46 protein-coding genes (2 of these 46 cut by a window edge) are annotated in these 57,671 nt (G+C 61.5%); 21 read left to right on the plus strand and 25 right to left on the minus strand.

Going from position 1 to position 57,671, the window contains the following annotated elements:
* Positions 1–3,539, plus strand: the final stretch of a protein-coding gene (locus ACX3M4_RS23195) for a cadherin domain-containing protein (protein WP_459355333.1). 4,006 nt of this gene lie to the left of the window's left edge; only the last 3,539 of its 7,545 coding nucleotides appear in the window; its start codon lies beyond the left edge, outside the window; it ends in the stop codon at positions 3,537–3,539.
* A 76-nt stretch (positions 3,540–3,615) separates the two neighbouring features.
* On the opposite strand, the gene ACX3M4_RS23200 is transcribed toward ACX3M4_RS23195, so the two are convergent.
* Together ACX3M4_RS23200 and ACX3M4_RS23205 are read right to left on the minus strand one after the other, a co-directional pair.
* The gene (locus tag ACX3M4_RS23200; protein WP_459355334.1) at positions 3,616–5,097 is read right to left on the minus strand and encodes a TolC family outer membrane protein; all 1,482 of its coding nucleotides are present in this window, start codon (positions 5,095–5,097) and stop codon (positions 3,616–3,618) included.
* A 208-nt stretch (positions 5,098–5,305) separates the two neighbouring features.
* Entirely contained in the window at positions 5,306–7,315 is a 2,010-nt protein-coding gene (locus tag ACX3M4_RS23205) for a putative bifunctional diguanylate cyclase/phosphodiesterase (RefSeq protein WP_459355335.1), read from the minus strand.
* 686 nt (positions 7,316–8,001) lie between these two features.
* Between ACX3M4_RS23205 and ACX3M4_RS23210 the strand changes: the two genes are divergently transcribed.
* A complete protein-coding gene (locus ACX3M4_RS23210; protein WP_459355336.1) occupies positions 8,002–8,670 on the plus strand; it encodes a GntR family transcriptional regulator in 669 nt (222 codons plus the stop codon).
* Positions 8,671–8,745: 75 nt separating this feature from the next.
* Here the strand turns inward: ACX3M4_RS23210 and ACX3M4_RS23215 are convergent, their stop codons facing one another.
* Positions 8,746–9,789 (minus strand): LacI family DNA-binding transcriptional regulator, encoded by a 1,044-nt coding sequence (locus ACX3M4_RS23215; RefSeq protein ID WP_459355337.1) that lies wholly within the window; start codon positions 9,787–9,789, stop codon positions 8,746–8,748.
* 250 nt (positions 9,790–10,039) lie between these two features.
* Between ACX3M4_RS23215 and ACX3M4_RS23220 the strand changes: the two genes are divergently transcribed.
* The 4 genes from ACX3M4_RS23220 (at position 10,040) to ACX3M4_RS23235 (ending at position 15,067) form a co-directional block, all read left to right on the plus strand.
* Complete coding sequence (locus ACX3M4_RS23220) at positions 10,040–11,407, plus strand: ABC transporter substrate-binding protein (protein WP_459355338.1); 1,368 nt, start codon at positions 10,040–10,042, stop codon at positions 11,405–11,407.
* A gap of 148 nt (positions 11,408–11,555) precedes the next feature.
* Positions 11,556–12,797: a carbohydrate ABC transporter permease gene (locus ACX3M4_RS23225; protein WP_459355339.1), complete on the plus strand. Its 1,242-nt coding sequence runs from the start codon at positions 11,556–11,558 to the stop codon at positions 12,795–12,797.
* The gene (locus ACX3M4_RS23230) at positions 12,797–13,942 is read left to right on the plus strand and encodes a carbohydrate ABC transporter permease (RefSeq protein ID WP_459355340.1); all 1,146 of its coding nucleotides are present in this window, start codon (positions 12,797–12,799) and stop codon (positions 13,940–13,942) included. Before ACX3M4_RS23225 ends, ACX3M4_RS23230 begins: the two co-directional genes overlap by 1 nt.
* A gap of 33 nt (positions 13,943–13,975) precedes the next feature.
* Positions 13,976–15,067, plus strand: a complete 1,092-nt coding sequence (locus tag ACX3M4_RS23235) for an ABC transporter ATP-binding protein (RefSeq protein ID WP_459355341.1) — start codon at positions 13,976–13,978, stop codon at positions 15,065–15,067.
* Between the two features lie 387 nt (positions 15,068–15,454).
* On the opposite strand, the gene ACX3M4_RS23240 is transcribed toward ACX3M4_RS23235, so the two are convergent.
* From ACX3M4_RS23240 to ACX3M4_RS23260, 5 genes are read right to left on the minus strand one after another with little or no spacing between them, the layout of a single operon-like run.
* Positions 15,455–16,006, minus strand: a complete 552-nt coding sequence (locus tag ACX3M4_RS23240) for a copper chaperone PCu(A)C (RefSeq protein ID WP_459355342.1) — start codon at positions 16,004–16,006, stop codon at positions 15,455–15,457.
* A 27-nt stretch (positions 16,007–16,033) separates the two neighbouring features.
* Entirely contained in the window at positions 16,034–17,356 is a 1,323-nt protein-coding gene (locus ACX3M4_RS23245; protein WP_459355343.1) for an ABC transporter permease, read from the minus strand.
* Complete coding sequence (locus tag ACX3M4_RS23250) at positions 17,349–18,029, minus strand: ABC transporter ATP-binding protein (RefSeq protein WP_459355344.1); 681 nt, start codon at positions 18,027–18,029, stop codon at positions 17,349–17,351. Before ACX3M4_RS23250 ends, ACX3M4_RS23245 begins: the two co-directional genes overlap by 8 nt.
* A 5-nt stretch (positions 18,030–18,034) precedes the next feature.
* Positions 18,035–18,505: a hypothetical protein gene (locus ACX3M4_RS23255; RefSeq protein ID WP_459355345.1), complete on the minus strand. Its 471-nt coding sequence runs from the start codon at positions 18,503–18,505 to the stop codon at positions 18,035–18,037.
* Positions 18,506–18,561: 56 nt separating this feature from the next.
* Positions 18,562–20,052: an alkaline phosphatase gene (locus ACX3M4_RS23260; protein ID WP_459355346.1), complete on the minus strand. Its 1,491-nt coding sequence runs from the start codon at positions 20,050–20,052 to the stop codon at positions 18,562–18,564.
* Between the two features lie 453 nt (positions 20,053–20,505).
* Between ACX3M4_RS23260 and ACX3M4_RS23265 the strand changes: the two genes are divergently transcribed.
* Both ACX3M4_RS23265 and ACX3M4_RS23270 read left to right on the plus strand, forming a co-directional pair.
* Positions 20,506–21,312, plus strand: coding sequence for a DeoR/GlpR family DNA-binding transcription regulator (locus tag ACX3M4_RS23265; RefSeq protein ID WP_459355347.1), 807 nt, complete (start codon positions 20,506–20,508; stop codon positions 21,310–21,312).
* Between the two features lie 357 nt (positions 21,313–21,669).
* Positions 21,670–22,578, plus strand: coding sequence for a sugar kinase (locus tag ACX3M4_RS23270; protein ID WP_459355348.1), 909 nt, complete (start codon positions 21,670–21,672; stop codon positions 22,576–22,578).
* 378 nt (positions 22,579–22,956) lie between these two features.
* On the opposite strand, the gene iolB is transcribed toward ACX3M4_RS23270, so the two are convergent.
* The 8 genes from iolB to ACX3M4_RS23310 form a co-directional block, all read right to left on the minus strand.
* A complete protein-coding gene (iolB, locus tag ACX3M4_RS23275) occupies positions 22,957–23,760 on the minus strand; it encodes a 5-deoxy-glucuronate isomerase (protein ID WP_459355349.1) in 804 nt (267 codons plus the stop codon).
* Positions 23,757–24,653 carry a myo-inosose-2 dehydratase gene (iolE, locus tag ACX3M4_RS23280; RefSeq protein ID WP_459355350.1) on the minus strand — a complete coding sequence of 299 codons (897 nt, stop codon included), beginning with the start codon at positions 24,651–24,653 and terminating at the stop codon, positions 23,757–23,759. The genes iolB and iolE overlap by 4 nt, the downstream gene beginning before the upstream one ends.
* A 211-nt stretch (positions 24,654–24,864) precedes the next feature.
* Positions 24,865–26,709: a 3D-(3,5/4)-trihydroxycyclohexane-1,2-dione acylhydrolase (decyclizing) gene (iolD, locus tag ACX3M4_RS23285; protein ID WP_459355351.1), complete on the minus strand. Its 1,845-nt coding sequence runs from the start codon at positions 26,707–26,709 to the stop codon at positions 24,865–24,867.
* Positions 26,706–28,652, minus strand: coding sequence for a bifunctional 5-dehydro-2-deoxygluconokinase/5-dehydro-2-deoxyphosphogluconate aldolase (locus tag ACX3M4_RS23290; RefSeq protein WP_459355352.1), 1,947 nt, complete (start codon positions 28,650–28,652; stop codon positions 26,706–26,708). Before ACX3M4_RS23290 ends, iolD begins: the two co-directional genes overlap by 4 nt.
* A 43-nt stretch (positions 28,653–28,695) precedes the next feature.
* A complete protein-coding gene (locus ACX3M4_RS23295; RefSeq protein WP_459355353.1) occupies positions 28,696–29,475 on the minus strand; it encodes an ATP-binding cassette domain-containing protein in 780 nt (259 codons plus the stop codon).
* 1 nt (position 29,476) lies between these two features.
* Positions 29,477–30,604, minus strand: a complete 1,128-nt coding sequence (locus ACX3M4_RS23300) for an ABC transporter permease (RefSeq protein ID WP_459355354.1) — start codon at positions 30,602–30,604, stop codon at positions 29,477–29,479.
* A gap of 161 nt (positions 30,605–30,765) precedes the next feature.
* A complete protein-coding gene (locus ACX3M4_RS23305) occupies positions 30,766–31,707 on the minus strand; it encodes a sugar ABC transporter substrate-binding protein (protein ID WP_459355355.1) in 942 nt (313 codons plus the stop codon).
* 142 nt (positions 31,708–31,849) lie between these two features.
* Positions 31,850–32,716 (minus strand): MurR/RpiR family transcriptional regulator, encoded by an 867-nt coding sequence (locus ACX3M4_RS23310; protein ID WP_459355356.1) that lies wholly within the window; start codon positions 32,714–32,716, stop codon positions 31,850–31,852.
* A gap of 116 nt (positions 32,717–32,832) precedes the next feature.
* Between ACX3M4_RS23310 and iolG the strand changes: the two genes are divergently transcribed.
* The 5 genes from iolG (at position 32,833) to ACX3M4_RS23335 (ending at position 38,626) form a co-directional block, all read left to right on the plus strand.
* Entirely contained in the window at positions 32,833–33,831 is a 999-nt protein-coding gene (iolG, locus tag ACX3M4_RS23315) for an inositol 2-dehydrogenase (protein ID WP_459355357.1), read from the plus strand.
* 173 nt (positions 33,832–34,004) lie between these two features.
* Positions 34,005–35,129 carry a Gfo/Idh/MocA family protein gene (locus tag ACX3M4_RS23320; RefSeq protein WP_459355358.1) on the plus strand — a complete coding sequence of 375 codons (1,125 nt, stop codon included), beginning with the start codon at positions 34,005–34,007 and terminating at the stop codon, positions 35,127–35,129.
* A 169-nt stretch (positions 35,130–35,298) separates the two neighbouring features.
* Entirely contained in the window at positions 35,299–35,916 is a 618-nt protein-coding gene (locus tag ACX3M4_RS23325; RefSeq protein ID WP_459355359.1) for an NAD(P)H-dependent oxidoreductase, read from the plus strand.
* Positions 35,916–37,802 carry a monovalent cation:proton antiporter-2 (CPA2) family protein gene (locus ACX3M4_RS23330; RefSeq protein WP_459355360.1) on the plus strand — a complete coding sequence of 629 codons (1,887 nt, stop codon included), beginning with the start codon at positions 35,916–35,918 and terminating at the stop codon, positions 37,800–37,802. The genes ACX3M4_RS23325 and ACX3M4_RS23330 overlap by 1 nt, the downstream gene beginning before the upstream one ends.
* Positions 37,803–37,951: 149 nt before the next feature.
* Entirely contained in the window at positions 37,952–38,626 is a 675-nt protein-coding gene (locus tag ACX3M4_RS23335; protein WP_459355361.1) for a DsbA family oxidoreductase, read from the plus strand.
* 334 nt (positions 38,627–38,960) lie between these two features.
* Here ACX3M4_RS23335 and ACX3M4_RS23340 read toward each other — a convergent pair whose 3' ends face one another.
* The 9 genes from ACX3M4_RS23340 to ACX3M4_RS23380 form a co-directional block, all read right to left on the minus strand.
* Complete coding sequence (locus ACX3M4_RS23340; protein ID WP_459355362.1) at positions 38,961–40,862, minus strand: beta-galactosidase; 1,902 nt, start codon at positions 40,860–40,862, stop codon at positions 38,961–38,963.
* A 288-nt stretch (positions 40,863–41,150) separates the two neighbouring features.
* Positions 41,151–41,993: an SMP-30/gluconolactonase/LRE family protein gene (locus ACX3M4_RS23345; protein ID WP_459355363.1), complete on the minus strand. Its 843-nt coding sequence runs from the start codon at positions 41,991–41,993 to the stop codon at positions 41,151–41,153.
* Between the two features lie 4 nt (positions 41,994–41,997).
* Positions 41,998–42,612, minus strand: a complete 615-nt coding sequence (locus tag ACX3M4_RS23350) for a 2-dehydro-3-deoxy-6-phosphogalactonate aldolase (RefSeq protein WP_459355364.1) — start codon at positions 42,610–42,612, stop codon at positions 41,998–42,000.
* Complete coding sequence (locus tag ACX3M4_RS23355; protein ID WP_459355365.1) at positions 42,609–43,529, minus strand: 2-dehydro-3-deoxygalactonokinase; 921 nt, start codon at positions 43,527–43,529, stop codon at positions 42,609–42,611. Before ACX3M4_RS23355 ends, ACX3M4_RS23350 begins: the two co-directional genes overlap by 4 nt.
* Positions 43,526–44,290, minus strand: coding sequence for an SDR family NAD(P)-dependent oxidoreductase (locus ACX3M4_RS23360; RefSeq protein ID WP_459355366.1), 765 nt, complete (start codon positions 44,288–44,290; stop codon positions 43,526–43,528). Before ACX3M4_RS23360 ends, ACX3M4_RS23355 begins: the two co-directional genes overlap by 4 nt.
* 58 nt (positions 44,291–44,348) lie before the next feature.
* On the minus strand, positions 44,349–46,424 hold the full coding sequence (locus ACX3M4_RS23365) for an alpha-galactosidase (RefSeq protein WP_459355367.1): 2,076 nt from the start codon (positions 46,422–46,424) through the stop codon (positions 44,349–44,351).
* Positions 46,421–47,266, minus strand: a complete 846-nt coding sequence (locus ACX3M4_RS23370) for a carbohydrate ABC transporter permease (RefSeq protein ID WP_459355368.1) — start codon at positions 47,264–47,266, stop codon at positions 46,421–46,423. Before ACX3M4_RS23370 ends, ACX3M4_RS23365 begins: the two co-directional genes overlap by 4 nt.
* Position 47,267: 1 nt before the next feature.
* Positions 47,268–48,188: a carbohydrate ABC transporter permease gene (locus ACX3M4_RS23375; protein WP_459355369.1), complete on the minus strand. Its 921-nt coding sequence runs from the start codon at positions 48,186–48,188 to the stop codon at positions 47,268–47,270.
* 105 nt (positions 48,189–48,293) lie between these two features.
* Positions 48,294–49,532, minus strand: coding sequence for an ABC transporter substrate-binding protein (locus ACX3M4_RS23380; protein WP_459355370.1), 1,239 nt, complete (start codon positions 49,530–49,532; stop codon positions 48,294–48,296).
* A 136-nt stretch (positions 49,533–49,668) separates the two neighbouring features.
* Between ACX3M4_RS23380 and ACX3M4_RS23385 the strand changes: the two genes are divergently transcribed.
* From ACX3M4_RS23385 to ACX3M4_RS23420, 8 genes are all read left to right on the plus strand, one after another.
* The gene (locus ACX3M4_RS23385) at positions 49,669–50,448 is read left to right on the plus strand and encodes an IclR family transcriptional regulator (RefSeq protein WP_459355371.1); all 780 of its coding nucleotides are present in this window, start codon (positions 49,669–49,671) and stop codon (positions 50,446–50,448) included.
* A gap of 38 nt (positions 50,449–50,486) precedes the next feature.
* A complete protein-coding gene (locus tag ACX3M4_RS23390; RefSeq protein WP_459355372.1) occupies positions 50,487–51,548 on the plus strand; it encodes an ABC transporter ATP-binding protein in 1,062 nt (353 codons plus the stop codon).
* 280 nt (positions 51,549–51,828) lie between these two features.
* Positions 51,829–52,833, plus strand: a complete 1,005-nt coding sequence (locus ACX3M4_RS23395) for a hypothetical protein (protein ID WP_459355373.1) — start codon at positions 51,829–51,831, stop codon at positions 52,831–52,833.
* Between the two features lie 396 nt (positions 52,834–53,229).
* Positions 53,230–54,429 carry a substrate-binding domain-containing protein gene (locus ACX3M4_RS23400; protein ID WP_459355374.1) on the plus strand — a complete coding sequence of 400 codons (1,200 nt, stop codon included), beginning with the start codon at positions 53,230–53,232 and terminating at the stop codon, positions 54,427–54,429.
* Between the two features lie 276 nt (positions 54,430–54,705).
* Complete coding sequence (locus ACX3M4_RS23405; protein ID WP_459359493.1) at positions 54,706–55,491, plus strand: ABC transporter ATP-binding protein; 786 nt, start codon at positions 54,706–54,708, stop codon at positions 55,489–55,491.
* Complete coding sequence (locus tag ACX3M4_RS23410; protein WP_459355375.1) at positions 55,491–56,216, plus strand: ABC transporter ATP-binding protein; 726 nt, start codon at positions 55,491–55,493, stop codon at positions 56,214–56,216. The genes ACX3M4_RS23405 and ACX3M4_RS23410 overlap by 1 nt, the downstream gene beginning before the upstream one ends.
* On the plus strand, positions 56,213–57,241 hold the full coding sequence (locus tag ACX3M4_RS23415) for a branched-chain amino acid ABC transporter permease (RefSeq protein WP_459355376.1): 1,029 nt from the start codon (positions 56,213–56,215) through the stop codon (positions 57,239–57,241). Before ACX3M4_RS23410 ends, ACX3M4_RS23415 begins: the two co-directional genes overlap by 4 nt.
* 10 nt (positions 57,242–57,251) lie before the next feature.
* A protein-coding gene (locus tag ACX3M4_RS23420) for a branched-chain amino acid ABC transporter permease (RefSeq protein ID WP_459355377.1) crosses the window boundary here: on the plus strand, positions 57,252–57,671 show its 5' end (the start). Its footprint extends 642 nt past the window's final position; the window shows 420 of its 1,062 coding nt (coding positions 1–420); the start codon lies at positions 57,252–57,254; its stop codon lies off the right edge, out of view.

A 57,671-nucleotide genomic window follows, 5' to 3' on the forward strand; every position in this document is an offset into this window, starting at 1 on the left:
CGCGCTTCGATGCGGAAACCGAACCCGCCATCGACGTCACCGTGACGGCGACCTCGACGGACGGGTCCAGTTCGACCGGAACATTCACGATCAACATAACCGACGGCAACGAGCCGCCCGACCTGGTCGTGCATCTGGAAAACGGATCCATGCAGTTCATCGTCAACGGCAGCTTCGAGGTCTATGACGGACCCCATGGCGGCGGTGCGGGCACGGGCTGGTACGAGAATCCGAACTCCATCGAAGGCTGGACATACAACAACGTGGATGTCCATGAGGCGGGTCACAACAATTACGGCGCGACCGACGGCACGCACCACATGGACCTGGCCGCTCGGACAAATGGCTGGGCTGCGCAGCAGATCGAGGGACAGCTCGACGGACAAGTCTATCACCTGTCCTTCGACATGAAGTCGCGCGGCGGTGTCGGCCAGAGCGTGGCTGAAGTCTACTGGAACGGCGAATTGATCGACACGATCGACCCGGCAACCACCGGCTCCGGCTGGCAGACCTATGCCTATGACATCGTCGGCGGGTCTGGTGACGGATCCAACACTCTGACTTTCGTGGAAATCGGTTCCGACGACTACGGCGGTGCGCTGATCGACAGCGTCTCGCTGGTCTCCGACAACCGGACCGCGGTGGTGGAGGAATATTTTGGCGCCGAAATCGCGCCGTTGTCGGTGATCGACCCGGATGTGGGCGACACGCATACCTTCACCCTGTCCGACGACCGGTTCGAGGTGGTGGTCTCGGGCAACATGTACATGCTCAAGCTGAAGGACGACCAGGCCTTCGACTATGAGACGGAAACCCAGGTCACCGTTGCCGTGACGGCAACCGACACCGGCGGTCTGTCCGACACCGAGGTCGTCGTCATCGACGTCATCGATATCGACGAGACAAACACGCCGATCGGCCCGCTTTCGGATGCGGATACCGGTGCGAACAGCGTCATGGAAAACGCCACTGGTGGCACCTATGTCGGCCTGACCGCCTTTGCGGACGATCCGGATGCGCGCGACATCGTCACCTACTCGATCACCGACAGCCGCTTCGACATCGACGCCGATACCGGCGTCGTGACGGTGGCGAATGGTGCTGTGATCGACCGGGAGGCGATCGACCATGTCGATCTGGAAGTGACCGCGACCTCGAGCGACGGGTCTTCGGTGGCGAAGACCTTCCGCATCGATATCGGCGATGAGGACGAATTCGATATCGGTCCGGTGACAGACGTCGACACGGCCCGGAACACGATTCCGGAAGATGCGGGCGGCGGCACAGTTGTCGGCATCACGGCTTTTGCCGACGATCCGGATGCAACTGATACGGTCAGCTACCAGCTCACCGGTGACAGCCGCTTCGAGATCGATCCGGATACCGGCGTGATCACGGTTGCGGATGGTGCGGTCTTTGACAGCGATGCCGAGCCCGCCATCGATGTCATTGTAACTGCGACGTCGACGGATGGCTCGAAATCGACCGAAACCTTCACCATCAACGTGTCCGACACCAATCATCCACCGGATCTCGATTTTGATCCGGCTCTGGGTGCGGGTACGGCAGTTACGATGACGTTCGTCGAAGAAACGGCGGGCTACAGCAACGTGCTGGGCGTCTTCTACGTGGATGGAGCCGGAAATCCGGTTGGCGGTGAAATCGTCTGGGTCAATCAGAACCTGCTTTCCGCGGGCGACACAGCGACGGTCTACCTGGAAGGCGTCGAAGCCGGTGAGATCGGTTATTTCCTGATCCCGGACGGAGCCGACACCAACAAGGGTCTCAAGAGTGGAGACCAGGTGACGTTCCAGCTTGATGGCAAGGGCAACTGGCAGGCAGTCGGTCCTAACGGAACGCCGTTGACCGGCCAGGGAGCCAATGTCTTCTTCTCCGGGGACGGGTCGCTCAATCCGAAAGGCTACGACTACACCAAGGAAAGCGGTATCCGGATTGGCTTTGAGGACCTTGTCGGGGGCGGTGACAAGGATTTCGACGATCCTGTCTTCGACCAGACCATGTTCGAAACCCATGCAACGGCTGCGGTCTACGAGGAAGAGTTCGGCGCCGAGGTCGGAACCTTGTCGGTGTTCGATCCCGATATCGGCGATACGCACACATTCACTGTTTCCGACGACCGCTTCGAGGTCGTTCTCGACAACGGCGAATACGTGCTGAAGCTCAAGGACGACCAGGCGCTCGACTACGAGACGGAGACCCAGGTCACCGTGGAGGTGACGGCAACGGACAGCGGCGGTCTTTCGGATACCGAGACGATCGTCATCGATGTCATCGACATCGACGACGGAACCGGCGACCCCAACATGCCGATCGGTCCGGTCCGCGATACCGATACCGCGCAGAACCTGGTTGCAGCGACCGCGGCCGCCGGCATGGTGGTGGGCCTCACCGCCTTTGCCCAGGACGCCGATGCGGGCGACACGGTCACCTATGCGATCGATGACAGCCGTTTCGACATCGATGCGGACACCGGCGTGGTGACGGTCGCAGATGGCGCGGTGTTGGTCGCAGGCCAAAACCTCAACGTGAAGGTCACCGCAACATCGAGCGACGGCACCCAGTCGAGCGCTGTCTTCCCGATCGAGGTCACTTCCGGTGGATCGGACAATTCACCGCCCGATCTGATTGTCGGAAGCGCAATCTATCTGCCTGGCGGTGCCGGTGGACATTATGACGACCATCACGATGATCATCACGGTCATCACCATGATGGCCGGAAAGGCCGGCATGACCATGATGACGATAGCGATAAACCGCATGGGCACACCGATCCTGCCGGCTTCTTCGTGCCGGAGAACGAGGCAGGTGTGGAACTGGTGCAGTTGTCAGTGGTCGACCCGGATGTGGGCGATACCCATACCTTCACAGTCTCCGACGAACGGTTTGAAGTTGTCTCCGACGGCGACAACTACCTCCTGAAGCTGAAGGACGATGCGGCGGTCGACTACGAGAGCGAGCGTTCCATCACGATCGATGTCACCGCCACGGACAGCGGTGGCCTGTCGGACACGGAAAGCATCACGCTGGACGTGGTTGACGGCAGCGACAAGGCTGTCTGCGAAACAGGCACGCGCTACAGCGATACCATGGTGGGTGGCGGCATGAACGATACGCTCTATGGACGCGGCGGCGACGACATCCTGCTTGGTCAGGGCGGCAACGACCGCATCTATGGCGGCTCGGGCGATGATCTGATCCGCGGCGGGACCGGCAACGACTATCTCGCCGGCGGCGACGGTTCGGACCTCTTTGCCTATATGCTCGGCGACGGGCACGATACGGTCCATGGCGGAGCTGGCGGTAGCTGGATAGACGTTGTCGACCTCAGCGGTGCTGCCGACGGGACGCCGCTTGGCGCTTATGGTGCGGACTGGTCGGTGACCATGACCAGTGGCACCATCGACAATGTGGACGCCATCAGCGGAGAGATCACCCTGTCGCAGGATTCTGCCGGCTATATCGAACTGGCCGACGGCGGCCGGATCGACTTCGCCGATCTGGAGGGAATCCAGTACTGAGCCGGGGCAATCACCCGTTGCAGCAGGACAGAAAAGGCGGGTCTCGAGGGACCCGCCTTTTTCATGCGCTGCTGGATTATTTGATCGGTGGCAAAGGCTCGGTCTCGATCACAACCGGAACCGGTTCGTTGACCGCGACCGCGATCACACCTGACTGGAAGATGTCGTTTTCCGTCGGTCCGAGGCGGAGGTCCCAGGTGTTGAATTCCGGCATGATGCGGGGGATCGGTGCCGGACGTTCCTCGATAATGCCGAAATGCTGCGGGGCCAGCCGGCCGATATTCGCAAGAAGGAAGAAATCGGCGATGCGGCTGTCGTAGCGTGCCCTGACATTGTCGACCCTGGTGAGCAGCAATTCGCGTTCACCGTCCAGCACATCGAGCAGGGTGCGCTGGCCGCTGTCGAATTCCACTTGCAGGCCTTTGACTGCGCGTTCGTTCGCTTCGATGGCGCGCTGCGTCGCCTTTGCTTTCAGGCGCGAGGCAGCGCGCTGTTTGATGGCGCGGGTGACGTTCTCGCGGATGATCTGCTGGGTGTCGTCGAGTTCGTATTCCTGTTCGGCGGCGGTGTATTTGGCGCGCTTGACTGCCGCAATGTTGCGGCCGCCGGTAAAGAGCGGCGCGGTCACGCGGACGCCGAAGCGGAAGTCCTCGTCGTCCAGGTTGCCGAGGTTGCCGCGATAACCGTTCTGCCATTCGCTTTCCAGCGAGACGCGGGGCAGCATGTCGCCGACCGCGGCACGGGCCGCATAGCGGGCGGCACGTGCATCCGAGGTTGCTGCGCGAATGGCGGGATTGTTCTGGAAAGCGACGGTCAGGGCGTCATCGAGACCGTTGGGTTCTATCGCCTTGGGGATGCCCGGCCAGCCGAGCTTGCCCGGCTTTTGCCCTGTCAGGCGCTCATAGACTGCTTCGGACGCTTCTAGGTCCCCGACAGCCTGGTCCGAATTGCCCTGGGCCTCGGCGAGGCGGGCAAGGGCCTGCTCGATATCGGTCCTTGTTGCGTCGCCGGACTTGTAGCGCGCCCGGGCGGCGTTGACTTCCTGCTGAACCACATTCGTGTAGGAGCGCAGGTGCGCGAGGATGGCCCGGTCGCGGACCACCTGCAGATAGGCATCGGCGGTGTTGAAGAGGAGCGTCTGTTCAGCGCCGATCAGTTGGTTGCGTCCGGAATTCGCTTCTTCATGGGCCTGGTTGAGGCGGTTGACCCCGGCAAGGCCCTGAAACACGGTCTGGGACATGGAAACGCCGAGTTCGTGAAAAAACGCCCGGTCGCTCGTCCCGCTGCGCGTGTTGAAGGCATTCTGTTCACCGAGATAGCTGCCGGTGACGGTGGGCAGGAATTCCGATCGTGCCGTCCAGACGCCCTGGTTGGTGGCCTCATAGCGAGAGCGCTCCGCCTTCAGGCCCGGATTGACGGCATAGGCGGATGCCATGGCCTCTTCCAGGGACTGGGCGGAAACGGGAGTACCGGCAATGGACAAGCTGATCAGGGAGGCGCCTGCCAGAAGGCTGGAGAGGCATGCCTTGAACTCGTGCATCAGTCTGGTTGGGGCCAAGAATGTTGTCATTGCAGCACCGTCATTGTTGTCTGCATTCAAGGTAGGATTTTATAGTTAATCAAACGTAAGTTAAGGGAAGGGTTTATGGTTAATGTTTTACTTTTGTTACCAAGAGTAACATTTGGTAACTCTTTAGGGAAAACTTATACTGATATTTATAACAGTGTATAATTAGGAAATTCTTTCAGTAAATGCAGAATCTGCGCTAGCTTCCTGTTTGATCGAGGTTAACAGGCCGCTTCTTGATCTGTGAGGGAAGCAAATGTTTGCCGAAGAAAAAGCCTTGAACCTGCAGGCAACCGGCTTCCTGCAGGAACTGCAACTGCCGTTCCGTTTCGACACCTTCAGCGATTACTGGAATGCCGAAGCTGTGTCCGAGCAAGATCGCAGAACGCAGGATCGCCCGCGCATGAGGATTGGTTTCGAGCGATTGGGTGAACGCCCTGTCGACCTTGATCTTGTCGAACGGAAAGGCCTGCAACGTATTGAGCGAGGAGTAACCCTTGCCGAAATCGTCCATGGCCACCCTGACGCCCATCTTGCGCAGTGAAAGAATTGACTCGTGCACCCGTTCATGGTCCTCGATGGGTGTCGATTCCGTAAGTTCGATTTCCAGCCTTTCGGCCGGCAGTCCGGTCTTCATCAAAACGGTGGAGACAAGTCCGACAAAATCGCTGCGCGAGAATTGCAGCGGCGAGGCGTTGACGGATAAGGAGACCGGCTCTTCCCAGTCCGCGGCTTCGGCGCAAGCTGCTTCCAGAACCCAGTTGCCGATGTCGAGGATGATGCCGGAACGTTCGGCAATCGGGATGAAATCCTCCGGTGCGATCGGTCCTTTTTCCGCATGCCGCCAGCGCACCAGTGCCTCGTAGCCGACGAGTTCGCCGGTCTTGGTCAGGTTCTGCTTCTGGAACACCAGATTGAGCTGGTTTTCAAAGGCTGCGTTGCGCAGGTCCGCGGCCAGGCTTGCCTCCCAGCGGTTGGATTCCTCCATGCCGGTCACATAGGGCTGGATCAGATTGCCGCCGATGGATTTCGCCTGCTTTGCTGCAAGATTGGCCCGTTGCACCAGCTTGTTGAGATCGCCACCGTCGCGCGGAAAGACGGCCAGCCCGATGCTGGAGCGGATGGAGAGGCGGTAGGAATGCCATTGTACCGGCCGGCGCGCGAGCGAGCGTACCAGGCGGGCGAACTCGACGGCGTCGTCGAGCGAGTCGAGCGACGGATTGATGATCAGGAACTCATCCCCATAGAAGCGCGAGATAAAGATGTGATCGGCGAGATTGGCCTGCAGCGTATCGGCCATGGTGCAAAGGACCGTATCGCCGACCTCGTAGCCATGCAGGTCGTTGATGACCTTGAACTGGTCGAGGCTGATCAGGACGACGGCGCAGGCCTTGCCTTCCAGTTCCGCCTTCTTGAGGATGTCACCGGCCACCTTCTGCACATAGTGCCGGTTCGGCAGGCGGGTGAGCGAATCCTGCAGGGCAAGGTGCTGGTAAGCACGCCGGGCGGCATTCTTTCGATAACGGTCGAGCAGGCTTCCCGTGGCGGCGAAGAGCGTACAGAGACCGAATACGGTCAGTGCGAACAGCACCATGTACCGGCCGGGCAAAAGCTCCGCTTCCCGCGGAAAGCTGACATGCTTGTCCGGAACGGAAGGGGAGGACAGGTGAATGGCGAGTGCTGCAAGGAACAGGAACAGCGTTGCGCTGAAGAGTGCGCGCCGCGATTGCAGTTGCGGTACGAAGCTCATCGCAATGGCGCCGAGGCAGGTGCCCAGAAGCAGTGACCAAAGACGGTAGGATCCGGTGCCGTCCACGCCGTGGCCGCCGGCATGGGCCATTGTGATGGTGAAGCCGAGTGCCGCAACGGTCAGGCCGAAGATGATCCCGCCCAGTTCCGGCGCCAGGCGAATGCTGCGGCGCAGGGCGAGGAAATACCCGCCGAGAAGGCCCGCAAACGCAATGGCCAGGGCAAAGAGCGTCACTTCCAGCCGGAATCCGGCTGCCGCTGCAAGAGGACCGGCGGCATGTGCCGTGACGAGAGCCGCCCAGATTGCAGAGGCACCGACAAGCGACGACCATACAAGCCAGACGGTTCTGGCGGGGCTGGCGTCCCGCTGAATTTTCGAAAGAAGAAAAAGCGAAAAGGCGGAGCCCAGGAGGCAAACGGCAGCCGCAAGTGACAGCAGAACATAATTGTTCCCAGTCAACAATCCTGCTGCCGCACCTTCCATAAAAGCCCCCACGAACGGATGCTTTCATAAAAGCTCAAAAAGCATAACAAACGGTATTTATTGAGGAAATAAGTGAAATTGTTCCGGATTTTTAGCAATACTGGTGTAATTGCGCATAACAACTTTACGTTCGCGGCTGTCGACTACTGTGATTTTTGACCGGAGCGTGTCCCGGACCAGGCAGCCCAGATCCTCCGGCGGCTGCCCGCTGTCCGATATCGGATTTGTATGTGTCTGTTTCATCGCCTCATAGGTACTCCGAATCCAGCCGGGCGGAGAGGGGGGCGCAACGGCTGGTCTCCGACGCGTTGCGGTCCGGCTCCCCGGGGCGGAAACCGGTGTGTGCCCGCAAGGGGTGACTTTATGGCATCGTCATTTTCGACAATATTTTTTTCTCAACAAAGAAATCCATATTCGCCTTTAAATTCAAGGCAAAGAACCGGGCGGGGCGCTTCACTGGCTGCGCTGGTGTCCTGAAGGAACGCCATTGGATAAAATTCTATCGATATAATTATCAATACGGCATTGAATTGCTTTCAAAAAAGAGCGGCCGCGCCGGGGGGGAGCCTTCCGGCGAACCAGGAGCCGTGCCGGCCTCGCTTGAGCGCGCGGGACAATGCAACTGCTTGAGACACAGGTCAGGAAACTGGGTGCAGCCCGCAATGTCATCGAAAGCAAAATCCACGCGTGTCGACAACGCCTATGACCGATTGAAGGCCGAAATACTGAATGGTGAATTGCCGCCGGGGTTCCAGGCGCCCGAACCGGATATTGCCAGCAGGCTCGGCATGAGCAGGACCCCGGTGCGCGAGGCGCTGATCCGCCTGGAGGCGGACGGGCTGGTGGATCTCGTGCCACGCCGCGGCGCCAAGGTGCTTCCTGTGTCACGGCAGGATATTTGCGAAATCTACCAGATCCTGTCGGCGCTTGAAGCACTTGCGGCCGAAACGGCCTGCCGCAAGGCGGCAGCGGGCGTGCTTGGCGAGCTTGGCGAGGTTCTCGACCGGTCCGACGCGGTGCTGGAGGAAGGCAAGATCGAGGCCTGGGCCGTGCTGGATGACCGCTTTCACCGGCTGATGGCCAAGGCCAGCGGCAATCTGCGCCTGGAAGCGGAAATCTCCGGGTTTCTCGATCAGGTCTACCGGGCCAACACGGTGCTCTTGCGTCTGAACCGTGCGCCCGCCTCCAATGCGGCCGACCATCGGGCGCTTTGGGAGGCGATCCGGGCGAAGGACGCGGAAACCGCAGGCGCAATTGCCCGGCGCCACCGCCTGAACGGGCTCGGCAAAATGAAAGATCTCCTGGAAAGCTGCGGCCTCACGCACGTCTAGGCGGCACATGTGCCCGCTGTTTCCGGCAGCTGCCTGGATGTGAGCTCTCACCAAGTGGTGCTGAGCGCTGGCGTATTAGCGCGGCGCGGTGCTGGCGGGGCCGGTTGACTGGCCGATGATCAGCTCGGCATCGAGATGAAGCGAGGCCGGTTTGCTGAGCGGATCGGCGATCATGTTCAGGAGCAATTCCGCCGCCTTTTCACCGGCATACCGCACAGAAGACCGGGTACAGGTGAAGATCGGCACCTCGCCGCTGTTGGGCAGGAACGACAGCGCGTCGTCATGGGTGATGATCGAGACGTCTTTGCCGGTTCTCAGGCCGCGCTGACCGACTGCGCGGGCGACGCCGATTGCGGTGATCATCGAGGAAACCAGGAACGCGGACGGCGGATTGTCGCCCCCGAGCATCTCCATGGCATTGTCACAACCATAGGGTTCGGTCATGTCGGCGCTGCGCATCAGGGCCGGGTCCGCCGCAAATCCTCTGGCTGCGAGCGCATCTTCAAAGCCGCGCCGGCGGCGGCGGGCGAAATCCATGTGTTCCAGACCGTTGAGCAGGGCGATCCGCGTATGGCCGAGATCGAGCAGCAGATTTGCCGCCCGTTCGAAGGCCCGGCGGTTGTTCATGTCGATCCAGGAAGTTTCCTCCTCGGCGCCGGGAATGCGGCCGTGTACGACAAAGGGAAGGTTGAGTTCCTTCAGGAGCTTGTGCCGTGTCTCCTCGTTGGCCGGGCCATGTATGATGACGCCGTCCGCTTTCTTGCGCGAGGCGATCTGCCTGTAGGCGTCCTCCTCATGGGCATCGTCGACGACCGAGATGATCATGTCGTAACCGTGCTTTGAATAGGTCTCGCCGGCCCCGGCTATGAACTCCAGGAAGATCGGGTTCATCATCTCGTGAATGGAGCGCGGTATGACATGGCCGATGGCCATGGCCCGTCCGGTGGCGAGGCGCCGTGCCTGGCTGTTGGGAGCGTAGCCCAATTTCTCGGCCATCTCGCTGACGCGCTTGCGGGTTTCCTCGCTGACTTCGGGGTAGCCGTTCAAGGCGCGGCTGACCGTTGTCTGCGACAGGTTCAGCCGCTGCGACAGCTCCTTCAGGTTCACGCCATTGCTCATTCCAACCCAAAACGCTTTGAAAGCGTTCCTCCCAACATGCTGTTATTGAAACGCAACATTAATTCGCGAGTTGTCCGCTTGACAAGACCGAAGCGCGAAGACATGGTGAGGGCGAAATCCAAAGCGGTTTGGATGAAGGGTTCTGGTAGAATTGCCTAACCTGCAGCCCGGGTGGGTATTGCTGCCAGGTGGTGAGGTGTGCCACTTTAAATAGAGAGTCCCGGCATAGGGACAATCTGGGAGGATAGACATGAAACTTGGTTTGAAGGCCTGTACGGCCGTTCTTGCGCTGAGCGTCGCGTTCGGCGGCGGCGCAGCCGCAGCCGCTGATCTGAAATTCGCCCCGGGTGAAGGCCCGTTCAACTGGGACAGCTACAACGAGTGGGCCAAGTCCGCGCCTGACCTCAAGGGGCAGACGGTGACCATTGCCGGTCCGTGGCTGCAGCCGGAAGACGGCTACTTCCGCAACGTGCTGGCCTATTTCTCCGAAGCCACCGGTGCCGAAGTCATCTATACCGGCTCGGATTCCTTCGAACAGCAGATCGTCATCGATGCCGAAGCAGGCGCTGCGCCGAACATCGCCGTCTTCCCACAGCCGGGCCTGGCTTCCGACATGGCCAAGCGCGGTCTCCTGACACCGCTGCCCGCCGAAATGGGTGAATGGATCGCCAACAATTACGGCGCCGGCGAAAGCTGGGTCGATCTTGGCACCTACAAGGACAAGGATGGCACGGATCAGCTTTACGGCTTCTTCTATAACGTCAACGTCAAGAGCCTTGTCTGGTATGTGCCGGAAAACTTCGAGGACGCGGGCTATGAAGTTCCGGAGTCCATGGAGGACCTGAAGGCGCTGACCGAGCAGATCGTCGCCGATGGCGAAACCCCGTGGTGCATTGGTCTGGGGTCCGGTGCTGCGACCGGCTGGCCGGCAACCGACTGGGTCGAGGACCTGATGCTGCGCACCCAGCCGGCGGATGTCTACGACAAGTGGACCACCAACGAAATTCCGTTCGATGATGAGCGAGTCGTTGCCGCGATCGAGGAATTCGGCTGGTTCGCCCGTGACGATGCCAAGGTCGCCGGCGGTGCGGGCACCGTAGCCTCCACCGACTTCCGCGACAGCCCGAAAGGCCTCTTCTCCTCACCACCGCAGTGCTATCTGCACCGCCAGGCTTCTTTCGTTCCAGCCTTCTTCCCGGATGGCGTCGAATTCGGCACGGATGTCGACTTCTTCTACTTCCCCGCCTACGCGGACAAGGATCTCGGCAGCCCGGTTCTGGGTGGCGGCACGCTGATGGCGATCACCAACCCGTCCGATGCCACCAGCGAGCTGATGAAGTTCTTCGAACTGCCGCTCGCCCATGAAGTGATGATGGCCCAGACCGGCTTCCTCACCCCGCACAAGGGTGCGAACCCTGCGGCCTACAAGGACGACACCCTGCGCGGCCAGGGCGAGATCCTCGTAAATGCCAGCACCTTCCGCTTCGACGGTTCCGACCTGATGCCGGGCGGCGTCGGCGCGGGCACCTTCTGGACCGGCATGGTCGACTATACCGGCGGCAAGGACGCCAAGGCGGTCGCCGGGGAAATCCAGAAAAGCTGGGACGCCCTCAAGTAATCCTCCAGGCGGCCGGTTTCCTTCGGGAGGCCGGCCGTTTTTCTGAAGGATCGGCGTAAGTACCCAAAAACAAAAAATAAAGTTCCTCGATACTGGAAGCTTCCGGCCTTCCGGGAGTTCCCGTGATCACGAATGGGAGGGAACAGCCATGCTTTCGGGCAATCCGGCACTATTGGGCCTGGTCACCATCGTCGGCGGCGTTGGGGCGTGCCTACTGTATTTCTTCTTGTCGAATGTCATTCTGGACAAGTTCATCTTCCCGGCACAGGGACCGAACGCGGGACGGAACATCAACCGGGCCAATCTTGTGCGGCCGTGGCTGTTCCTGTTTCCGGCACTCTTCGCTCTGACGCTCTATCTTGCCTATCCCGTCTTCGAGACCTTGCGCCTGTCGCTGACCGACCGTTCCCTAGGCGGTGCGTTTGTCGGCCTCGACAATTACCGCCAGATGATGAACGAGTCGAAGTTCTGGGAAGCCGTGCGCAACAACATGCTCTGGCTGATCGTCGTGCCTGCGGCTGCCACCGCGTTCGGCCTGCTGGTCGCCCAGCTCACGGACCGTATCCGGTGGGGTAACCTTGCCAAGTCGCTGATCTTCATGCCGATGGCGATCTCCTTCGTCGGCGCATCGGTTATCTTCAAGCTGATCTACGACACCCGCGCGGCGGATCAGAACCAGATCGGCGTGCTCAATGCCGTCTGGCTGAAATTCGACGGTGGGATCGGCTCTATCCTGTTTCTGCAGGTGCTGCCGACGATCATCCTTTTGGCATTTGCGGGCATTGTCGCCTGGGTTGGTTGGATCTTCGTACGCGGCATCGTCGCCAAGGGCGAGGACAAGTCGCTCTGGCTGCTTCCGCTTCGTCTGCTGGTGGCTTTCGGCGGAATCTGGCTGATCTGGGTGTCGCTGAGCTCCGCCGTCAACGTCTGGATCACAGAGGTGCCTTACGGCGAGCCGCAAACCTGGCTGACATTGCCGCTATGGAACAACTTCTTCCTGATGGTGGTGCTGATCTGGATCCAGACCGGCTTTGCCATGGTGATCCTGTCGGCCGCTCTCCGCGGCATTCCGGAAGAGACGGTCGAGGCCGCCATTATCGACGGCGCCAACCCGTTCCAGATCTTCTTCAAGATCAAGGTGCCGCAGATCATGGGTACCATTGTCGTGGTCTGGACCACGATCACGCTGACCGTTCTCAAGGTCTTCGACATCGTCTTTGCAATGACCAACGGCCAGTGGGAGACCCAGGTTCTGGCGAACTACATGTACGACAAATTGTTCCGCGCCAATGACTGGGGCGTCGGTTCGGCAAGCGCCATCATCATCATGCTGCTGGTGACGCCGATCCTCGTCTGGAACGTCTACAATGCCCGCAAGGAGATGAAGTGATGGCCAGTATTGCTGGGAAAAAATCCGGCCTGACCTGGGCCGTGCAACTTTCCGTCGCCGCGCTTGTGCTTTTGTGGCTGTTCCCGACGGTGGGCCTCTTCGTCTCGTCCTTCCGCACTGCGGACCAGATCTCCAGTTCCGGCTGGTGGGCTGCACTGTTTCCGGCGGAACAGAACGAGGTCTACCGGACGGCCGATCCGGACAAGAGGGTTGCCGACGGAGACATGTTCACCGTCAGCGGCAACATCTTTGAAGGAAACCCGCGCGACATCCGCTCCTGGGGCGTTTCCTCGCGCGACGTCTCCGCCTACCAGCCCGGCGACACAGCGGATATGGGCGACGGCGAAAGCCTGACGCTCCAGGCCGACGGGTCCTATGTCTGGAAGGGCAACGACAAGCAGATTTCCGGCCGTGGTCAGCGTGTCTTCGTTACTGCCACGGTGCCGCCTGATTTTACTCTGGAAAACTACGGCACCATCCTCTTTTCCGGCACTGGACAGGACAACATGGGCAAGGCGTTCTTCAACACGCTGACGGTTACCATCCCGGCAACGATCATCCCGATCGTCATCGCGGCGTTTGCGGCCTATGCGCTCGCCTGGATGGAGTTTCCGGGCCGCGCCCTGCTGATCGCCGCCGTCGTGGCGCTGCTCGTCGTGCCGCTGCAGCTGGCGCTCATTCCGCTTCTGCGGCTGCATCTCGCCGTCGGTATCGGCAAGGGTTACATGGGGGTGTGGCTTGCCCACACGGCCTTCGGCATGCCGCTCGCGGTCTATCTCCTGCGCAACTACATGGTCGGCCTGCCGCGGGACATCATCGAGAATGCCAAGGTGGACGGCGCGACGGACTTCCAGATCTTCACGAGGATCATCCTGCCGCTCAGCTTTCCGGCGCTGGCCTCTTTCGCGATCTTCCAGTTCCTGTGGACCTGGAACGATCTTCTGGTGGCCAAGGTGTTCCTGATCGATGCGACCGGGTCCACCACCGTGATGACCAACCAGATCGTCGAGCTGCTCGGCACGCGCGGCGGCAACTGGGAGATCCTGGCGACAGCCGCCTTCGTCTCCATTGCCGTACCGCTCTTCGTCTTCTTCGCGATGCAGCGCTATCTCGTGCGCGGCCTGCTGGCCGGGTCGGTCAAATAACATGAAAAAATTCAAGAATTGGGAGCAGCCGGCATGACTTCGTTGTCCCTGAAGAATGTCTCCAAGTCCTACGGAACCGTCGAGGTTCTCAGAAACATCAACCTGGAAATCCAGACAGGCGAGCTGATCGTCTTCGTCGGCCCGTCGGGCTGCGGAAAGTCGACGCTGCTGCGCATGATCGCCGGCCTTGAAAAGATCACCGGCGGCACGCTGGAGATCGACGGCATGGTCGTCAACGACGTGCCGCCGGCACAGCGCGGCATCGCCATGGTGTTCCAGTCCTATGCGCTTTATCCGCACATGACCGTTTACGACAACATGGCCTTCGCGCTGAAACTTGCCGGCAAGTCGCGGGACGAGATCGACAAGGCGGTGCGGGCCGCGGCCGACCGGCTGCAGTTGACCCAGTATCTCGACCGGCTTCCGAAGGCGCTGTCCGGCGGCCAGCGCCAGCGTGTCGCCATCGGCCGCTCCATCGTCCGCGATCCGAAGGTGTTCCTCTTCGACGAACCGCTCTCCAACCTCGACGCGGCCTTGCGCGTTGCCACGCGCATCGAGATCGCGCAGTTGAAGGACAGCATGCCGGACAGCACCATGGTCTACGTCACCCACGATCAGGTGGAGGCGATGACCCTGGCGAGCCGCATCGTGGTGCTGCATGGCGGCGATGTGGAGCAGTTCGGCGCACCGCTCGAACTCTATGAACGTCCGGCCAACACCTTCGTCGCCCAGTTCATCGGCTCGCCGGCCATGAACCTGATCGAGGCGAAGGTGACGGCGACCGGCGCGAAGACATCTGTCCAGATGGCAGACGGCGGCCATGCCGACGTGCCGATCGCATCCGAGGCCGGCGACCAGGGCGCTACGGTCAAGCTCGGCGTGCGGCCGGAGGACCTGACGGTTACCACCGGTGAGGACTTCCTGGTCTCCGCTGAAGTAGAACTGGTGGAAGCGCTCGGGGAAACGACCGTGCTCTATTTCAAGTCCAGGAACGGAGCAGCGGCGCTCATCGCCAAGCTGCCGGGAATCCATCGGATCGAGAAAGGCACCACCATCCGCCTGACGGCTGCTTCGGAAAAGCTGCATCTCTTCGATGGGGCAGGCAAGTCGTTCCTGTACCGGTAACGTGTAGCAGATAGGCCGTATCCCTTGCGGCCTCTCCGCCGGCCCGACCCCATTCCTCCCTTGCGGGCAGGGCAGTCGTATTTGGAATTGGCATGCAGATAACAAGAGGAGTCACCCGGGCGAGCAACGCGAGACCCGGGGGCCACCCGCTTCCAGAGAGCTCGCGTGGTGGCCACTTCTTCATGAAACCTTGCGTGCTTCGGCAAGCGGTTCTGTGAGTAGGTCCCGGATCTGCGCTTCGCTTGTCCGGCGTGACGCTGTGGAAGTGATCGGTCAAACGCACTGAATAAGGATCTCATCCAAATGCGATTGCCCTGCCCATTGGGGGAGGGTTAGGGGTGGGAGTAACAGTCTTGCTGCGAATGTCGGTCGTTGTCGCCCGGCTGCTCAATGCTGATGCCCGGCGTGGCTGTGCCGCGTGGCGTCGGCAGCCTCCACCTGGACCTGCATGTCAAAATGGCCGAAATCGAATTCGATCTCGATTTCGAAGTCCTCCCCCTGCTGAAAAGTCCGCTTCAATCCGTTGAGACGGAGCGCCAGGCCGTTCGGGGTCAGAAGCAGCTCCTTGCCCGGCTGAATGGGAACCGGCGGCAAGGCGTCGTAGCCCGGCTCGCCGTCCTTCAGCACAAATCCGACCAGCTCGACACTGCGGGCCGCGTCCGTATGGCCGCCGAGAAGCTTCACCGCCTGGTCCGAGTTGTTGTCGATGTCGACAAAGACCAGCGCTGTGCCGCCGGACGTCGCCTGGATCCAGGCGTGCACGGCGTGGACGCCTTCAGCACTGCCTTCATGATCGCCATGGTCATGACCCTCTTCGGACTGCGCGTCATGATGAGCACTGTGATCCTGGCCGTCCCCGGAAGAAGGGTGTGTTTCCGCAGCAAGTGACGGGCCGGCATGTGTGAGAAGAAGCGTCAGCAGAAGGGCACAGAGGCGCATCGGGGAAGTCCTTGAGCTTTATGAAAATCAGGCTCGCAAATCTGTAATGATATTACGTGACGTCGCCATGAAGGCAGGCAGCAGGGCGAGTAGAACCGTCAGGCTGACAAACGCCGCGATCAGATGGTATTCGGGCCAGCTCAGGCTTGCCGTGACCAGAATATCCGTGCGCCGTGTCACTTCCGCAGAGATGGCGCCGGCCGCAATCCAGCCGACTGCCAGGCCCGCCAGCGATCCGGTGACGATGAGTGTTGCGGCATAGGACCAGACGACGGCAAGGACGAAGCGCCCGGGTGCGCCGAGCGCCCGCAGCAAAGCCAGGCGGCGGGCAAAAAGACGGGCAAGGACAATCAGGCCCGTGAGAACGCCGGCAGTCACCAGCACCTGGGTCAGGACAGCCATCACCGACATGATCTGCCGGACGTCTCCCATCAGTGCATGGAGCTGGGCAAGAACCGCACCGGGGAAAAAGGCCATCGTGTCGGCGCGGGTGAATTCCGAGCGCAGCGCATAGTTTGCCCAGAGTTCGTCGGCGCGCACGAGGATTGCCGGCGTTCCGGGAAAATAGTCCGCGTCGAAAGGCGGTCCGATCTGATCCATGCGCTCCGGCGCGTGACCGTTGCTCAGGCCATGCACCTGCCAGACGCTTTCCACCGGTACCAGGATGGCCCGGTCCCAGGGACTGCCGGTCGGGGGCATCTGTCCGACGATGGTCAGGTCATGCCCGGCATGGGCATCTTCTTCCGAGGCGTCGCCGATACCGTGGGCAGGCTCGAAGCTGGCACCGATCTCAAGATCCACCAATGCACCGGCAACGGCTTCGTTTGTCCGGGCAAACATCCGGCCTTGAGAAAGCGGGCCGGCGAGATGGCTGACAAAATCTGCCGTGGTGCCGACGACGGGAGAGTTCTGGTAACTGTCGCCAAAGGCGATGGGGGCGGCCAAGGCGACATCGTCGTGACGGGCGATCTCGTCAAAGACCGAGCCGCTCAGCAGCGGCACGTCGCTCGGCTGCAGATAGACGGCCGCGAACATCATGGTGATTTCGCTGCCTGGAGCCGCGACGATCAGGTCGAATTTTTCCGCCGCCCGGGCGGTGCCTTTCCGGAGCCCGCGTTCCTGGGCAACGAGACCGACGCCGATGCCGACGGAAACGGCAATCAGCAGCACGAAGGTGAGGTTGGTCCAGCGGTAGCGCCACAAAAGCGCGCCAACCAGCGCAGCGGGCCGGAAGCCAAGCAGGACGGCAAGGCCGGTCGCAAGCGCCGGCAGCAGCAGGAAGACCAATACAAGCAGGTCCTGGGTCAATGGCGAGAGATCAAGCCAGAGATCAGTTAAAGCCTCAGGCACGATCGGCCTCCGTCAGCAGGCGGCCGTCGGCAAGCTCGATCACCCGGTCCATATGGTCCAGCAGATGCGTGTCATGGCTGACGACGATCAGCGTTTTCCGCTCGGTACGGGTGAGGGTGATCAGGTCCGCGATCAATGCGTCGGCGGTTGCCCTGTCGAGGCTGGCGGTCGGTTCGTCCGCCAGGATGATCTCCGGATTGCCGGCGAGTGCCCGTGCAATTGCCGTTCGCTGACGCTCGCCGCCGGAGAAGCTGTCGACGGTGCGGGCTTCCCGGGGAACGCCGAGCCGCGACAGCAAGGCGCCGGCGGTCGACCGGATGGATTTGCGTTCCTTTGCGGGGGCAAAGGCGGTGGCAAGCGCCGCGTTGCCAAGTGCGCTCAGTTCCTCGAACAGCAGGAAATCCTGGAAGACCAGGCCGATGTAATCGCGGCGGAAGGCTGCGCGGGCGCTGCCGGAAAGGGCGGCAAGATCGGTGCCGCCCCACAGAACGCGGCCACTGACGGCCGATTGAAGTCCGGCAAGCGCATAAAGCAAGGTCGACTTTCCGGCGCCGGACGGGCCGCGCAGTCCGACCGTTTCGCCGGGCTCTGCGCTGAACCGGTCTACGGTCAGCAGGGCACGGCCGCGCGGTGACCTGACGGTCAGGTTTTCAACCAGGAGCGAAAGCGCCACTTCCGTCAGACCCTTTCATAGACGGCGTTAGTCAGCCGCACGAGGCTGACGAAACCCGTCTCCGGATCCTTGAAACTGCCGAGTTCCAGAATACCCTTCGTGACGATGCGGCTGTTGAAGGAAACGACCTCGACAATGCGCTTGGTGTAGACGGCAAGAATATCTTCCGGCCAGTCGGCTTCGGTCTCGCAGAACGGGCAAACCGCCATCGGACGATTTGTCAGGACAAAGAAATCGGATTCGGCCTTCAGCGGAGGGGCCATGAAACCTTCCACGGCCACGCGCCCGCCTTCCAGCGCCTTGGCAATGTCCGTATAGCTGCCGTCCTTGCGATAGAAATCGCGTGCCCGGAGAATGTCCTGGGCGAAAGCGCGGTCGCCGGCAAGGAGTGTTGTGGCGAGGCTGCCGAGAAGGAGCTGCCTGCGGTTCATGAGAAGGGTCCGTTCGTTGTTGGCGTTCACGGTGGAAAGGCTCATGAAAGCGAAAGAAGGCCCGCGCGATCGCGGGCCTTCGGTCTGGGGTGGCCCTGGTCTTACTTGGCGTTGGCGGCGTGGTTCATGACGTGGAAGATATAGTTCTGCTCGATGACGCCATCGAACAGGTGTGCCCACGGGCCGCTTGCGAACACGGCAACGTCTTCACCCGAATGGGTCTCGGAGGACATCGGGATCAGCGCCTGCTGCAGGTAGTCCTTGTCGGTCGCCTGCTCTTCCGTCAGATCCGGGCGGCTGCCGGTCCAGTCCTGGTCTTCGGTCAGGACGGAGCCTGCACCGTTCAGGAAACCTGCGACAGTGTAGACCTTGCCGTCGGCGCTGGTGTTCGGCTTGCCGTTATGGGCAACGCCGGCTTCGTCCTCTGCCATGCACAGGCCCAGGATGTTGGAGCCGCGGCCGCAATAGCCGTTGAAGGCAATCGCGTGTTCATGGTCGGCGGTGACGATGATCAGCGTTTCCGACGGATCGGTCATCTCGACAGCCTTGGCGATGGCATCGGCAAAGGCTTTGCCGTCGGTCACGGTCCGGTAGAGGTTGCCGTCATGGTTGGCGTGGTCGACGCGGCCACCTTCGACGGACATGTAGAAGCCGTTTTCGTTCTGGCTCAGTGCCTTGATCGTGGCTTCGGTCATTTCAGCCAGGGACGGCTCGCCGCTGCGGTCGGCTTCATACTTCATGTGACTGGATTCGAACAGGCCGAGGACCGGGGCATTGTTGCCGGTGGTCAGGGCGGCAAAGTCTTCGTCGCCGAACACGACCTGGGCACCCAGTGCCTGGGCTTCCTCGACGAGGTTGCGGCCGTCGGTGCGCTTGCCGGTCTTGCCTTCAACGTCGGTGACTTCGGCCGGCAGGAAGTGACGGCGGCCGCCGCCCATGGCGACGTCGATCACGCCGGACTGCATCTGGTCGAACAGCTGTTCGGCAATGTCCTTCTGACCGCAGCCCTCCGGCAGCAGCGAGTTGTCTTCCCAGTCGCGGTTCACGGTGCGGGCATAGACGGCAGCCGGGGTTGCGTGGGTGATGCGGGCGGTGGAGATCACACCGACGGACTTGCCCATGCCGGAGACAACTTCGGCGAAGGTCTTGGTGCCGGCTTCAGCGCCAGCAGCACAGTCGCTGACATTGACGGTGTCGAGCACGTTGATCATGCCGTTCTTGGTCTTGATGCCGGAATTCATCGCGGCGGCGGTCGGAGCGGAGTCCGGGGTCTGGCCGTTGGAGGAATAGGTCTTGACCAGAGCGGAATGCGGGAAGGCTTCGTGCGGCTGGACGTAGTCGTCGCCGAGGCCGCCGGCCTGCTGGCCGGAGAAGAGACGGATGGCATAGTTGGTGCCGACACCGTTGCCGTCCGCGGTGAACAGGATGATGTTCTTGGCGCGGTTGGTGTTCGGTGTCCGTGCGACCATTTCCTCGATCTTGGCCTGGGCGTCGGTGAACCACTTGCTGCCGGCCTGCGGCAGGGCATCTTGTGCGAGGGCGGCGGAACCGGTCAGGGCCAGTGCCAGCGAAGTGCAGATGATCGTTTTCATAACGTCTCCCGATGAAGTGGGTGAATCCCGCACGCTACTTAGAAATGCTGCATGACAATTGATTGACAGCTGGATGACGAACTGAATTTGTTATTTTATTACATAACGTTAGTGGGAATTCTGCTTCCGCCGGAGCCTGGGTTGAGCAAAATGCCGCCATGCTGTGTAAACCGCGTCTCCTTCGTTGGTTAGATGTTAGCCGTGCAAGAAGAACCGGCCCAAGCGACGCGCGGAAACGAAATTTCCTGCCGGAAAAAATTTATGGAAACCAGCAGGTGCTGCTCGGCTTAAACGACGAAGGGACAACAACGTTGGAATTGTCATATCATTTTCATATGAACGTCGAATAAGGTTCATATGAAAATGATCTATGCGCTTTAATGTGAGGCTTTTTCGAAGCGGCAGGATGCCTTAGAAAAAATGGCCTTCGGCGTGCGCCGGAGGAGGGGGACGATGACGGATCAGAATTACATGCTGGGTCAGATCGAAGTTTCAAAACGTCAGGCCGAAATCGCGGATCTCGTGCAAAAATCAGGATTTGCCTCCGTCGAGGACCTTGCCGAACGGTTCGAGGTAACCACCCAGACCATCCGCCGGGACGTCAACGGCCTGTGCGAACTCGGTATCCTGCGCCGGACACATGGCGGGGTCGAACCACCCGCACCTGCTTCCAACATCCATTACTCCACCCGCCAGATCCTCAACCTGCCGGAAAAGCAGCAGATTGCGAAACTGGTCGCTGGCCATGTCGAGAACAATCTGTCGCTGGCCTTTTCCATCGGCACCACGCCTGAGATCGTCATGCAGGCGCTGGTCGGACACGACAAGCTGGCCGTCTTCACCAACAATCTCAACGTTGCCTTCACCGCCTCGGTCAATTCCTCCTTCCAGGTCACCATCGCCGGGGGGCGCCTCCGTCACGGCGATCGCGACGTGCTCGGCTCTGCCGCACAAGCCTTTTTCGCCAACTACAAGGTCGATATCGGGGTCTTCGGTGTGGCGGGCGTTGACGAGGACGGCACGCTGCTGGACTTTCACGAGGACGAAGTGGCGGCCCGGCAATCGATCCTCGCCAATTGCCGCAAGTCGTTTCTCGTGCTCGATCACAGCAAGTTCGGCCGCAGCGCTCATGTGCGTGGCGGACAGCTGGGCGATGTCGATGCAATCTTTACAGATAGACCGCTGCCGCCGGATTTCCTCGCCAGCCTGGAAGGAACCAGCACCGAAGTGTTTGTCGCAGCAGAGAGCAGCGGGGACTGATCCGGCGAGTGTTGTGGACCTATACCTCTGCGTCACCCCGGGCAAGCGCAGCGCAGACCCGGGGCCTACTCGCATCGCCGCTTGCAGAGGCTGGTGAAATTCTTTCGGACAGGACCGTCACGCATTCCCTCTGGAAATGAGTAGGCCCCGGGTCTCCCTTCGGTCGCCCGGGGTGACCCCAGTGCTGGTTGCCTGTCTTTGCCAAATACAATTATCCCTCCAAACCGCTTTGGCCTTGGAGATTAGACTTTGTGCCTCTTTTGAATGCAAGGCGTTCTATGCTAATGGATTTAAATCCCGGATTTCTGCGGGATTTTCGTCCTTAGTTTTTAATTGGAATCGCCCAGGGAGCCGCTTATGCCGTCCAAGTTTCTCGCCATTGGCGAATGTATGGTTGAAATGGCTCCGACCGGGTCCGGCACCTATGCGATGGGATTTGCCGGCGACACGCTGAACACGGCCTGGTATGCGCGCAAATGCCTGCCGTCGGACTGGACAGTCGGCTATTACACCGCCGTCGGCCAGGATCAGGTCTCGCAGCAGATGCTGACCTTCCTCAACGGGTCGGACCTCGACACCAGTGCCATTCAGCAGCGCGACGACCGAACCGTTGGCCTCTACCTGATCCAGTTGAAGAATGGCGAGCGCAGTTTCGCCTATTGGCGCTCCCAGTCGGCCGCCCGCTGCCTGGCATCGGATCGTTCGCATCTTGAAGCAGCACTTGCCGGTGCGGGGCTCATCTATTTCAGTGGCATTACCCTTGCAATCCTGCCGCCTGAAGACCGGACAGCCTTCATGGACGCCCTGCGCGCGGCGCGCAGCAAAGGGGCAAAGGTGGCCTTCGATCCAAATCTCCGGCCACGCCTGTGGGAAGACGCGGAGACTATGCGGGCGGTTGTCACCAGAGCGGCCGGCTGCTGCAACTTCGTGATGCCGTCCTTCGAGGACGAGCTCGCCCATTTCGGCGACGCGACGCCTGAAATCAGTGCCGACCGCTATCTTGCGGCGGGTGCCGGCATGGTGGTGGTGAAAAATGGGCCCGAAGAGGTCATCTGCGCCGATGCCGCGACACGGCAGGCCTTCCAGCCGGCCCCTGTCAGCGGCATCGTCGACACGACGGCGGCCGGCGACAGTTTCAACGCGGCCTTTCTGTCCGAGTTTCTCACCAGCGGCGATATTCCGGCAAGCGTCGATGCGGGGGCAAGCCTTGCCGGCAAGGTCATCCGTCATCGCGGTGCGCTGGTTGCCTCTCTTGAGGCTGCCTAGGCATCAGACCGGGTGCAAGCGCAACACCCAGCTCATTGACCTCAGCATCACCGGAGCACAGATCTTCGACATGCCGGGCCTGCCGGTCGGCGAGAAGATGGTCCCGGAGTTCCACGACGGCACGGTTCTGCATGGCAAGGTCGTGTGCCGACAGGAGCCCTTTTTTGTTATGCGACAATCCTCTCCTTCGTCATCCCGGCCAAGCGGAGCGCGAGCCGGGACCGGGGAGCCGAGACGCCCTTCTGGAGCAAGTTTTCACAATCGCGGTGGCTCCCCGGTCCCGGATCTTCGCTTCGCTGCGTCCGGGATGACGGTGGAGAGGATTGCCGCTTCCCAAATTAATAGGCGCCAACTGGCGCTCTTTGTCTGTCCGGTTGTTCAGCCGGCATCCCTTTGCGCGATCCAGTCATGGTCCGGATGGTTCTGGAAACGCCATTTCCGCAAGGGGCCGGCCATGACGTTGAGATAATACATCTCGTAGCCATAGGGAGCGCCGCAGGGATGATGGCCCTTGGGGACCAGCACCACGTCGCCATCCGCGACAGCCATGGTCTCGTCCAGCTCGCCGTCTTCGGTAAAGACGCGCTGGAAGCCGAAACCCTGTTTCGGGTTGAGGCGGTGATAATAGGTCTCTTCCAGATAGGTCATGTCCGGAAAATTGTCTTCGTCGTGCCGGTGCGGCGGATAGGAGGACCAGTTGCCCTGCGGTGTGTAGACCTCGGTCACCAGAAGGCTGTCGGCGATGTCGCTTTCTTCCATGGCAATCGGGTGGATGTAGCGGGTGTTGGCGCCCTTGCCACGGGTCACCTGGCCGATATCGGTGATGACACGGGTCTTGTGATTGCCCTTGCCGGGTGCGGTACAGACGGCGAGCACGCAATCTGTCGTCGCGGTTGCCGACCAGGTCGAGCCGTTCGGCACATAGACGCAATGGGGTTTGATGCGCTCGAAGACGCTCATGCGTTCCCCGAGTTCGCCAAGGCTTTCGTCGCCCGCTGAAACCGCGGCCTTGCCTTCCACCAGAACAAGGATGACTTCCCTGTCGCCGGTTTCTTCCGATACCGATTGGCCGGCTTCCAGGTGATAAAGCCCGAAGCCGACATAGCCCCAATTGGCGCTTTCGGGGGTGATGTCATGCACCTTGCCGGACGTGCCGGACGGTTTGACGAGAAGATGGCTCATGTCAGATCCAGGTCCTTTGCGAGTGTCTTCAGGGTCTTGAGCCCGAGGCTCTGATACTGGAAAGGATTGCGGACTTCCGGATCCTGCTCGGCCTCGATGACGATCCAGCCCTCGTAGCCTTTATCCTTCAGGATCTTGAGCAGCGGCTTGAAGTCGACGCCGCCTTCCTCGTCGCCCGGCACGGTGAAGACGCCGGCGCGGACGCCGTCCATGAAGGATTTCTTGTCGTCGCGGATTTCCTTCATCACGGCCGGGCGCACGTTCTTGGCGTGGAAGTGCTTCACGCGGTCCGCATACTTTTCAAGCACTGGCGCGGGATCGCGGCCATTGCCGCCGAAATAGCAGTGGCCGGCATCGAAGAGCAGCTTGGTTGCCGGCCCGGTCGCAGCCATGAAGGCGTCGATCTCTTCCGGCGTTTCAACAACCGTACCCATGTGATGGTGATAGACGAGGTCGACGCCCTGGCTCGCACAGAAGGCGGCCAGCTCTTCAACCTTGGCACCGAAGGCCTTCATGTCCTCGTCACTCAGGACAGGGCTGGTGTTGATGTCGGTCTGGGAACCCTGGATGGTGTTCGAGGTCTCGCAGGTGATGCAGACCTTGCAGCCATTGTGCTTCAATTTGTCCAGATGCGGCTGGATGGCCTTCTTTTCGTCCTCGACCGATTGCGCCAGCAGATTGAGCGAATACCAGCCGGAAATGAACTTCAGGCCATGGCTGCCGAGCAGCTGCTTCAGCGCTTCCGGTTCATCCGGCCAGCGGTGGCCGTTCTCGATGCCGTCGAAGCCGATTTCAGACGCTTCGGAAAGGATCTGTCCGGTCGGGATATGCGCGCCGAGGGTCTGGTCGTCGTCGTTGGCCCATGCAATCGGGTTGGTGCCGTATAGGATCATCTGTGTCGTCCTGGTCCGCAGAAGCGGGAATTGGGTTCGGGTGTGTCTTACATGCCGACCTCATCCTGAGGAGCGAGCTCGCTCGCGTCTCGAAGGATGGGCCGCTTGCTCGGAGGTCGCCGCCCATCCTTCGAGACGGACCTGACGGTCCTCCTCAGGATGAGGGTTTGGGGAGGAGAGGTGAAAGCGCTGATGTGCCGTTTCCCCTCCCTCAGTCGACTAGGTTCTGGTGCTTCAGCGCCGCGACATACCCTTCGCGGGCATGTTTGACCTCGGGCCGTTCGGAAACCTCGGGCACGGCAACGTCCCACCAGTGGCCACCGCCATTCTCGCCCGGTCCGTGCATCGGGTCCGTGTCGATGACGATCACTGTCGGGATGGCCTGATCCCTGGCGGCGAGGATCTGGGCCTCGAGATCGGCAATGTCCTTCGCCTTCACCGCATGCGCGCCCATCGCGGCAGCATGGGCGACGAAGTCGATCTCCGGCTGGGCTTCCACGTTGCAGTCGGCATAGAGATTGTTGAAGCGGGCACCGCCCGTGCCCATTTGCAGCCGGTTGATGCAGCCATAGCCGCGGTTGTCGGTCAGAACCACGGTGAAGGGAACCCGCCGCATGACGGCGGTCGCCAGCTCCGAGTTCGCCATCATGTAGGAGCCGTCGCCGACGAAGCAGACGACGTCCCGCTCCGGCTGGGCGAGCTTGATGCCCATGGCGCCCGCGATCTCGTAGCCCATGCAGGAATAGCCGTATTCCATGTGATAGCCGCCCCGCGGTGCCTGCCACAGAAGCTTCAGCGCACCCGGCATGGTGCCGGCGGCACACATGGCGATGGTCTTGTCCGTCGAGGTGCGTTGCACCGCGCCGATGACTTCCGCATCAAGCGGCAGGTAGCCTTCCGGAACATCGGTGCGGGCGCTGCAATGGGCATCGACCTTGGCCAGCCAGTCGAGGCGCGCCTGCGGCTTGAAGGCGGACTTCTTTTCAGCTCCAAGTGCTGCCGAGATCTTCTCCAGCGACACTTTCGCATCGCCGATGACGCCGATGGCGCCGTGCTTCAGCGCGTCGTAGCTCTGGACGTTGATGGAGACGAGCTTGCGGCCGGGAGCCTTGAAGAGCGCCCACGATCCTGTGGTGAAGTCCTGGAAGCGGGTGCCGACGCCGATGACGAGGTCGGCTGTTTCGGCAATCTCGTTGGCGCATGCCGAGCCGTCAACCCCGGCAGTGCCGAAGTTCATCGGATGGGCTTGCGCCAGCGCCGACTTTCCGGCCTGGGTCTCGATCACCGGAATGCCGTGCTTCGTCGCAAACTCGCCGAGGGTTTCCTCAGCCCCGGAGTAGATCACCCCGCCGCCGCAGACGAGAACCGGGTTCTTCGCCTGCCGGATCATCTCGACAACGTCGGCAAGATCGCGGCTGTCGGGCTCGGGACGGCGAATGCGCCAGACCTTGGGTTCGAAGAAGCTTGCCGGATAATCGAAGGCCTCGGCCTGGGTATCCTGGCAGAAGGCAAGGGTCACGGGGCCGCAATTGACCGGGTCGGTCAGCACCCGGAAGGCCCGCGGCAGCGCGGTCAGCAGATGTTCCGGCCTCGAGATCCTGTCGAAGTAGCGCGAGACGGGGCGGAAGCAGTCATTGGCGGAAACCGTGCCGTCGTCGAAATCCTCCACCTGCTGCAGCACCGGGTCCGGCGCGCGGTTGGCGAAGACATCGCCGGGGATCAGCAGGACGGGCAGGCGGTTGACATGGGCAAGGGCGGCGGCCGTCACCATGTTGGTAGCGCCGGGGCCGATGGAGGAGGTGACGGCCATCGCACGGGTTCGTTTCTTCGCCTTGGCATAGGCGATGGCTGTGTGAGCCATGGTCTGCTCGTTCTGGCCGCGCCAGGTCGGCAGGGCATTGCCTGCCCGCTCCAGCGCTTCACCCAGACCGGCGACATTGCCATGGCCGAAGATCGCCCAGATGCCGTCGATGAAGCGTTCGCCATCCTCGGTCATCTGCGCGGAGAGATACCGCACCATGGCCTGGGCGGCGGTGAGACGGATCGTGCCGGTCATGCGGGTATTCCTTGCAGGTCGTTGACGCGGGCTGCCGTCCGGGCCTCGTCCCAGATGCGGCAGAGGCGTTCGAAGCGGCGGGTCATGTCAGCCACCGCATCCGCGTCTGTCAATTCACCGGCGAGCCATTTGCGGGCTGCGTCGGCGAAAATCGTCCGGCCGACGGCAAAGCCCTTCACCAGGGAGAACCGTGCGGCCTCCGCAAAACTCGCCGCGAGCTCTTCTTCCGGCGCATCGAGGCCGAGGACGACGATGCCGCGGGTGTAGGGATCGTTGTCGGTGATGGCCTCACAGGCCTTCGCCCAGGCTTCGGCCGTCGTCATCGGCTCCAGCTTCCACCAGTCCGGATAGATGCCGATCTCGTAGATCCGCCGGATGATATCAGCCGTCGTGTCGGAATTCACGGGACCGACTTTCGACGGGATCACCTCCAGCAGCATTTCCAGCTGGTTGCGACGGCAGGCGCCAAAGAGGCGTTTCAGCACATCCTCCTGCTCGGCCTTCATCGCGTCGGTGTCGTCCGGGTGATAGAAGCACAGGACCTTGACCACATGCTCCGCCGGCCATTCGGACAGGCCGCCGAAATCCGGACCGATTTCCGGTTCCAGTGACAGTGGCCGGGAGGCTGGCCACTCCACCGGATGACCGATCCAGAGACCGGTTCCGGCGGCCCGATAGAGCGCCTCGCGGCCGAGCCGGCTGTCGCACAGGATGCCGTAGCCCGGCTGGCCGTCCGCGACTGTCACGGCGGCATTGAGGCAGAGATTCTTGAAAGACCCGATCCGCGCAACACTCGCGCCGGCGGCTTCGGCCATCTGTTCCAACTGGATGCGGTGATCGAAAGCAAAGACGCGCATGGTCGACCAGTCGCCACCGTGGAGACGGGCGCGGTTGGTGGACCAGTGGATCTGCTCCAGCGCAGCGTCCTTGCGCAGCGCCTTGTCCTTGACGCCGCGTTTCAGGAAGAACTGCAATTCCTCCCAGCTCGGATAGGCAGGCGTGCAGCCGTGGCGGGAGACGGCGAAGGCGCCGCAGGCATTGGCATAGGTGAGGGCAGTGACCCAGTCCTCGCCGGTGATCCAGCCTTTCAGGAGGCCCGACATGAAGCCGTCGCCGGCACCGAGCACGTTGAAGACCTCGATGGGGAAACCGGGACCGGAAATGCCGTCGTCGAGACTGTCCGGAATGTCTCCCTCGAAGGCGACGGCGCCCATCGGGCCGCGCTTGCAGACAAGCGTCGCAGCAGAGACCTTGCGCACGTTGCGGAGTGCCACGATCGTATCCGTGGAACCGCCCGCTATGTGGAATTCTTCCTCCGTGCCGACGATGAGGTCGAAGAGATGCAGCGTCGACTGCAGCTTGGTGGTGACCTTTTCCGAGGCAATGAAACGGTTCTCGCCATCGCCATGGCCGGAAAGGCCCCAGAGGTTCGGCCGGTAGTCGATGTCGAGCGCCGTCCGGCCGCCGCTTTCCCTGGCAAGGCGCAGGGCCTTCAGGACAGCGGCCTCCGTGTTCGGGTGACTGAGATGGGTGCCGGTGGCAACGACCGCCCTGGCCGAAGCGATGAAGGCAGGGTCGATGTCGTCTTCACAGAGTGCCATGTCGGCGCAGTTCTCGCGGTAGAAGATCAGCGGGAACTGTTCCTGGTCGCGGATGCCGAGAAGGACGAGGGCCGTCAGACGCTCCTTGTCGGTGATCACGCCTTGGGTGTCGACGCCGTGCCGTTCCAGCTCTTCGCGGATGAAACGGCCCATGTGCTCGTCACCGACACGGGTGATCAGGCCGGACTTGAGGCCAAGGCGGGCGGTGCCGGTCGCCATGTTGGTAGGCGACCCGCCGATATACTTGTTGAAGCTGCCCATGTCCTCCAGACGGCCGCCTACCTGGGCTCCGTAGAGGTCGACCGACGAGCGGCCGATGGTGATGACATCGAGTTTCTTCACGTGCACATTCCGTAATATTCCGGCCGTTGCAAAGTCGGGGTGCCTAGATGGTTCCGCCGAGCGAGCCTTCCAGCTGGGCCAGTTCCTGGCCACCGGCCATCAGGTCCTGCAGTTCTTCCGCCTTGATTTCCCCGCGCGCCGCGGTGCCGAGCGTCTTGCCGCGGTTCAGCACCGTGAAACGGTCGCCGACGGCCATGGCATGGCGCACGTTGTGGGTGATGAAGACGACGCCGATGCCCTTCTGGCGCACCTTGTCGATGGTTGCCAGGACGTTGGAGGTCTGGCGCACACCGAGCGCCGAGGTCGGCTCGTCGAGGATCAGCACCTTGGCGCCGAAATAGACGGCTCTTGAGATCGCCACGGTCTGGCGTTCGCCTCCCGACAGCGTGCCGACAGCCTGGTCAGGCGAGCGCAGGTGGATCCCCATCTTGGCCATCTCGCTCAAGGTGACTTCGTTGGCCTGCGCGAAGTCGAAGAACTTGAACGGGCCGAAACGCTTCTGCGGTTCGCGTCCCATCCAGAAGTTCCGCGTCACCGACATTAGTGGGATCATCGCGAGATCCTGGTAGACTGTGGCAATGCCCGCCTCCATCGCATCGCGCGGACTGTCGAAGCTGACTTGCCTGCCTTCCATCAGGATCTTGCCCTTCGTCGGCTTGTGGACGCCGGACATGGTCTTGATGAAGGTGGACTTGCCGGCACCGTTGTCGCCGAGCAGGCAGTGGCATTCGCCGGCCTTGACCGAAACAGAGACGCCGTTGAGGGCGATGACGGGGCCGAAGTGCTTCTCGATATCGACGAGTTCGATCAGGTTGTCACTCATGTCAGCGCTCCCCCGTGATCATGCGTCGGATATAGGTGTTGAGGATCACGGCGAGGAGCAGGATCACACCGAGGAAGACCCGGAAGAGCGAGCTTTCGACACCTGCGAAGAAAAGGCCCTGCTGCACGACACCGAAGACGAGGGCACCGAGCGCCGCGCCGATGACCGAGCCGTAGCCGCCGGTGAGCAGTGCACCGCCGATGACCACGGAGATGATGGCTTCGAACTCCTTGAGCAGACCGCGGTCGGCTGCGGCAGAACCGAATTCCATCACCTGGCAGGTTGCGAGGACCGTGGCGCAGAAGGCTGACAGCATGAACATCAGGATCTTCACCCGGTTGACCGGCACGCCGACGTAACGCGCTGCCTGGGCATCGCCGCCGGCGGCGAAGATCCAGTTGCCGAAGCGGGTGCGGGTCAGGAGGATGTGACCGAAGACGATCAGGAGGAGCGCCCAGACCATCAGCATCGGAATGCCTTCGACGACGGGCTGGCCTGCCTTGGGGCCGGCGACGAACTTGCCGACGACACCCATGTCGGCGAGCCAGACGAAGAGGCCGGAAAGGATCTTGCCACCGAAGAGCCAGGCGATCGGATCGCCCTCGGCCACGTCCTTGACGCCGCCGATGATGGTCTGGCGGGTGGTGGCGATGGAAATGAAGATCGTCAGGCCGCGCAGGATGTAGAGGAACGCGAGGGTGACGATGAAGGAGGGCAGTCCGGTCTTGATCACCAGGTAGCCGTTGAGGGCACCGATGGCGAGCGCGATGGCAAAGGCGGCGAGGATCGAGACCCAGATCGGGAAGCCCCACTGCACGCTCATCAACGCGATGATGATGCCGGAAAAACCGATCATGGAGCCGACGGAGAGGTCGAACTCACCGGCGATCATCAAGAGGCAGGCGCCGACGGCAATGATGGCGAACTGGGCGGAAACGTTGCCCCAGTTGATGATGCCCTCGGGGGCGAACATGCCGCTGTCGCGGGCGATGGAGAGAAAGAAGATGAAGACAAGGATGACGCCGCAGATCGCGCCCAGCTCCGGGCGGATCAGGGCCTTGCGCATGGGCGACATTTCGCGGATGCGCTCGTCTTTCTGAGGGGCGGCTGCCGATTGGGTCTCAGCCATAGGTCTCCTCCTGCGTGCCGGAAAGGCCGGCCGCTTGTCAGGTGCGGCCCGGCCGCAGAACAGTGTCCGGATATCTGCGCTCGATCATAGCCAGGAGCGCGTTTCGTTAAAGGGAGAGGCGGGCGAGCCGCCTCCCCGGTGGCCGCGTTGCGGCCGGTTTCCTAGCGAAATTCGCCTGCGTATTTTTCAACAAGGGCAATGTTGGCCTTGGTCGTGAAGCCCGGGCCAGAGTTGATCGAGTTGCCCGGAACCACACCATAGCGGGTCAGGTTCGTCAGGATCACCACTGGCAGATAACCCTGAAGGTAAGGCTGCTGGTCGATGGCGAATGCGATCACGTCGGACTTGATGCCTTCGGCGATTTCACCGGAAAGGTCGAAGGTGCCGAAGTGGATCGTGCCGGACTTGCCCATTTCTTCAAGGGCGGCAAGCGTCGGGTGGGCCGAAGTCGGGCCAAGGGTCAGGACGCCGTTGGTGTCCGGGTTGCCCTGGAGATAGGCCATGACCTTGGACTTGATTTCCTGCGGGTCCTGGCCGCTGTCGATCATCTGACCGCCGAGTTCCACACCGAGTGCGTCGGCATAGCCCTGGCACCGCTCAACGGAAGCCGGGTTGGTGATGTAGTGGTTCACACACAGGAAGCTGGTGACGCCGGCTGCCTTCGCCTTTTCGCCCGCGCCCTTGCCGGCGGCATATTCAGGCTGGCCGACATGCATCAGCGCGCCGAGCTGCTTGGACTGCTCTTCGGTGCCGGAGTTGATGGTGATGACCGGAATGCCCTTGGCAACCGCGTTGGACAACGGGCCGGAGAGAACGTCGTAGTCGGCAATGGTTGCGATAATGCCGTCCGGATTGGAGGCGGAGGCCTGCTCGATGATGCGGGCCATGTCGGCAAGGTCACCGGTCGGCGGGTTGCGGTATTCCACCGTCACACCCATCTGGTCGCCGGCCACGGAAATGGCGTTCTTGATGGTGTTCCACCAGCTGTCGCTGTCCGGCGCGTGGCTGACCAGCACATAGCGCTCGCCGTCGGCGGAGGCAGGTGCGGTAAAGCCGGTGACGGCAATGGCAGCAGCGGCCATCGCGAAAAGTGTCTTCTTCATCATGTTCCTCCCAGAACGTGGACCGCGGGCCATAGTCTTTCCCACCCGCGTCAGAAGTCGTGTCGGCCCCGGAGAGCCCGTTGCCGTATTTGGAATATAAATTCCATTTTAAAAATTGTGCAACAGATTTTTTCCAAATTCGTCACAGGCGGTTGCGCTGAGCGCCGACGGAAACGGCCAAAGCGATGGCAAGGGAAAGACTTGCGGAGAGAGCACGGAAGGCTCCGACATCAAGTTCGGAGACCAGAAGCTGGATCGCTTTCAAGCGCGCCAGAGGGCTGGTGACCACATCGGTAATCGCAACAATGTCGGCCCCGGTGGCACGGGCCTTGGTCGCCATGTCGATGGTCATCTCGGTATAGGGCGCAAAGGTAACCGCGATCACCGCATCGTTCGGCCGGATCAGGTGCTCCATGTTGATGTTGGCAATGCCCGAATGCAGGACGGCCGGCACGTCCATTTTCTCGAAGGCATAGGCAAGATAGGACGTCACCGGGAAGGCGCGGCGGAAGCCAATCATGTGGATGGTTTCTGCCCGGGCCAGCACGTCCACCGCCTGTTGCAGGGCAATCGGGTCGACGGTTGTCAGCAGATTCTCAAGCGATGCGCGGCCGACTTCCACGAATTCGGCGAGCAGGGCGGAAGGCGACTCGGTGCCGTGGTCGCGCAGTTTTGCCAGACGGGTGGCATAGTCGGGCCATTTCTGCGAATAATCGGAGCGGAACAGTTTCTGCATCTGCGAAAAACCGGAAAAGCCCATTTCCTGGCAGAAACGCATCACGGCTGAAGGCTGCACGTCCGCGGCCTCGGCGAGGTCGGCAACCGTCGAAACGGCGACCCGGTCCGGATTGGCGGCGATGTAATTGGCGAACTGCTTCAGGCGTTTGGGCAGTCTTTCGGCGGTGCCGCCGAGGCGCTTGAAAAAGGCGTCGATGGATTCCGGCGCTACGAGGTTTTCGAGCGTGGCGGGAGTGGCGTCCTGATCGTCCTTGGGCGGGGCGTCTTTCATTCTGATCTTCTTTTCCGGCTTGACACGTTCCGTCGAAAGTGATTTTGGAATTTTTATTCTAAATTGGCAAGCGCCGGTTCGGCCGCCCGCCACATCGCCATCCGGGAGGAAAACTCATGGCCGTCAATGTCGCCCTGCTCGGGGCCGGACGTATCGGAAAAGTGCACGCAAAGGCCATCGGTTCCGCCGAAGGTGCAACGCTGGTTGCCGTTGCGGATGCCTTTGCCGAAGCCGCCGAGAGCCTCGCAAGAGCCTATGGCGCCCGGGTTTCCACCATCGACGAAATCGCGGCTGCCGCCGATATCGATGCGGTCATCATCTGCACGCCGACCGATACCCATGCGGACCTGATCGAGAAATTCGCGAAGGCCGGCAAGGCGATCTTCTGCGAAAAGCCTGTCGACCTGTCGCTGGACCGGGTAAAGGCCTGCCTGAAGACCGTTGAAGACCTCGGCGCGACGCTGATGCTCGGTTTCAACCGCCGTTTCGATCCGCATTTCCGCGCCGTGCGCGCGGCCATCGACGAAGGCCGCATTGGCGACGTCGAGATGGTGCATATCACGTCACGCGATCCGGGCGCGCCGCCGCCTGCCTATATCAAGGTCTCCGGCGGCATCTTCCGCGACATGACCATCCACGATTTCGACATGGCCCGGTTTCTGCTGGGCGAAGAGATCACCACGGTCTATGCGACGGCCTCTGTCCTGGTCGATCCGGAAATCGGCAAGCTCGGCGACTATGACAGCGCGACGGTGGTGCTGACGACGGCCTCCGGCAAGCAGTGTTCCATCTCCAATTCGCGCCGCGCCACCTATGGCTACGACCAGCGCATCGAGGTGCACGGTTCCAAGGGTGTCGTCAGCGCAGAGAACCAGCGCGCGGTCTCGATCGAACTGGCGACCGACGCCGGCTACACCCGTCCGCCGCTGCACGATTTCTTCATGACCCGCTACACGGAAGCCTATGCGGCGGAAATAACCGCCTTCGTGAAGGCCATCGAGGCGAAACAGGCCCCCTCGCCAAGCGGTGAGGATGGGCTGAAGGCACTGGCGCTCGCTGAAGCGGCGCTGAAGTCGGTTGCCGAACGCCGTGCCGTCGGCATGGACGAGGTTTGAGCAAAAACACACACCACGACCTCATCCTGAGGAGGACCGCCAGGTCCGTCTCGAAGGATGGGCGACACACACATGAGCAAGCGGCCCATCCTTCGAGACAGCGCTGACGCGCTTCCTCAGGATGAGGTTAAACCGTACGGCCGCGAACAGGTGCAATTGCAAGGATCAGCGCAATGAACAGTCTCGGCATCGGTTTGATCGGCACCGGTTTCATGGGCAAGTGCCATGCGCTTGCCTATGGCTCGGTGAAGGCGGTGTTCGGCGATGTGCCGGCGACCCGCCTGGAGGTTCTCTGCGACGTGCCGGCTGACAAGGCCGGTGCCTTCGCTGACCAGTTCGGCTTTGCCCGGGCAACGGACGACTGGAAGGATCTTGTTGCCGATCCGAAGGTCGACATCGTCTGCATCACGACACCCAACAAGGTGCACAGGGAAATGGCGCTGGCCGCGCTCAGCGCCGGCAAGCATGTGCATCTGGAAAAGCCGATGGCGCTGAGCCTCGACGATGCCCGCGAGATGCTGGCCGTTGCAGAAAAGACAGGTGCCAGGACCATCGTCGGCTACAACTACCTGCACAATCCGGCGGTATCCCACGCCCGCAATCTGATTGCGGATGGAGCCATAGGCCGGATCGTGCATTTCCGCGGCATGGTCGACGAGGATTACCAGGCCGATCCGGACCTCGCCTGGACATGGCGGGCCACCAAGGCCGATGCGGGCCTCGGCACGCTGGGCGACCTCGGCTGCCATCTGGTCTCGCTGGCAACCGCCCTTGTCGGTCCGGTCGAGAGCCTGATTGCGGAGACGAAGACCGTGCATGAGACACGGCCGATGGGCGAAGGTTCGAGCGAACGCCGTCCGGTCGAGAATGAAGACATCGCCTCGGCATTGCTGACCTTCCGCAACGGGGTGCACGGCGTCATCTCGACCTCGCGCAGTGCCTGGGGCCGAAAGAGCTACATCGCCTTCGAGGTGCATGGCACGGAGGGCATGATCACCTTTGACCAGGAACGCATGAACGAGCTGCGGCTCTATCAGAACCGCGGTCCGCTGGCCGAGCAGGGGTTCAAAACGCTGCTGACCGGCCCGGCCCATCCGCCCTATGGTCAGTTCGTGCCGGCGGCCGGTCACCAGCTCGGTTTCAACGACCTGAAAGTAATCGAGGTGCATGAATTCCTGCGCGCGATTGCCGAAGGCCGCGATGCCGTGCCGTCCTTCAAGGAGGCTCTGCATTTCGAAGCGGTGATCCATGCGATAGCGGAGGCAGGAGCGACCGGGCAGCGGGTGACCTTAAGCTGAACCTGCCGGTGGTCCGCGCAAAGGGGCTGCCGATTGTTCACGGGGCGCGAACGGGCTGGTTCCGGTCGCGCTCTTTTTCATGGGCCATAAACCCCTATAAAGTCCTGAAGAGACATGCCCCAACCGGCCCCGGCCGGAACGGCGGGCTCTCACATCATTGGGGGACTTCTTGGCCAAGGTACTCGTTCTCTTTGCCCATCCCCGGCCCGACCGGTCGGAGGTGAACCAGCCGCTTTTCGAAACTGCGCAGCGTGTGGAAGGCGTCACCGCCGTCGATCTCTATGCCGACTATCCGGATTTCAGCATCGACATCGACCGGGAACAGGCGCGGCTTGTGGCGCACGACGTCATCGTCTTCCAGCATCCGCTCTATTGGTATTCTGCCCCTGCCATAATGAAGGAATGGCAGGACCTGGTGCTGGAGCACGGCTTTGCCTATGGCCATGACGCCACGGCCCTGCGCGGCAAGGTCTTTCTGAACGCGGTCACGACGGGGGCAAAGCCGGAGGCCTATTCCGAGGCCGGCATGAACCATGCGGAATTGCGCAGCCTGCTTGGTCCGTTCGAAAAGACAGCCGACCTCTGCGGCATGCGCTACCTGGCGCCATTCGTTCTCTTCGGGGCAGGACGGGCGCTGGAACAGGATCGGCTCGCGGCGCATTGCAACGCCTATGACAGTCTTCTGAAAGCACTGGTTGCCGGGAGGCTGGATCTGGAGAGGGCTTCGAAGGCGGCGGCGTTGACCGACGTGCCGGATGATTTTCTTCTGAGTGGGGAGGCCGTCTGATGGCGTTGCTCAGCGAAGCCTTTGTTTACCTTTGCGCGGCTGTCATCGCGGTACCGATTGCCAACCGGCTCGGTCTCGGTTCGGTGCTCGGCTACTTGATCGCCGGGGTGGTGATCGGGCCGGTCATCGGCATTGTCGGCTCGGAAACCGTCGACGTGCAGCATTTCGCAGAATTCGGCGTGGTGATGATGCTGTTCCTGGTGGGGCTTGAATTGCAGCCGGCCATGCTCTGGAAGATGCGTCAGCAACTGATCGGTCTTGGCGGGTTGCAGGTCGTCGGAACGGCGCTGGTTTTTTGCGGGATCGGCCTGCTGTTCGATCTGAGCTGGCAGAGTGCCTTGGCGCTCGGCATGATCCTGTCGCTCTCCTCAACCGCCATCGTGCTGCAGACGCTCAACGAAAAAGGCTGGCTCAGGACGCAGGGCGGGCAGAGTTCGTTCTCGGTGCTGCTGACCCAGGACATTGCCGTCATCCCGATGCTGGCTCTCTTGCCGCTGCTTGCCGTCGGTGGGGTTCACACCGGTTCTGAGGGCCATGGCGAAAGCGCCGGACATGGTGGTGAGGCCCTGGCGGGTCTGCCGGGCTGGGCGCAGGCGCTGGTGATCCTGGTGGTCATCGCCGCGATCATCGTTGCCGGCCGGCATCTGCTGCGACCGGTTTTCCGCTTCATCGCCGAGGCGCATTTGCGGGAAATCTTCACGGCAACCGCGCTTCTGCTGGTGATCGGCATCGCTCTCCTGATGGATTTCGTCGGCCTGTCGCCGGCGCTCGGCACTTTCCTTGCCGGGGTGGTCCTCTCCGACAGCGATTACCGGCACGAGCTGGAAAGCGACATCGAACCTTTCAAGGGTCTGTTGCTGGGCCTCTTCTTCCTGACGGTCGGAGCAGGCATCGATTTCGATCTTCTCTTCGGTTCGCCGTTCGTCATCCTTGGTCTCGCCATCGGCCTGATGGCAGTGAAGTTCGCCGTTCTTTTCCTGCTCGGCCTTCTCTTCCGTCTCAAGGGACCGGACCGCTGGCTCTTCGCTCTCGGACTGGCGCAGGCAGGTGAATTCGCCTTCGTTCTCTTTGGCTTTGCCGGCGGGGCCGGGGTGCTGGAACCATCGCTGATCAAGACCATGACGCTGGTGGTCGCAATCTCCATGCTGCTGACCCCGGCGCTTTTCATCTTTTATGAAAAGGTGGTAGCGCCCCGCGCTCTTGCCCGGGCCGCGGGGCAGGAGCCGGATGTCATCGACCGGCGCGGACGGGTCGTCCTTGCCGGCATGGGACGGTTCGGACAGATCGTCTCGCGGCTGCTGCTCACCAGCGGCTATGAGGTCATCATCCTCGATCACGATCCGCAGACCATCGAGAACCTGCGCAAGATCGGCATTCGTACCTTTTATGGCGATGCTACAAGACCGGATCTGCTGCACGGCACGGGGCTCGGCGAGGCGGATCTCTTCATCGCGGCGCTTGACGATCGCGACAAGCAGACGACGCTTGTGGAGCATGTCGCCCGAACCTATCCGAAGGTGCGCATTCTCGCCCGGGCGCGCGACCGCCACCACGTCTATGAACTGGAAAATGCCGGTGCACATTATGCAGAGCGGGAAGTCTTCGAGGGGTCCCTCGCACTCGGACGGAAGGCTCTGGAAGAACTCGGCTTCCATCCCTTTCGTGCCCGCACCAAGGCGCGGGAATTCCGGCACCACGACATTGCGATGCTCGATGATCTGCGTGAGAACTTCAATGACGGCGGCGCGGACGCCTCCTATATCGACGCCATGCGTGCCCATTCCGAGACGCTGTTTCAGATCATGCAGGTCGACCGGGGCGGCGAGCGGCACGAGCGCACCGAACGCGGCTGGAACCCGCCTCCCAAGGGGGACGCAACGCTGTGATCTGCAGCGGGGCAGACGCGGCCTTCTGGCAGTTGGTGGTTTCCCGGCGGTAACCTGAGCCTTTTCGGCGGTTGGAACGGCCCCTATATGCGGGTCAAGACAATGCGGCCGGCTCAGCTGTCCGGGCGGGCCGGAGACAAGGATATTTCATGACCTCTCAAGATACCGGCGCCAACGCCGATCCCGTGCTGCAGATCGATATCGTCTCGGATGTCGTCTGCCCCTGGTGCATCGTCGGCTTCAAGCAACTGGAGCAGGCAATCGCCCGCACCGGCGTTTCGGCAACCGTCAAATGGCATCCGTTTGAACTCAATCCGGATATGGCCGAGGACGGCGAGAACCTGCGCGAGCACATCATGCGCAAATACGGCTCCACGGCGGAACAGTCGCAGGCGGCTCGCGACCGGCTGACAGCACTCGGCGCGGACCTCGATTTCGACTTCCGCTTCTCCGATGACATGCGCATGGTGAACACTTTCAAGGCGCACCAGCTCATTCATTGGGCGGGGCCGGAAGGCAAGGAGCACCAGCTGAAGATGGCGCTGTTCGAGGCCTATTTCGGTGAGCGCAAGAACCTGAACGACAACGAGGTCCTGGCGGATGTCGCAGCTTCCATCGGCCTCGATCGTGCCGAGGCGCTGACCGTCCTGGAGGACGGGCGCTTTGCCGACGTTGTCCGGGCTGAGGAAGCCTTCTGGACCGGCAACGGTATCCACGGCGTTCCGGCCGTCATCTTCGACCGCCAGCATCTGGTGTCAGGGGCTCAGGGCGCCGACAATTTCGCCGCGATCATCACGGAGCTGACGAAGGGCAGGGCGGCCTGAAGACCCTGCCGTATTCCTCCGGTGTCATGCTCGTGAAAACGGGGACCCAGGACCTTTCATCGTAAGCTGCTTGCTCGAAAACAACCGCCCGGGACTCCTAGGTCCCGGGTCTGCGCTGCGCTCCACCCGGGAGGACAGCCGAGGATTGCCGAGAGCCGCTCGAGCAAGCAAAGCCTGCCCTGTCCAAACCCGAAACCTCATCCTGAGGAAGCGCGAAGCGCTGTCTCGAAGGATGGGCAGCTTGCTCAGGAGCGTGTGGCCCATCCTTCGAGACGGACCTGACGGTCCTCCTCAGGATGAGGTAAAAACGGGGGCAAGGCTCCCGCCTTCGCCATCAAATCTTCTCGAACAACACGCCGGCCGCCTCGATCCGCCCGGCGGGTGTGTGGGCCGGTTCCGCACCGTAGTTGGTCCAGATCCTGAGACCGTCGGTCTCCCGGCAACGCACGCCGCCCGAGAGGTCCAGCGTCGGGATTCCGGCCTCCGCACAGAGGTTTGAGAAGATCCGTTTCAACGCGGTTTCATCACCCCAGCCGCCGACATAGGTCATGTGGTCCTGGCGCATGACGGCCGATTGGCCGTCCTCCAGTTCCAGGATGACCTCGGCAACACCTTCCAGTTCCTCGCGGTAGCCGGTGAAGTGGCCACCACCTTTCAGCGCCATCGGCATGTCCGGGCGCAGGCTTTCCACGCGCGCCACGGTGACTTCTAGCCCCGGAATGTCCGGCGGCAGCGGTACGGGGATGACCATGTCGGCATCGCGGGCGGCGGTTCTCGGGCCGAGGACGACATGGGCCTCCGCCTCGGCGAGTGCAGTCTTCATGTCCTGCGGCATATGGATGAGGCCTGGCACCGCGACGATCCTGTAGCCGGAAAAATCCCGTGTCTCGCCGCGGACGATGTCGACGCTGAGACCGAGTTTTCTGAGGGCCTTGTAGGTGTCGAAAACGAGCTGGAAATAGGCAAGGCCTTTGCCGTGCGGCTGGGTGGTCCAGGCAAAATCGGCATCGTAATCGAAGACCAGTGCTATCGGCGCCTGGGGCGCGGAAACATCCGGGGCGTCGCGCAGCTCGCCGGCGACCTGGCGGGCTTCGATCAATGCGGGGGCGTCGGCATTGTCCGGGCGCAGCATGCCGGCATGCATCTGCTCCTGGGCAAAAGGCGCCTGCCGCCAGCGGAAATAGCAGACAGCTTCCGCGCCATGGGCATAGGCTTCCCAGGCCCAGAGCCGCATCATGCCCGGCAGGGGGGCGGGGTTGTAGGGGGCCCAGTTCACCGGTCCCGGCTGTTGCTCCATCACCCACCAACGCCCCCGGCCGACGGCGCGGTAAAGGTCGTGGTGGAAGGCCTGGAAATCCGGATCGCCCTGACGATTGAAGGCACGCTGATGCTCGTCCTCGCCGGTGAAACGGTCCTCCAGGAAGCCGAGCGGGTAGCTGTCCCAGGTGGCGATGTCGAGATCGTCGCCGACCTTGAAGTGATCGAAATCAGTGATCCGGCCCATGTAGTTGTGGCTGATCGGGGCATCGGAATGCGCGCGGATGATGTCGACCTGCCGCTTGTTGAAGCTCACCACCTGATCGGAGGAAAAACGCCGGAAGGCAAGGGTGTGCGACGGGTTCGGCTCGGTTACCGTCAGGTTGGGCAGATCGATCTCGTCGAAGGAGAGATATTCCATCGACCAGAAGACATTGCCCCAGGCGCGGTTGAGCGCCTCGATGGAGCCGTAGCGCTGCTTCAGCCAGCCCCGGAACGCTTGCCTGGTGGCATCCGAATAGGACAGGACCGTGTTGTGGCAGCCGTATTCATTGTCTGTCTGCCAGGCGCCGACATACGGATTGCGGCCATAACGCTCTGCGATCAGCCTGACGATCCGGTCGCTTTCCTGCCGGTAGCCTTCATGGGAAAAGCAGTAGTGGCGGCGGGAGCCGAACTTGCGCGGATGGCCGTTGGCATCGACCGCCACCATGTCCGGATGCTTGTCGACGACCCAGCGCGGCGGTGTAGCTGTTGGCGTGCCGAGGACCACCTTGAGGCCCGCCCGACCCAGGATCGTGATCGCCCGGTCAAGCCATTCAAAATGCAAGTCGCCGGGTCTGGGCTCAATACGCGACCACGCGAATTCGCCGATGCGGACCCAGGTGAGACCCGCCTCCGCCATGCGCCGCGCGTCCGCTTCCCAGATCTCTTCCGGCCAATGTTCCGGGTAATAGCAGGTGCCGAGGGTGCGTTTCATCTTGTGACCTCATCCAATTGGAGCAGGTGTTGTTCTACAAAAGCCTCAAAGCTTGCTCCCCTCTCCCCCCTTGCGGGGGAGATGTCAGCTATTGCTGACAGAGGGGGGGCACAGCCTCTCGGCTTAGTCAGTCCGTTTGTATTTGCCGCACCGCTGACACCCCCCTCTGTCCGGTTCCCGGACATCTCCCCCGCAAGGGGGGAGAGGGGAGCAAGGCGCAAAGCCCGATCCATTCCGTGATGCCAGATCTCCGCTGCGCCGCGTCCGGAAGGACTGTTTTTGCGGGTTCTACAGCACCACCCGGTGCTCCCGCTGTCCGCGCACAGAAACCTGGGCAAAGAACGTCTTGCCGTCGTCGTCGCGGCCATCAAGCCCTTCCTTGGCAGATGTCGCAAAGAGGGTTTGCAGATCCGCGCCGCCAAAGGCCGGGCAGGAGATCTGTTCAGCCGGCAGGGAGACCGCTTGGGCGAATGTTCCGTCCGGCGCATACCGGGCAACGTGGTTTGCACCCCAGTGGGCGTTCCAAAGGAAACCTTCGCTATCGACCACCGCGCCGTCCGGATTGAACCCGTCTTCGGAAAGATCGACGAAGCGAACCGGCGAACCGGCCGGCCAGCCGTCGCCGTCCAGACCAACCTTCTGAATGACCTGCGTGTCGGTGTCTGCGAAATAGGCGGTCTTGCCATCTGGGGCAAAGCAGATCGCATTGGAAATCGTTATGTCGCTGAACAGCCGGCGCAGCTCTCCCTTGTAATAGCGATAGATCGACCCGGCGCCTTTCTCGGCGTTGAAGCCCATGGTGCCGATCCAGAAGCCGCCCTTCGGATCGGCGCGGCCGTCGTTGGAGCGGGTCACCTGATTGTCCGCTTCCAGATCACATATCTTTGCCGATGCTTCCGTTTCCAGATTGAACAGGAACAGCCGGCTGGCGCTGGCAATCAGCAGTTCATTCCGGCTGACCCAGCCGGCCGCCGAGACGTATTCGTCGAATTGCCACGTCCGCGGGGTTCCGTTGTCCCGGCTAAGGAGACGCTTGTTCAAAATGTCGAACCAGAACAGCTGCTGCCTCTCCGGGTGCCACAACGGTCCCTCGCCCAGCAGACACTGACGGTCATCGAAAATGGTGCTCATGACGTCATCCGTTGGCTGAGACCGCCGCATCGTAGGCGGTGACGATCCTGTTGGCGCGATCGCGGATCTCCGCGACTGTAAAACCCGGCTTGAAAAGGGCCGTGCCGATGCCGAAACCGGTTGTGCCGACCTTGATCCAGTCGCCGAAATTCTCCGGACCCGCACCGCCGACCGCATAAGTCGCGGTGCCTTTCGGCAGCACCGCCAGCATGGCTTTGAGGCCGTCGGGTCCGATGAGAGAGGCCGGGAAGAACTTGAGTCCGTCCGCACCGTTTCTGAGTGCAGTGAAACATTCGGTCGGCGTCATGACGCCGGGAAAGGACGACATGCCTTCGGCCTTGGTGGCTCGGATCACATCCGGGTTGCAGTCCGGCGAGACGATCAGGGTGCCGCCGGCCGATTTCACCTGCGCTACCTGTGCCGGCTCCAGCACCGTCCCGGCACCGATCTCGGCCCTGTCAGAGAAGGCCTTGGCCATCGCCGCGATGCTTTTCAGCGGGTCCGGCGAATTGAGCGGCACCTCGATGCGGGTGATCCCCGCCTCGATCAGGCTTTCCGTGACCGGCAAGGCTTCGTCCGGGGTCAGGCCGCGCAGGATGGCGATCAGGTTGCGGCTCATGAAAGAACTTTCGCATAGGAGGAATAGGCAAGCGCAAGGCCGTTCAGCGTCAGGCTGTCCGCATCCAGAAGCCGGGCCTTGTGGCCGAGACAGTCAAGCGCGGAGCGATAGGCTTTGGCGATGCCTTCGCTGCCGAGGATCGCAACGCCGTCAAGATCGAAGTCCGGCCGGATGGCGGCGAGTTCGGAGCCGATCAGCAGACCGGACAGGCGCCCGCGCGCCTCAGCCGGGCTGAGGCCGGCGATGAGCCCCGCGGCCCGGATACCGAAGAGATCGGCAACCAGGGTCTGAGGAGCACCAAGGATGCTTTTGACAGCATCGCCGAACGCTTCCTGATCGAGATCTTCCGGTGACAGACCGTGGCGCAGGACCGACTGCCTGGCGAGGAGCGCGAAGGTCTCCCCGGTCATGCAGGTGCGGAAGCCTTCGATGCGCCCGTTGTTGAGTGACACCCACTTGGTGTGAGTGCCTGGCAGGCAGAGCGTGCCGGAATAGCCGCCATTCTCCGCCAGAAATCCTGCAATCTGCGTTTCCTCGCCGCGCATGACGTCAGGCGGGGTCAACTGCTTGATGCCGGGCAGGATGCGAACGTCCAGGCGCGGGTCGCTTGCCGGCGCACGGGTTGCTTCGCTCAAGGACGGCGGCGGGCAGGGCACGGTTTCATAAGGAGCCTCGGCCCAGCCCTGTCGCGAGCCCGCCATGCCGCAGACGATCACAGGTGTTTGAGTGCGGTCCGGCAGCAGGTCGCCGGCAAGGTCCAGAAGCGCCGGCTCGAAGTCCTTGCGGGCGAGCTTGCCCATGCCCTTGTCAGAGCTGCGATGCGCAAGCACCTCGCCGGTCTCTGCAAGCGCCCAGATGCGCAGATTGGTGGTGCCCCAATCCACAGCGAGCCAGGCTGTTTTCGGGTCTTTGGTCATCCCGTCACCACCACACCGCCGTCGACGACGAGCGACTGTCCGGTCATCGCCCGGCTTGTTTTGGACGCCAGAAACAGCACGGGATCGACCATGTCATCCGGCACCAGTTCGACCTTCAGGCACTGCCGGTCGATATGGGCGGCAAGACCTTCCGGCGTCACCCACATGTCGCGCTGTTTCTGGGTGAGGATCCAGCCGGGGGCAATCGCATTGACGCGGATGTTGTCGGCGCCGAATTCGCGCGCAAGACTCCGGGTCAAGCCGTTAATGCCCGAATTGGCGGTTGTGTAGGCGGCGTAGCCGGCGTTGCCCATCATGTAGGAGATGGAGGTGAAGTTGACGATCGAGCCGCCACCGGCGGCGCGCATGCCGGCGATGACATGCTGGCAGGCGAAGAAATAGGCCTTCAGGTTGATTGCCTGCGACCAGTCCCAGAAAGCCTCGTCAACTTCCTCGGTCTTGTGACGCTTGTCGTTGGCGGCGTTGTTGACGAGTACGGTAATCGGACCGTGCGCCTCAGCGGCCTTGTCGATGGCAGCCTTCAGGGCGGTCATGTCGGTGATGTCGCAGGGCAGGAACAGAGGCCGCCGGCCGTATTTTGTTTCCATGTCGCCGCAGAAACCGGACGCGTCGGAGCGCTGCACGAAAGCGACCTTCGCCCCCTGGTTCAGAAAGCCCTCGGTCAGGGCCGCGCCAATGCCGGAGCCACCGCCGGTGATGAAGACCGATGCGTCCTTCAGATCGGGATAGGTGGCGTACATGGCACTTCCTTAAATGTTGGGCGGCGTCAGCCGAAATAGTCCGCTTGAGTAACGTTACTCAGATTTTTTCGCCCTTCAGAACCCAGATTGTTTCCGGGAAGCGCCAGGGCAAGGTGAGGCCATGGGACATGAGATATTGTCCACTGACCTCAAGGTCTCGGGATTTCAGGAGAGGCACGCTGCGTGAAAGCCGCGGTGCCTCGTCCCGATTGATGAGTGTTATCGCGTATCGGGCCTCCGGGTCCAGTCCGGTCAGCTGCAGGGGATAGGGAAGGATCTGGTCTGAGGGGCGGGTCAGTGCCGCGAAGACCACGAAATTCCCGCCGTCCTGCGAAAGCTGCTGTTCTGCGATGACGGCAGGATCGGAGCTGTCGAGGCGCAGGATATCGGCCTCACTCATCCAGTCCCGGTTGTCCTTCCACCAGCTGGTCACCTCGCGCAGGGTCTCGGCTTCGGCATCGGTCAGTTCCCGCGGGTCCATCTCGAAGCCCATGTGGCGCTGCGCGGCGGTCCAGGCGCGCAGGCGGATGTCGATGGTGCGGCCCGAGGTGTGGCAATGGCGCGGGCCGACATGGGAGCCTGTGACCGAAGCGGGCAGGAAGAGCGCGGCATCGTGCTGGATGCGCTGACGCTCAAGCGCGTCGTTGCTGTCCGACAGCCACACACGGTGCGTGCGCTCCAGGACACCGAAATCGATGCGACCGCCGCCGGATGAGCAGCTTTCGATCTCGACATGCGGGAAATCGGCGCGCAGCCGGTCAACCAGGGCGTAGAAACCTTCTGCCTGGCGGCTGTCGACGACCGGGAGCACGCGGTTATGATCCCACTTGATGTAGCCGATGTCGTTGTTGGCCAGCACCTCGGCGATCTGGCCATGGAGATAGTCGCGGACCTCCTGCCGGGACATGTTGAGCACGAGCTGCTGGCGGCCGCGGATCTGATCCGCCGGGCCCAGGACCCAATCCGGATGCGCCCGGAAGAGTTCGCTGTCCTCGTTGACCATTTCCGGCTCGAACCAGATGCCGAACTGGAGCCCCAGCGATGTGACATGCTCGATCAGCGGCGTGAGGCCGTCCGGGTACTTGCGCCTGTCGATGACCCAGTCACCCAGCGAGGAGGTATCGTCGTCGCGGCGGCCGAACCAGCCGTCGTCAAGGACGAAGCGCTCGGCGCCGAGATCGGCCGCCTTGTCGGCAATGGCCTTGAGGTCTTCAAGATCATGCCGGAAATAGACGGCTTCCCAGCAATTGTAATGCACCGGCCGGGGCGATTTCGCGCCCTTTACCAGATGATCTCGGACATGACGCTGGAAACGCACGGCCGCTCCGTTGAAGCCGGTTGACGAGTAAGTCGCATAGAGCGGCGCGCTGACAAAGTGGCGGCCTTTCGGCAGGCTCGCCGAGGCATGGCCGAATTGCACCTGGCGGCGGCCGTCTGCCAGTTCCTCGGCGACCATCCGGTGCCCGCCGGACCAGCCGTAGTGGAAGGCGAAGGCTTCGCCGGCGGTGTTGGACGTGCCCTGATTGCAGACAATCAGTCCGGGAAAATGGGCATGGTCCGTGCGGCCGGTGCGGTTGTCGCGCAAACGGGCGCCGGGCGCGAAAGGCAGGCGGCGGGTGAGGAATTCGGCACACCAGCGGCCGGAGAATTCGATCATTTCGCCGGCATGGGCCGGAACCGGCAGGACGGGTGCCGCCAGCCAGTCGACGGTGATCTCGTTCGCGCTTTCAAGGCGCGTCTGCAGTTTCAGGAGTGACGTGCCTTGCGTCAGGACGAGATCGAAGACGAGGGACAGGCCGAGATCGGTGTCGGCAAAAACCAGTGTCAGCCCATCGCCGGAGGCAGCATCGCTTTCGAAGCGAAAGCTCGGCAAGAGCGGAGCGCCGGATGCATCTCTTGCCGTGAGGCCGGTCTGTCCCGGGAAGGTCTCGGAGGCTTCCGGGCAGAGGCTGAGGCCGGCATTGCGGTCGACCATGCCGCCGGTGACATCCATGCGAGAGGCTGCGGCAAGTGTTTCCAGTTTCTCGCCCGCGGGAAGGGCGGGGCCCCAGTAAATTGCTTCCGGCAACCTCTTGTCGAAGCTGGCGAGGACCAGGCTTTGATGGTCATCTCGCAAGTGCCAAGTCTTGATCACTTCACGGCTCCGAGCGTCAGGCCGGCGATGAAGTGCCGCTGCATCAGGAAGAACATCGCAACCGGCGGAAGGGCCGCGACGATGGAGCCGGCGGACACAAGCTGCCAGGCGGCGATCCACTGGCCGTTGAGCGAATAAAGCCCTGCCGTCACCGGCTGGGTTTCGGCCGATGTGGTCAGGACCGTTGCCCAGAAATAGTCGTTCCAGATGAAGGTGAAGATCAGCACCGAGAGAGCCGCGATGGCCGGGCGCATCAAGGGCAGCACGACATACCAGTAGATCCGCCATTCGGCGACGCCGTCGACACGGGCTGCCTCGATCAGCTCGCGCGGCAGGGCGCGGATGAAGTTGCGCATGAAGAGGGTGCAGAAGCCGGTCTGGAAAGCGACATGGAACAGCACCAGGCCGGTGGTGGTGTTGTAGAGGCCGAGATGCACTGTCATGTCGCGCACCGGAACCATCAGGATCTGGAACGGCACGAAGTTGCCGGCAACAAACAGGAAGAAGATCGGCAGGTTGCTGCGGAACTTGTAGATGCCAAGAGCAAAGCCGGTCATGGTCGACAGGGCGACAGCGCCGATTACCGTCGGAATGGTCGCCTTGAAGGAGTTCAGGATGTACTGGCCGATGGGCGAGTTCTGGAAGACATCGGCGTAGTTCGTAAGCGCGATGGCGGAGGGCCAGCCGAAATAGTTTCCGGCGGCAAGGTCCGAGGCGGGGCGGATCGATGTCATGGCGACGCCGAGCAGCGGCAGCAGCCAGAGGATCAATGCGGCCGGCAGGGCAAGCTTGTAGGCAATGCGCGCGGCGGGGGAGGTCTGTTCGATCGGACGGGGAAACATATCAATACCCTTCCTTCTCGTCGCGGATCATCTTCCAGATGAAGCCGGAGATGAACACCATCATGATCAGGAACAGGATGACGGCGATGGCCGCGCCGTAGCCCATGCGGTAGCCGTATTCGGAAAGCGCCTGCTCGAACATGTAGAAGGAGAGCACCCGGCTGGAGCCGAAGGGGCCGCCGTCGGTCATGATCGAGACGAGGTCGAAGGATCGCAGCGCGCCGATGACCGTCACGACGACGGCGATAAAGGTGGCCGGGCGAAGCTGCGGCAGGATCACGTACCACAGCATCTTGAACCCCTTGGCGCCGTCCAGACGGGCGGCCTCGATCTGGTCCGGGGAGACGTTGTTGAGGCCCGTGAGGTAGAGGATCATGCAATAGGCGATCTGCGGCCACAGGCCGGCAGCGATGATGCCGTAGGTGACAAGGTCCGGGTCTGCCAGGATGGCGACGCCGGAGCCGGTGATCCATTCCACCAGATTGTAGAACAGGCCGAAATTCGGGGCGTAGAACCAGGAGAACATCAGGCCGACCACGACCTGCGAAATCACGAAGGGAAAGAAGAACAGCGACTTGTAGAGCCGGATGCCGAAGACGTTCTGGTTCAGGAAGATCGCGATGCCGAGGCCTGCCGGAACGGCCAGCAGATAGAGCACGAGCCAGAGCACGTTGTTATAGAGCGAGGTATAGAAGGCATCGTCGTCGAAGAGTTCGACATAGTTCTCCCAGCCCAGCCACACCTTCTGGCCAAGCCCGTCCCAGTCGTAGAACGACAGCCAGAAACTCTGGAAAATCGGCCAGACGACATAGACCGCGAACATGAACATGCCGGGTGCCAGGAACAGCCAGGGTGTCAGGCTCTGCTGGTTCCGGCGCCAAAAGGATTTTTGGGCTGCGTGCCCGCTCGACGCGACGGCCATGGCTGGCAGTCCCTCCCGTAAGGACGTGTTTCCTGTTGAATTGTCCGGCTTGTTTGCCGGCTAAATAATACACGGCCGGAGAACCGGCCGTGGACGTTTTCGTGATCAGTAGACGCGCTCGCGGGCCTTTTCCAGGCGCTCCAGGATGTTGTCGAGCTGTTCCGGCTGCACCATGAACTGCTGGAAACCTTCCATGCCGATCTTGGCCATTTCCGCCGGAGCGTCACGGTCGAAGAACTGGGCAATGCCGCCCTTGGTGGTCGACAGCAGCTCGAAGCCGGCCTGAATGTACGGGTCGTCGCCGACCGTTGCCGCGCTGTTGATCGGCAGCTGGCCCATTGCCGCGTTGATCTTGGTCTGGGCGTCGGCCGTCGCCAGATAGGCGAGGAACTTCTTGGCGTCTTCCGGGTTCTTGGCACCCGTCGGGATGTGGACCGTGTCCGTCGGCGCTTCTTCGGCGCGCACCACATCCGGATTGATGGTCGGGAACGGCATGAAGCCGAGCGTGTCGTTGGTCATTCCGCCTTCCTTGAAGACGGCGACCGCGAAGTTGCCCATCACGTAGTTGGCGGCCTTGCCCTGAACGAGGAGGGCGGCGGCATCCTGCCAGTCGAGAGCGGCGTGATTCTGGGTGATGTAGCCCGGTTCCACCAGCTTGTTCCACTCGGCAAAGGTGTTGCGGACACCTTCGTCGGTCCAGGCGACCTTACCGCCGGTCAGATCCATGTGGTACTCGTAACCGTTGGTGCGCAGGTTCAGGTAGTCGAAGATACCAGCCCCGGGCCACAAGGCCCTGGTGCCCGTGGTGACGCAGTCGATGCCGGCGTCCTTGAACTTGGCGCAGTTGGAAATGAACTCTTCCCAGGTTTCCGGAACGGTGGCGCCGACTTGTGCGTAGGCATCCTTGTTATAATAGATGCCCCACTGATAGTAGGTGTAGGGAACGCCCCACTTCTTGCCGTCGATCGTCATGGAAGCCGCGGCGGAAGCCAGGCTTTCGTTCAGGCCGTTTTCTTCCCAGACGTCGGTCACATCCATAAACTGGCCGGAATTGACGAAAGGTGCCATGCGGTTGCCCGCATACCAGTTGGCAAGATCCGGCGCATCGGCCGACAGGAAGTTGCGGATCGCCGTCTTGTAGCCTTCATGGTCGAAGTTCTGCAGGACGATATCGATGTCCGGGTTTGCCGCTTCGAAATCGGCAATCACCTGCTCCATGGCCGCGAGCGGGGCCGGGTCATAGTCCGCGTAATAAGTCACAGTCCGCTTGTCTGCCGCGAGGGCAGAAGAGGCCGCAAATGCGGCAGTCAGCGCCAGAAGAGACGCTTTGGTCATCAAGTTCATGGTGTCCTCCCAAGATCCACTTGCAAGTTCCAATATTTGGAACTAAGTTTTGGATATTGATACTTTGCGTCGATGCGGTTAGATTGTCAATAGGCTGCAAAGGCGGCTTGCCCTGTCCGGGCCGGGAGGAAATGAAATGACGACGAGTGCTGCGGCCGACGGAACTGTCGGCAAGGCGTTGAGTGTGCTGGACCAGGTGGCCGAATTCGGCCGTCCGGTGCGCTTCAATGAATTGCTGGCAAACAGCGCTTTCCCGAAGGCGACGCTCTACCGGTTGATGCAAACCCTGGTCAGCCAGGATTTTCTCGCCTTCAACGACCAGCAGCAGACCTATTCGCTCGGCATCCGCCTGGTGCGCCTTGCGCATGAGGCCTGGCGGCAGAGTTCGATCGCGCCGATTGCCCGCCCCTTTGTCGACGACCTTGCCGTCAAGGTGCGCGAGACGGTGCACCTGGCTCAGCTGGATGGCGGACAGGTGCTTTATGTCGACAAGCGCAATGCCGCGGTGCCGATCAACATGTTCTCCCAGGCCGGAAAGATCGGGCCGAGCTATTGCACCGGCGTCGGCAAGGCGATGCTCGCCTTCGTCGATGACGCCGAGTTGGAGCATGCGCTGAAGAAGCAGTCCTTCTATCGCTATACGCCGGCAACGCTGACCAGTGCCAAGGAGCTGATGACCGAGATCAGACAGATCCGGGAAGCCGGTGTCTCCTTTGACCGGGAAGAGCACGAGCCGGGCATCATCTGTATCGCTGCGCCGATCCTTTCCTCCAAGGGCAGGCCGCTTGGCGCGCTGTCCATCACCACATCGACCCAACGCAAATCGCTGAGCGATCTGGAAGCCTTGCGCCCGGATCTTCTTTCGGCAGCCTCGCAGATCGCGTCCGCCGTCGAGCATTGGCAGTTCCCCACATAAGGGACCCGGCGAGAACCACATTCAGGGAGTAGAAATTCATGTCCGATGTCACGCTGTCGGGAGCCGTCAAACGCTATGGCAATATCGAGGTCATTCACGGCGTCGATCTTCACGTCGAGGATGGCGAGTTCTGCGTTTTTGTCGGCCCATCCGGCTGCGGCAAGTCCACACTGTTGCGCATGATCGCGGGTCTTGAGGAGACCACCGGCGGCACGGTTTCCATCGGCGGCAGGGATGTCACACGGGCGGACCCGGCCGAGCGCGGCATTGCCATGGTGTTCCAGACCTATGCGCTCTATCCGCACATGACCGTGCAGGAGAACATGGGTTTCGGGCTGAAGATGACCGGCCATCCGAAGGCCGAAATCGCCAGCAAGGTCGCCGAGGCCGCCCGCATCCTGAAGCTGGAGCCCTATCTCGACCGCAAGCCGAAAGCCCTCTCCGGCGGACAGCGTCAGCGTGTCGCCATCGGCCGGGCCATCGTGCGCGGGCCGGAGGTGTTCCTCTTCGACGAGCCGCTGTCCAACCTTGACGCGGAGCTGCGCGTCGACATGCGCGTCGAGATCGCGCGTCTCCACAAGGAAATCGGCGCGACGATGATTTACGTCACCCATGACCAGGTCGAGGCGATGACGCTCGCCGACAAGATCGTGGTGCTGCGCGGCGGCAATATCGAGCAGGTCGGCTCGCCGATGCAGCTCTATTCCGATCCGGACAACAAATTCGTCGCCGGGTTCATCGGCAGCCCGAGCATGAATTTCGTCGAAGGCATCGCGGCTGAGGGTGCAGTGACCGTGGCAGCCTTCGGCGATGTTTCCATTCCGACCGCCGTTGCCTTGCCGGCCAAGGGGCAAAAGGTTCTGGTGGGTCTCAGGCCGCAGCACCTGAAGATCGCGCCAAGTGCGGAGGGCGCCAAAGTCGATCTTTGCGAACAGCTCGGCGGTGTCGCCTATTCCTACCTCGTCTGCCCGACCGGCGAACGGGTGATCGTGGAAACCAAGGGTGAGGACGCTCCGGTTTCCGAAGGCAATGTGGCGATCAGCTTCGATCCGGCCTCGGCGCTGTACTTCGACGCGAAAAGCGAGCAGCGGCTGCGGTAGGTCTCTCCGCAGTCTGTCGACCATTGCATTTGTCTGACGGCAATATGGCGTGCCCTGCGATCGTGACGGTTCCGTAGGGTACGATTTTGTCTTTGCAGATGTTACGCAAGTTCCGGAGATGGCCTGGTTCGTGTCTTTTGTTGTCTTGCGCTTTTTTCTGTTCGATGCGAAAGTTTTTTCATTAATTTTCTATCGTTTTGGAATGACTTTGGGCATTCGCACATTCGAATTCTGATGACCGCAGTCGCCCTTTTCAGCATTCCGTATCGGGGGGTCGTTAATGTCGAACGCTGGTGGCTTCGAATACGAAACTTATGACGGCGAGCCGCGGTTTCTTTCAGACATCTATATTGGTGTCGACGGAACCGGATACGAGAGCGCGATCATTCAGGCTCTCAAAGGTATTCAAGGGCATGGCGCGGACCATCCGGGACTTCGCAGGAGCGGTGTCAGGAAAATGGAGTCGCTGGCAGTCGGCAACAAGAGAGCCGTGGCGCAGATGCACCAGAGTCCCGGATACTTTCAAGAGCTTGATATAAGAAACAAGGGCTTGGGAATGCCCCGGAACCACCTGGACGAAGGCAGGGGCAATTTATACAAGGAGGAATTCAGGTTCAGTTTTGTGCGTAGATACTACGATAGCTGGAAGAACAACCGAAGGTACTACAGACGCGGGCCGGAGATGGAAGGCCTGTCGACAAACGCAAGAATACAAGACGCCTATGACTGGTATCAGGAAACCGTAAAATACAGAACCGGCCGGATCTTTCTGTGCGGCTATAGCAGGGGAGCCTATATCGTTGTCCAGCTTGCCCGAAGACTGCAGAAGGAAGGTGTGGAAATTCATTGCATGATGCTGTTCGACGCTGTGTCCCGCGTCGCATCCGATTTGATCAGAAGCAAAATCGTAAACAGTTTTGAGCCGTCGGAGGCATTCAAGATCGCGTTCGGCGACGAAACTTCCTATCCCGTTCCGTCGAATGTCCGGAACTGCATGCATGTCCATCGAAACATGAAAGTGTCGAGATCTCGCGAGTTTATGGGAAACTGCGCGATGGTTGCCGAGCTGCGAAACAAGGTGAACTTCGAACTGGTGCCTTTCACCGCCACGCATTCTGCGCTCGGAGGGCTTCCATATGAAGCGGCAAATGGGCGGAGTCCGTCGGAAAAGATTATAGAAACCGGCGAAACGAAACCCTGCAACGTTACCTTCAGGCAGGACGGTGAAGCCGCAAGGAACATCCGTTCCACGATGGACGCCTTTTTACACCGCATGGCGCGTTGAGTTTGCGGGCCTGATCGTTCCCCCGGTCCGGTCGTGGATCAATTGCTTTTGCGAGCAATCGGCAACGATGGGAGGTACACTGAGTTCTGGCCCCAGAAGGACTGACTGCGTGGTCCGGCAGGTTGCGTCCGATTTCAAGCCTGGCGCCGAGTTGAGAGCCGCCCAAAATCCAGATCCTGTCTCTATCGAAGAGCGGGTCCCGTATTAAGCTTGTTGCTGTGGGAGACGGCTGCTCCAGCGAAACATGGCAAAGTTGTCAGGCGTTGTCTTCTTCCTTGACATGAATACTGATTCATGTGTCATATACAGCCGCGTCAGGTGATGATATGGCACTGTGCGAGCCGTGGGAGCGGTTTGATCCGTGGGTCGACCTTGCGCGCAACGGGAGGAGAATTCATGACGAAACGCGTTTTCCGCAGGGCGCTGCCTGTTCTGGCAGCTCTTGGCCTCGCGGCCGCAGGTGCCACGGGTGCCTTTGCCGAGGATATCAAGATCGCCCATGTCTATGGCAAGACCGGCGCGCTTGAGGCCTATGCGAAGCAGTCGCATACCGGCCTTATGATGGGCCTGGAATATGCCACTGACGGCACCATGGAAATCGACGGCCGCAAGATCGTGGTCATCGAGAAGGACACCCAGCTGAAGCCCGATATCGGTAAGGCGGCACTGGCAGAAGCCTATGGTGACGACGAGGTGGATATTGCCGTCGGGCCGGTTTCCTCCGGCGTTGCACTGGCCATGCTGCCGGTCGCCGAGGAATACGAGAAGATCCTCCTGGTGGAACCGGCCGTGGCTGACAGCATTACCGGTGAAAACTGGAACCGCTATGTCTTCCGTACCTCGCGCAATTCGTCCCAGGACGCAATTTCGAACGCAGTCGCTCTCGGCCAGGAAGGCGTTTCCATCGCAACGCTGGCGCAGGACTATGCTTTCGGCCGCGACGGCGTCGCCGCCTTCAAGGAAGCGCTCGCCGGCACCGGTGCCAAGCTGGTCTTCGAGGAATATGCCCCGACCGACACGCAGGACTTCACTGCCAACGCGCAACGTGTCTTCGATGCCCTCAAGGATGAGCCGGGCCGAAAGTTCCTGTTCGTGATCTGGGCCGGCGGCGGCAACCCGATCAGCAAGATCAAGGCGATGGAGCCCGAACGCTTCGGTGTCGAGATCGCCACAGGCGGAAATATCCTTGCGGCCATGGCAGCCTACAAGGAACTGCCGGGCATGGAAGGCGCGACCTACTATTACTACGAGATCCCGAAGAACCCGGTGAACGACTGGCTGGTTGCCGAGCACCAGAAGCGCTTCGACGCCCCGCCGGACTTCTTCACCGCGGGTGGCATGTCGGCCGGCATTGCGATTGTCGAGGCGATCCGCAAGGCAGGCTCGACCGAGACCGAGGACCTGATTACGGCGATGGAAGGCATGGAATTCGAGACACCCAAGGGCAAGATGGTGTTCCGCGCCGAAGACCATCAGGCGCTGCAGTCCATGTATCACTTCAAGATCAAGGTCGACCCGGATGTTGCCTGGGGCATTCCGGAACTGGTGCGCGAACTGAAGATCGAGGACATGAACATCCCGATCCGCAACCAGTAGGACTTCGGCTGTCCATCTGACGGCTGCTTCTGAGGCGCTCCCTCTCCCATTGGGAGAGGGCTGGGGTAAGGGGGCAAGCGCCGGAATTATTCGGCGACGTCTGACCCCTCACCCGGCGCGCAGCGCCGACCTCTCCCAATGGGAGAGGTGACCCGGCGTGTGTGGTGGGCCTGATGGGCTTTCACATGCTCGAGCCAAACTTGATCCCCCGGCCGCACGATGGTGAAATCGTCCGGGTACCCACCCCTTCCGCACCAACTGAACCTGGGAACACGCATCGTGGCCAAGGAACACCCGGTACTTGAAACGAGAGATCTCACCATCCGCTTCGGCGGCCATGTGGCGGTCGATCATGTCTCCTGCGCCTTTGATCGTGGCACGCTGACGGCGATTGTCGGTCCCAATGGCGCCGGCAAGACTACCTATTTCAATCTGATTTCCGGCCAGCTGACGGCAACCTCCGGCACGGTGCTCCTGAATGGCGAGGCCATCACGCGGATGTCCGTGCCCGAACGGACGGACCGTGGCATCGGCCGCGCCTTCCAGCTCACCAATCTCTTTCCGACCTTGAGCGTGCGGGAGAATGTCCGTCTTGTGGTTCAGGCCAAGGCGCGCAAGGGTTTCGATCTCTTTTCCATCGCCGAAAGCCACGTTGAGTTGCTGGAGCGGGCCGATCATGTGCTGGCGGAAGTCAAGCTTATCGACAAGGCCCACCAGACTGTCTCGGCCCTGCCGCACGGCGACCAACGCAAGCTGGAAGTGGCGCTGATGATCGCGCTTGGGGCCCAGGTGCTGATGTTCGACGAGCCGACCGCCGGCATGAGCGTCGATGAAGTGCCGGTGATCCTGGAACTGATCAAGAAACTTAAGACCGATCTCGACCGGACGATCCTCCTGGTCGAACACAAGATGGACGTCATCCGTACGCTCGCCGACCGGATCATCGTCCTGCATAACGGCGCGCTCGTTGCCGACGGCGATCCGGCCGAGGTGATTGCTCTTCCCGTCGTGCAGGAAGCCTATCTCGGCAAGGCACCTGAAAAAGCAGGGGAGGCTGCGTGATGGCGGATATTCTTCTTTCACTCTCCGGCGTCCATACGCATATCGGCCCCTACCACATCCTGCAGGGCGTGGACCTTTTGGTGCCGGAAGGCGGCGTCACCGTGCTGCTTGGCCGCAACGGCGCCGGCAAGACCACCACGTTGCGCACCATCATGGGCCTGTGGACCGCAAGCCAGGGCGATATCCGCTTTGCCGATCACGTGATCACCAGGCTCTCGACGCCGGAGATCTCCCGGCGCGGCATTGCCTTCGTGCCGGAGGACATGGGCATCTTCACCGATCTGACGGTGGCCGAGAACATGATGCTGGCAGCCGCGAACGGACCGATCGACCCGAAGCGGCTTGCCTGGATCAAGGAGCTCTTTCCTCCCATCGGCAGCTTCTGGAATTCCTCGGCCGGGACACTCTCCGGCGGACAGAAGCAGATGCTGTCGGTCGCCCGCGCGATCATCGAGCCGCGGCGCCTTATCCTGATCGACGAGCCGACCAAGGGGCTGGCGCCGGCGATCATCAAGGCGATGACGGACGCGCTGAAGGAATTGAAGGCAACCGACACCACCATCCTGCTGGTGGAGCAGAATTTCGCCATGGCCTCAAGCATCGGTGACACGGTCGCCGTCATGGACGACGGCCGCATCATCCATACGGGAGCCATGAGCGAGCTGGTGGCCGATGCGGCCCTGCAGGAAAAACTCATGGGACTGAGCCTGGAGGCACATCAATGAGCGAGACGGCGATCAAACCGCGGATCGAGAAGATCCCGCTGAAGGAACAGCTTGCCCAGAAAGCGCCCGTCCTGCTGGTGCCGGTGCTGGCCCTCCTCGGCCTTATCGCCATCGGCAATCCGGCCAGCTGGCTGACGCTGACCGTTGCCGGGCTCGCCATGGGCATGATGATCTTCGTCATGGCCTCGGGCCTGACGGTGGTCTTCGGCCTGATGGACGTCATCAATTTCGGCCACGGGGCTTTCGTTGCTGTCGGGGCATTCGTCGGCTTCACCGTGCTGGCCTGGCTGGCGGGCTGGACCGCCTCGCCAAGCGTGATGCTGAACCTCGCCGCCGTGCTGATCGCCATCCTGGCGGCAATGCTGGTCACCGGCCTGCTCGGCCTCGGCTTCGAGCGGGTGATCGTGATGCCGGTATACGGGGAACATCTGAAACAGATCCTGGTGACCATGGGCGGGCTGATCGTTGCCCAGCAGATGATCTACGTCGTCTGGGGACCGGACGAATTGCATATTTCCCGGCCTGAAGCCTTCCAGGGGTCGTTGATCATCGGCGAGGCGGCGATCGAGAAATACCGGCTGGTCGCCGTCGGTATCGGCATCGCGCTGTTCCTTGCCATGCGCCATATTCTCAAGAACACCAAGATAGGCCTCTTGGTGCGGGCAGGTGTTGAAAACGGCGAGATGGTCGAAGCACTCGGCTACCGCATCCGTCGCCTGTTCCTGATCGTCTTCATGACAGGCTCCGCGCTCGCCGGTCTTGGCGGCGTCATGTGGGGTCTCTATCAGGAGACGATCACGGCTCATATGGGTTCGGAAATCATGGTGCTTGTGTTCATCGTGGTGATCATCGGCGGGCTCGGCTCTGTCGAAGGCTGTTTCATCGGCGCGATGCTGGTGGGGCTACTTGCCAACTACACCGCGTTCCTGGCGCCGAAAGTGGCCCTGATCTCGACCATCGCGCTGATGGTCGCGGTGCTGATGTGGCGGCCGCAGGGGCTCTATCCCGTGGTCAAGGCGAAGTAGGAGAGATTTGATGCTGACAAGACTTCTCTCCGGCGACACCCCGCGCAGTTCGCTGCTGACCGCGCTGCTGCTGATCGTGCTCGTCTCGCTCGCCCTTGCGCCGTTCCTCTTCCCCGGCACCAAGAGCCTGGAAACGGCCGCGCGCATCTGCATCTTCATCGTGCTGGTGGCCAGCTACGACCTCCTGCTCGGCTATGCCGGCATCGTCTCCTTCGCCCACACCATGTTCTTTGGCATCGGCGCCTATGGCACGGCGCTGGCAATCTCCGCCACCGGACCGAACTACTGGTCGCTGATCTGGGGGACAGTGGCGGGTGCCGTTGTCGCAGCCATTTTCGCGCTTGCCATCGGGCTGTTTTCCCTGCGCGTCAAAGCCATTTTCTTTGCCATGGTCACGCTGGCAGTTGCCAGCGCCTTTGCGGTTCTGGTG

It is taken from the genome of Roseibium sp. M-1, assembly GCF_054515675.1.

What these genes read in the sequence shown, in the direction of transcription:
- ACX3M4_RS23210 (WP_459355336.1), top strand. Translation starts at nt 8,002, where the DNA reads ATGTCATCGAAAGCAAAATCCACGCGTGTCGACAACGCCTATGACCGA.
- ACX3M4_RS23215 (WP_459355337.1), bottom strand. Translation starts at nt 9,789, where the DNA reads ATGAGCAATGGCGTGAACCTGAAGGAGCTGTCGCAGCGGCTGAACCTG.
- ACX3M4_RS23220 (WP_459355338.1), top strand. Translation starts at nt 10,040, where the DNA reads ATGAAACTTGGTTTGAAGGCCTGTACGGCCGTTCTTGCGCTGAGCGTC.
- ACX3M4_RS23225 (WP_459355339.1), top strand. Translation starts at nt 11,556, where the DNA reads ATGCTTTCGGGCAATCCGGCACTATTGGGCCTGGTCACCATCGTCGGC.
- ACX3M4_RS23230 (WP_459355340.1), top strand. Translation starts at nt 12,797, where the DNA reads ATGGCCAGTATTGCTGGGAAAAAATCCGGCCTGACCTGGGCCGTGCAA.
- ACX3M4_RS23235 (WP_459355341.1), top strand. Translation starts at nt 13,976, where the DNA reads ATGACTTCGTTGTCCCTGAAGAATGTCTCCAAGTCCTACGGAACCGTC.
- ACX3M4_RS23240 (WP_459355342.1), bottom strand. Translation starts at nt 16,006, where the DNA reads ATGCGCCTCTGTGCCCTTCTGCTGACGCTTCTTCTCACACATGCCGGC.
- ACX3M4_RS23255 (WP_459355345.1), bottom strand. Translation starts at nt 18,505, where the DNA reads ATGAGCCTTTCCACCGTGAACGCCAACAACGAACGGACCCTTCTCATG.
- ACX3M4_RS23260 (WP_459355346.1), bottom strand. Translation starts at nt 20,052, where the DNA reads ATGAAAACGATCATCTGCACTTCGCTGGCACTGGCCCTGACCGGTTCC.
- ACX3M4_RS23265 (WP_459355347.1), top strand. Translation starts at nt 20,506, where the DNA reads ATGACGGATCAGAATTACATGCTGGGTCAGATCGAAGTTTCAAAACGT.
- ACX3M4_RS23270 (WP_459355348.1), top strand. Translation starts at nt 21,670, where the DNA reads ATGCCGTCCAAGTTTCTCGCCATTGGCGAATGTATGGTTGAAATGGCT.
- iolB (WP_459355349.1), bottom strand. Translation starts at nt 23,760, where the DNA reads ATGAGCCATCTTCTCGTCAAACCGTCCGGCACGTCCGGCAAGGTGCAT.
- iolE (WP_459355350.1), bottom strand. Translation starts at nt 24,653, where the DNA reads ATGATCCTATACGGCACCAACCCGATTGCATGGGCCAACGACGACGAC.
- iolD (WP_459355351.1), bottom strand. Translation starts at nt 26,709, where the DNA reads ATGACCGGCACGATCCGTCTCACCGCCGCCCAGGCCATGGTGCGGTAT.
- ACX3M4_RS23295 (WP_459355353.1), bottom strand. Translation starts at nt 29,475, where the DNA reads ATGAGTGACAACCTGATCGAACTCGTCGATATCGAGAAGCACTTCGGC.
- ACX3M4_RS23300 (WP_459355354.1), bottom strand. Translation starts at nt 30,604, where the DNA reads ATGGCTGAGACCCAATCGGCAGCCGCCCCTCAGAAAGACGAGCGCATC.
- ACX3M4_RS23305 (WP_459355355.1), bottom strand. Translation starts at nt 31,707, where the DNA reads ATGAAGAAGACACTTTTCGCGATGGCCGCTGCTGCCATTGCCGTCACC.
- ACX3M4_RS23310 (WP_459355356.1), bottom strand. Translation starts at nt 32,716, where the DNA reads ATGAAAGACGCCCCGCCCAAGGACGATCAGGACGCCACTCCCGCCACG.
- iolG (WP_459355357.1), top strand. Translation starts at nt 32,833, where the DNA reads ATGGCCGTCAATGTCGCCCTGCTCGGGGCCGGACGTATCGGAAAAGTG.
- ACX3M4_RS23320 (WP_459355358.1), top strand. Translation starts at nt 34,005, where the DNA reads ATGAACAGTCTCGGCATCGGTTTGATCGGCACCGGTTTCATGGGCAAG.
- ACX3M4_RS23330 (WP_459355360.1), top strand. Translation starts at nt 35,916, where the DNA reads ATGGCGTTGCTCAGCGAAGCCTTTGTTTACCTTTGCGCGGCTGTCATC.
- ACX3M4_RS23335 (WP_459355361.1), top strand. Translation starts at nt 37,952, where the DNA reads ATGACCTCTCAAGATACCGGCGCCAACGCCGATCCCGTGCTGCAGATC.
- ACX3M4_RS23340 (WP_459355362.1), bottom strand. Translation starts at nt 40,862, where the DNA reads ATGAAACGCACCCTCGGCACCTGCTATTACCCGGAACATTGGCCGGAA.
- ACX3M4_RS23345 (WP_459355363.1), bottom strand. Translation starts at nt 41,993, where the DNA reads ATGAGCACCATTTTCGATGACCGTCAGTGTCTGCTGGGCGAGGGACCG.
- ACX3M4_RS23350 (WP_459355364.1), bottom strand. Translation starts at nt 42,612, where the DNA reads ATGAGCCGCAACCTGATCGCCATCCTGCGCGGCCTGACCCCGGACGAA.
- ACX3M4_RS23355 (WP_459355365.1), bottom strand. Translation starts at nt 43,529, where the DNA reads ATGACCAAAGACCCGAAAACAGCCTGGCTCGCTGTGGATTGGGGCACC.
- ACX3M4_RS23360 (WP_459355366.1), bottom strand. Translation starts at nt 44,290, where the DNA reads ATGTACGCCACCTATCCCGATCTGAAGGACGCATCGGTCTTCATCACC.
- ACX3M4_RS23370 (WP_459355368.1), bottom strand. Translation starts at nt 47,266, where the DNA reads ATGTTTCCCCGTCCGATCGAACAGACCTCCCCCGCCGCGCGCATTGCC.
- ACX3M4_RS23375 (WP_459355369.1), bottom strand. Translation starts at nt 48,188, where the DNA reads ATGGCCGTCGCGTCGAGCGGGCACGCAGCCCAAAAATCCTTTTGGCGC.
- ACX3M4_RS23380 (WP_459355370.1), bottom strand. Translation starts at nt 49,532, where the DNA reads ATGAACTTGATGACCAAAGCGTCTCTTCTGGCGCTGACTGCCGCATTT.
- ACX3M4_RS23385 (WP_459355371.1), top strand. Translation starts at nt 49,669, where the DNA reads ATGACGACGAGTGCTGCGGCCGACGGAACTGTCGGCAAGGCGTTGAGT.
- ACX3M4_RS23390 (WP_459355372.1), top strand. Translation starts at nt 50,487, where the DNA reads ATGTCCGATGTCACGCTGTCGGGAGCCGTCAAACGCTATGGCAATATC.
- ACX3M4_RS23395 (WP_459355373.1), top strand. Translation starts at nt 51,829, where the DNA reads ATGTCGAACGCTGGTGGCTTCGAATACGAAACTTATGACGGCGAGCCG.
- ACX3M4_RS23400 (WP_459355374.1), top strand. Translation starts at nt 53,230, where the DNA reads ATGACGAAACGCGTTTTCCGCAGGGCGCTGCCTGTTCTGGCAGCTCTT.
- ACX3M4_RS23410 (WP_459355375.1), top strand. Translation starts at nt 55,491, where the DNA reads ATGGCGGATATTCTTCTTTCACTCTCCGGCGTCCATACGCATATCGGC.
- ACX3M4_RS23415 (WP_459355376.1), top strand. Translation starts at nt 56,213, where the DNA reads ATGAGCGAGACGGCGATCAAACCGCGGATCGAGAAGATCCCGCTGAAG.